The organism is Ruegeria sp. BHSA162 (assembly GCF_059613385.1).
Genome location: NZ_JBXWSK010000011.1, coordinates 1 through 57,241, shown reverse-complemented (window position 1 = coordinate 57,241; position 57,241 = coordinate 1). Strand labels below are relative to the sequence as shown.

51 protein-coding genes (1 of these 51 cut by a window edge) are annotated in these 57,241 nt (G+C 62.9%); 17 read left to right on the top strand and 34 right to left on the bottom strand.

The features are described 5' to 3' along the window. The 9 genes from tilS to AC2FM5_RS05845 form a co-directional block, all read right to left on the bottom strand. Positions 1-5, bottom strand: partial view of a tRNA lysidine(34) synthetase TilS gene (gene tilS / locus AC2FM5_RS05885; RefSeq protein WP_496734402.1) — the 5' end (the start) only. The gene continues 1,249 nt to the left of window position 1, outside the view; 5 of the gene's 1,254 nt are visible here — the first part of the coding sequence; the start codon lies at positions 3-5; the stop codon falls past the left edge of the window. Then, entirely contained in the window at positions 2-832 is an 831-nt protein-coding gene (ybgF, locus tag AC2FM5_RS05880; RefSeq protein ID WP_170358164.1) for a tol-pal system protein YbgF, read from the bottom strand. Before ybgF ends, tilS begins: the two co-directional genes overlap by 4 nt. Before the next feature lie 4 nt (positions 833-836). Further along, positions 837-1,340, bottom strand: coding sequence for a peptidoglycan-associated lipoprotein Pal (gene pal / locus AC2FM5_RS05875; protein WP_093962774.1), 504 nt, complete (start codon positions 1,338-1,340; stop codon positions 837-839). Between the two features lie 87 nt (positions 1,341-1,427). Beyond that, positions 1,428-2,747 (bottom strand): Tol-Pal system beta propeller repeat protein TolB, encoded by a 1,320-nt coding sequence (gene tolB / locus AC2FM5_RS05870; RefSeq protein ID WP_496734399.1) that lies wholly within the window; start codon positions 2,745-2,747, stop codon positions 1,428-1,430. Beyond that, complete coding sequence (gene tolA, locus AC2FM5_RS05865; protein WP_496734397.1) at positions 2,744-3,835, bottom strand: cell envelope integrity protein TolA; 1,092 nt, start codon at positions 3,833-3,835, stop codon at positions 2,744-2,746. The genes tolB and tolA overlap by 4 nt, the downstream gene beginning before the upstream one ends. 9 nt (positions 3,836-3,844) lie before the next feature. Further along, positions 3,845-4,321 carry a protein TolR gene (gene tolR / locus AC2FM5_RS05860; protein WP_496734395.1) on the bottom strand — a complete coding sequence of 159 codons (477 nt, stop codon included), beginning with the start codon at positions 4,319-4,321 and terminating at the stop codon, positions 3,845-3,847. 1 nt (position 4,322) lies between these two features. Further along, entirely contained in the window at positions 4,323-5,018 is a 696-nt protein-coding gene (gene tolQ / locus AC2FM5_RS05855; protein ID WP_093962778.1) for a protein TolQ, read from the bottom strand. 108 nt (positions 5,019-5,126) lie between these two features. Continuing rightward, positions 5,127-5,510 (bottom strand): tol-pal system-associated acyl-CoA thioesterase, encoded by a 384-nt coding sequence (ybgC, locus tag AC2FM5_RS05850; protein ID WP_093962779.1) that lies wholly within the window; start codon positions 5,508-5,510, stop codon positions 5,127-5,129. After that, positions 5,507-6,130 carry a hypothetical protein gene (locus AC2FM5_RS05845; RefSeq protein WP_496734393.1) on the bottom strand — a complete coding sequence of 208 codons (624 nt, stop codon included), beginning with the start codon at positions 6,128-6,130 and terminating at the stop codon, positions 5,507-5,509. Before AC2FM5_RS05845 ends, ybgC begins: the two co-directional genes overlap by 4 nt. A 150-nt stretch (positions 6,131-6,280) precedes the next feature. On the opposite strand from AC2FM5_RS05845, the gene AC2FM5_RS05840 reads away from it, so the two are divergent. Beyond that, positions 6,281-6,868, top strand: a complete 588-nt coding sequence (locus tag AC2FM5_RS05840) for a hypothetical protein (RefSeq protein ID WP_496734391.1) — start codon at positions 6,281-6,283, stop codon at positions 6,866-6,868. Positions 6,869-7,025: 157 nt separating this feature from the next. On the opposite strand, the gene ruvB is transcribed toward AC2FM5_RS05840, so the two are convergent. From ruvB to ruvC, 3 genes are read right to left on the bottom strand one after another with little or no spacing between them, the layout of a single operon-like run. Continuing rightward, entirely contained in the window at positions 7,026-8,045 is a 1,020-nt protein-coding gene (gene ruvB / locus AC2FM5_RS05835; RefSeq protein WP_149775762.1) for a Holliday junction branch migration DNA helicase RuvB, read from the bottom strand. Positions 8,046-8,049: 4 nt separating this feature from the next. Beyond that, entirely contained in the window at positions 8,050-8,721 is a 672-nt protein-coding gene (gene ruvA, locus AC2FM5_RS05830; RefSeq protein WP_496734389.1) for a Holliday junction branch migration protein RuvA, read from the bottom strand. Then, a complete protein-coding gene (gene ruvC / locus AC2FM5_RS05825) occupies positions 8,718-9,215 on the bottom strand; it encodes a crossover junction endodeoxyribonuclease RuvC (RefSeq protein WP_149775764.1) in 498 nt (165 codons plus the stop codon). Before ruvC ends, ruvA begins: the two co-directional genes overlap by 4 nt. A gap of 333 nt (positions 9,216-9,548) precedes the next feature. Between ruvC and AC2FM5_RS05820 the strand changes: the two genes are divergently transcribed. Then, on the top strand, positions 9,549-9,770 hold the full coding sequence (locus tag AC2FM5_RS05820) for a DUF1127 domain-containing protein (RefSeq protein ID WP_496734387.1): 222 nt from the start codon (positions 9,549-9,551) through the stop codon (positions 9,768-9,770). Between the two features lie 106 nt (positions 9,771-9,876). On the opposite strand, the gene AC2FM5_RS05815 is transcribed toward AC2FM5_RS05820, so the two are convergent. From AC2FM5_RS05815 to AC2FM5_RS05800, 4 genes are all read right to left on the bottom strand, one after another. Continuing rightward, entirely contained in the window at positions 9,877-10,221 is a 345-nt protein-coding gene (locus AC2FM5_RS05815; RefSeq protein ID WP_093962787.1) for a hypothetical protein, read from the bottom strand. 98 nt (positions 10,222-10,319) lie between these two features. Continuing rightward, positions 10,320-11,198: a 50S ribosomal protein L11 methyltransferase gene (locus tag AC2FM5_RS05810; RefSeq protein WP_480774698.1), complete on the bottom strand. Its 879-nt coding sequence runs from the start codon at positions 11,196-11,198 to the stop codon at positions 10,320-10,322. 68 nt (positions 11,199-11,266) lie between these two features. Then, positions 11,267-12,499 carry an MFS transporter gene (locus AC2FM5_RS05805; RefSeq protein ID WP_480774697.1) on the bottom strand — a complete coding sequence of 411 codons (1,233 nt, stop codon included), beginning with the start codon at positions 12,497-12,499 and terminating at the stop codon, positions 11,267-11,269. A gap of 77 nt (positions 12,500-12,576) precedes the next feature. Next, entirely contained in the window at positions 12,577-14,772 is a 2,196-nt protein-coding gene (locus AC2FM5_RS05800) for a primosomal protein N' (protein ID WP_496734384.1), read from the bottom strand. Between the two features lie 91 nt (positions 14,773-14,863). Here AC2FM5_RS05800 and fsa point away from each other — a divergent pair, with 91 nt between their 5' ends. The 4 genes from fsa to AC2FM5_RS05780 all read left to right on the top strand — a co-directional run bounded on the left by fsa (position 14,864) and on the right by AC2FM5_RS05780 (position 18,135). Then, the gene (fsa, locus tag AC2FM5_RS05795; protein ID WP_170337507.1) at positions 14,864-15,517 is read left to right on the top strand and encodes a fructose-6-phosphate aldolase; all 654 of its coding nucleotides are present in this window, start codon (positions 14,864-14,866) and stop codon (positions 15,515-15,517) included. 205 nt (positions 15,518-15,722) lie between these two features. Next, positions 15,723-16,430: a DUF484 family protein gene (locus tag AC2FM5_RS05790; RefSeq protein ID WP_170358146.1), complete on the top strand. Its 708-nt coding sequence runs from the start codon at positions 15,723-15,725 to the stop codon at positions 16,428-16,430. Further along, the gene (locus AC2FM5_RS05785; protein WP_496734381.1) at positions 16,427-17,347 is read left to right on the top strand and encodes a tyrosine recombinase XerC; all 921 of its coding nucleotides are present in this window, start codon (positions 16,427-16,429) and stop codon (positions 17,345-17,347) included. Before AC2FM5_RS05790 ends, AC2FM5_RS05785 begins: the two co-directional genes overlap by 4 nt. Before the next feature lie 92 nt (positions 17,348-17,439). After that, positions 17,440-18,135: a CDP-alcohol phosphatidyltransferase family protein gene (locus tag AC2FM5_RS05780; RefSeq protein ID WP_093962794.1), complete on the top strand. Its 696-nt coding sequence runs from the start codon at positions 17,440-17,442 to the stop codon at positions 18,133-18,135. 30 nt (positions 18,136-18,165) lie between these two features. Here AC2FM5_RS05780 and AC2FM5_RS05775 read toward each other — a convergent pair whose 3' ends face one another. From AC2FM5_RS05775 to AC2FM5_RS05740, 8 genes are all read right to left on the bottom strand, one after another. Further along, positions 18,166-18,633 carry a hypothetical protein gene (locus AC2FM5_RS05775; protein ID WP_170337856.1) on the bottom strand — a complete coding sequence of 156 codons (468 nt, stop codon included), beginning with the start codon at positions 18,631-18,633 and terminating at the stop codon, positions 18,166-18,168. 76 nt (positions 18,634-18,709) lie between these two features. Further along, positions 18,710-19,165, bottom strand: coding sequence for a methylated-DNA--[protein]-cysteine S-methyltransferase (locus AC2FM5_RS05770; protein WP_496734380.1), 456 nt, complete (start codon positions 19,163-19,165; stop codon positions 18,710-18,712). Positions 19,166-19,248: 83 nt separating this feature from the next. Next, complete coding sequence (gene ileS, locus AC2FM5_RS05765) at positions 19,249-22,167, bottom strand: isoleucine--tRNA ligase (RefSeq protein ID WP_496734378.1); 2,919 nt, start codon at positions 22,165-22,167, stop codon at positions 19,249-19,251. 166 nt (positions 22,168-22,333) lie between these two features. Next, positions 22,334-25,060 carry a DUF2339 domain-containing protein gene (locus AC2FM5_RS05760; protein ID WP_496734376.1) on the bottom strand — a complete coding sequence of 909 codons (2,727 nt, stop codon included), beginning with the start codon at positions 25,058-25,060 and terminating at the stop codon, positions 22,334-22,336. 107 nt (positions 25,061-25,167) lie between these two features. Continuing rightward, positions 25,168-25,878, bottom strand: a complete 711-nt coding sequence (locus AC2FM5_RS05755; protein ID WP_170366677.1) for a VIT1/CCC1 transporter family protein — start codon at positions 25,876-25,878, stop codon at positions 25,168-25,170. Positions 25,879-25,938: 60 nt separating this feature from the next. Beyond that, a complete protein-coding gene (locus tag AC2FM5_RS05750) occupies positions 25,939-26,928 on the bottom strand; it encodes a YcjF family protein (protein ID WP_496734374.1) in 990 nt (329 codons plus the stop codon). 3 nt (positions 26,929-26,931) lie between these two features. After that, positions 26,932-27,375 (bottom strand): GNAT family N-acetyltransferase, encoded by a 444-nt coding sequence (locus AC2FM5_RS05745; protein WP_170358134.1) that lies wholly within the window; start codon positions 27,373-27,375, stop codon positions 26,932-26,934. Next, the gene (locus tag AC2FM5_RS05740; RefSeq protein ID WP_170401667.1) at positions 27,372-28,784 is read right to left on the bottom strand and encodes a YcjX family GTP-binding protein; all 1,413 of its coding nucleotides are present in this window, start codon (positions 28,782-28,784) and stop codon (positions 27,372-27,374) included. Before AC2FM5_RS05740 ends, AC2FM5_RS05745 begins: the two co-directional genes overlap by 4 nt. A 112-nt stretch (positions 28,785-28,896) precedes the next feature. On the opposite strand from AC2FM5_RS05740, the gene truA reads away from it, so the two are divergent. Beyond that, positions 28,897-29,664 carry a tRNA pseudouridine(38-40) synthase TruA gene (gene truA, locus AC2FM5_RS05735; RefSeq protein WP_170358129.1) on the top strand — a complete coding sequence of 256 codons (768 nt, stop codon included), beginning with the start codon at positions 28,897-28,899 and terminating at the stop codon, positions 29,662-29,664. A gap of 2 nt (positions 29,665-29,666) precedes the next feature. Here the strand turns inward: truA and AC2FM5_RS05730 are convergent, their stop codons facing one another. From AC2FM5_RS05730 to AC2FM5_RS05715, 4 genes are all read right to left on the bottom strand, one after another. Continuing rightward, entirely contained in the window at positions 29,667-30,599 is a 933-nt protein-coding gene (locus tag AC2FM5_RS05730) for a nickel/cobalt transporter (protein WP_260063416.1), read from the bottom strand. After that, positions 30,584-31,231, bottom strand: coding sequence for a DUF1007 family protein (locus AC2FM5_RS05725; RefSeq protein WP_496734371.1), 648 nt, complete (start codon positions 31,229-31,231; stop codon positions 30,584-30,586). Before AC2FM5_RS05725 ends, AC2FM5_RS05730 begins: the two co-directional genes overlap by 16 nt. A 68-nt stretch (positions 31,232-31,299) precedes the next feature. Then, on the bottom strand, positions 31,300-32,115 hold the full coding sequence (locus tag AC2FM5_RS05720) for a thioesterase family protein (protein ID WP_496734369.1): 816 nt from the start codon (positions 32,113-32,115) through the stop codon (positions 31,300-31,302). A gap of 1 nt (position 32,116) precedes the next feature. Beyond that, the gene (locus tag AC2FM5_RS05715; RefSeq protein ID WP_496734367.1) at positions 32,117-33,352 is read right to left on the bottom strand and encodes an acyl-CoA dehydrogenase family protein; all 1,236 of its coding nucleotides are present in this window, start codon (positions 33,350-33,352) and stop codon (positions 32,117-32,119) included. 129 nt (positions 33,353-33,481) lie between these two features. Here AC2FM5_RS05715 and AC2FM5_RS05710 point away from each other — a divergent pair, with 129 nt between their 5' ends. Then, positions 33,482-34,417 (top strand): 2-hydroxyacid dehydrogenase, encoded by a 936-nt coding sequence (locus AC2FM5_RS05710; protein WP_496734365.1) that lies wholly within the window; start codon positions 33,482-33,484, stop codon positions 34,415-34,417. 7 nt (positions 34,418-34,424) lie between these two features. Here the strand turns inward: AC2FM5_RS05710 and AC2FM5_RS05705 are convergent, their stop codons facing one another. Beyond that, the gene (locus tag AC2FM5_RS05705) at positions 34,425-34,814 is read right to left on the bottom strand and encodes a hypothetical protein (protein ID WP_496734363.1); all 390 of its coding nucleotides are present in this window, start codon (positions 34,812-34,814) and stop codon (positions 34,425-34,427) included. 144 nt (positions 34,815-34,958) lie between these two features. Between AC2FM5_RS05705 and AC2FM5_RS05700 the strand changes: the two genes are divergently transcribed. The 3 genes from AC2FM5_RS05700 to AC2FM5_RS05690 all read left to right on the top strand — a co-directional run bounded on the left by AC2FM5_RS05700 (position 34,959) and on the right by AC2FM5_RS05690 (position 37,271). Further along, a complete protein-coding gene (locus AC2FM5_RS05700) occupies positions 34,959-35,792 on the top strand; it encodes a bifunctional allantoicase/(S)-ureidoglycine aminohydrolase (protein ID WP_496734361.1) in 834 nt (277 codons plus the stop codon). Between the two features lie 111 nt (positions 35,793-35,903). Beyond that, a complete protein-coding gene (locus AC2FM5_RS05695) occupies positions 35,904-36,227 on the top strand; it encodes a hypothetical protein (RefSeq protein WP_170337821.1) in 324 nt (107 codons plus the stop codon). 54 nt (positions 36,228-36,281) lie between these two features. Then, on the top strand, positions 36,282-37,271 hold the full coding sequence (locus AC2FM5_RS05690; RefSeq protein ID WP_496734359.1) for a type I glyceraldehyde-3-phosphate dehydrogenase: 990 nt from the start codon (positions 36,282-36,284) through the stop codon (positions 37,269-37,271). Positions 37,272-37,311: 40 nt separating this feature from the next. Here the strand turns inward: AC2FM5_RS05690 and AC2FM5_RS05685 are convergent, their stop codons facing one another. The 3 genes from AC2FM5_RS05685 to puuE all read right to left on the bottom strand — a co-directional run bounded on the left by AC2FM5_RS05685 (position 37,312) and on the right by puuE (position 40,709). Next, positions 37,312-38,739, bottom strand: a complete 1,428-nt coding sequence (locus AC2FM5_RS05685; protein ID WP_480774679.1) for a uracil-xanthine permease family protein — start codon at positions 38,737-38,739, stop codon at positions 37,312-37,314. 66 nt (positions 38,740-38,805) lie between these two features. Further along, positions 38,806-39,294, bottom strand: a complete 489-nt coding sequence (locus AC2FM5_RS05680) for an ureidoglycolate lyase (protein WP_170337816.1) — start codon at positions 39,292-39,294, stop codon at positions 38,806-38,808. Further along, positions 39,291-40,709 carry an allantoinase PuuE gene (puuE, locus tag AC2FM5_RS05675; RefSeq protein WP_496734357.1) on the bottom strand — a complete coding sequence of 473 codons (1,419 nt, stop codon included), beginning with the start codon at positions 40,707-40,709 and terminating at the stop codon, positions 39,291-39,293. The genes AC2FM5_RS05680 and puuE overlap by 4 nt, the downstream gene beginning before the upstream one ends. Positions 40,710-40,911: 202 nt before the next feature. Between puuE and uraH the strand changes: the two genes are divergently transcribed. Further along, positions 40,912-41,268 (top strand): hydroxyisourate hydrolase, encoded by a 357-nt coding sequence (gene uraH, locus AC2FM5_RS05670; protein WP_093963044.1) that lies wholly within the window; start codon positions 40,912-40,914, stop codon positions 41,266-41,268. A 4-nt stretch (positions 41,269-41,272) separates the two neighbouring features. Here uraH and AC2FM5_RS05665 read toward each other — a convergent pair whose 3' ends face one another. Further along, entirely contained in the window at positions 41,273-42,187 is a 915-nt protein-coding gene (locus tag AC2FM5_RS05665) for a LysR family transcriptional regulator (protein ID WP_170337484.1), read from the bottom strand. Between the two features lie 95 nt (positions 42,188-42,282). Between AC2FM5_RS05665 and AC2FM5_RS05660 the strand changes: the two genes are divergently transcribed. The 3 genes from AC2FM5_RS05660 to AC2FM5_RS05650 all read left to right on the top strand — a co-directional run bounded on the left by AC2FM5_RS05660 (position 42,283) and on the right by AC2FM5_RS05650 (position 49,553). Continuing rightward, entirely contained in the window at positions 42,283-43,506 is a 1,224-nt protein-coding gene (locus AC2FM5_RS05660; protein WP_170366689.1) for a urate hydroxylase PuuD, read from the top strand. 231 nt (positions 43,507-43,737) lie between these two features. Next, positions 43,738-45,465, top strand: coding sequence for an autotransporter assembly complex protein TamA (locus AC2FM5_RS05655; protein WP_480774676.1), 1,728 nt, complete (start codon positions 43,738-43,740; stop codon positions 45,463-45,465). Beyond that, complete coding sequence (locus tag AC2FM5_RS05650) at positions 45,462-49,553, top strand: translocation/assembly module TamB domain-containing protein (RefSeq protein ID WP_496734354.1); 4,092 nt, start codon at positions 45,462-45,464, stop codon at positions 49,551-49,553. The genes AC2FM5_RS05655 and AC2FM5_RS05650 overlap by 4 nt, the downstream gene beginning before the upstream one ends. A gap of 20 nt (positions 49,554-49,573) precedes the next feature. On the opposite strand, the gene dnaE is transcribed toward AC2FM5_RS05650, so the two are convergent. Then, positions 49,574-53,074, bottom strand: coding sequence for a DNA polymerase III subunit alpha (gene dnaE / locus AC2FM5_RS05645; protein WP_496734353.1), 3,501 nt, complete (start codon positions 53,072-53,074; stop codon positions 49,574-49,576). A gap of 345 nt (positions 53,075-53,419) precedes the next feature. Between dnaE and xdhA the strand changes: the two genes are divergently transcribed. Both xdhA and xdhB read left to right on the top strand, forming a co-directional pair. Further along, positions 53,420-54,781, top strand: coding sequence for a xanthine dehydrogenase small subunit (xdhA, locus tag AC2FM5_RS05640; protein ID WP_496734352.1), 1,362 nt, complete (start codon positions 53,420-53,422; stop codon positions 54,779-54,781). After that, complete coding sequence (xdhB, locus tag AC2FM5_RS05635) at positions 54,778-57,180, top strand: xanthine dehydrogenase molybdopterin binding subunit (RefSeq protein ID WP_496734351.1); 2,403 nt, start codon at positions 54,778-54,780, stop codon at positions 57,178-57,180. Before xdhA ends, xdhB begins: the two co-directional genes overlap by 4 nt. Positions 57,181-57,241 lie beyond the last annotated feature (61 nt).

The following is a 57,241-nucleotide window of genomic DNA, read 5'->3' as shown; positions in this document are numbered from 1 at the left end:
TTCAAGAACAGCTCAGCGACGCCATTTCCTCGGTTGCCGTGGCCACAAAGGCCGACGACGGGAACCGGACGCCGACTTCTCCAAGCGTGATACAAGCCTGCTCAACCTGGCCCAACCGACCCAATGCTGCCCCAAGTTCGTACAACGCCTCGGGGGCCACCGGCCCTTCGGAATCGCCAGTAAAGCTGGCAAGGAAGGCCCGGGCCGCTTCGCGGGTATCACCCAGCCCTTCCAGGGCCTGTCCTCGCCTCAGGTTGGCTTCGGGGGCCAGCGGGCTGCCGGGATACGCGCTGTCAAATTTCGCAAAAAGATCGGCCGCCGTCTGGAAATCTCCGTCCGCAAGGGCTTGCGACGCGGCATCAAAATCGGCTTGTTCACCTACGGCCAGTTCGACCTGGTCGCCGTCGGCGGCATCGCCGGGCGTCGTCACCGGAGCGGTGATGGCCGCTGTGTCGCTATCTCCACCCAATGTCGGTGTGCCTTCGCCGGTGAACTCGCAACCGGGTTCCAACTCGCAGAGACGGAACTCCAGATCTCCGATCCGGTTGGTTCCGTCCGTCACGACATTCTGAACACGCTGATTCAGTTGCTCGGTCTGCCGAGTCAGCCTCTGCAACTCGGCCTCGATGGCGTCAACGCGTTCCAGTATCGAACTGCCGGACAGGTTCGGCGCGGGCGAGCCTGTCGTGGAAAACTCGCGCTTGAGCCGTTGGATTTCGACATGCAGCACCGTCAGTTCCTGGCGAATATCGGCCAGAGTCTGCTGATCCTGCGCTTGCGCGCCGCTGGCAAGGGTCAAAGCCGCCGCCAGAACCAATCCCGCAATTCTCATCCTGTTACCCCGTTGTGGAACCGGTCAGCACGGTGACCGCGCGGCGGTTCTTGGAATAGCATTCCTCGGTGCTACAGATTTCGATCGGGCGCTCCTTGCCATAGCTGATCGTCTGCAGACGGTTTCCGGCCACACCGCGAGAAATCAGGTATTCACGCGCTGCATTCGCCCGACGGGCGCCCAGCGCAAGGTTGTATTCCCGCGTGCCCTGTTCATCCGCGTGACCTTCGATCGTGGCGACGTAGTCGGTATTGGCCAACAGCCACTGGGCCTGCCCCTGAAGGATCGTCTGCGCCTCGGGCGAGAGCGTGGACTGATCCACGGCAAACAGGACCCGGTCACCGATCGCCTGCTGGAAATAGGCGGGCGAACGTGGGTCGCTGGGAGAACCCGGGACGATTGCGCCGTTGCCGCCGGCGCCACCGCCCAAAGCCGAGGGATCGTTGTTGGTACATGCGGCCACCAGCGCCAGCGCGCCCAGAGCCGCAAACTTGCTCAATACGTTCATTTCTGTTGCCTCTTGTCCCGTTTGTTTATTGACGTCTGTCTATCACAGCCAGCCTGCCTTGTGAACTTCGGCGCGACCGGCGGTCTCTTAATTCAACAGTGGCCCCCAGGACGGGTCACTGCCACCGTCCGGGGTGCGTACGGGGCGCAGGTTTCGGCCCGAAATGTCGACCGAGTACAGGGTCGAACGCCCGCTGGCGCCCTGGGTTTCCCGCGCAAACATTATGACCCGGCCATTGGGCGACCATGTGGGCCCCTCGTCCAGGAACGAGGCGGTCAACAGCCGCTCCTCGCTACCGTCCAGTCGCATCACGCCGATATGGAACCGGCCCTTGTTCTGCTTGGTAAAGGCCACCAGATCTCCGCGTGGTGACCAGACGGGCGTCCCATAGCGCCCCTGGCCAAAGCTGATGCGAGTCGCCTCACCGCCATTTGCCGGCATGATGTACAGCTGAGGGCTGCCGGACCGGTCGCTCTCGAAAACGATCCGCGATCCGTCGGGCGAATAGCTGGGCGCGGTTTCAATTGCGGGCGTGTTGGTCAGGCGCACGCTTTGCCCGGACGCCAGATCCATTTTCCACAGATCCGTATTGCCGCCCTGCGTCAGCGAGTAGACGATCGAGCGGCCATCAGGCGAAAAGCGCGGCGAGAAACTCATCGTACCTTCCTGAGTCTGCAATTCCTGCCGCTTGACCCGGCCAACATCCAGAACGTAAATCCGCGGCCGGCCGCTTTCATAGCTGGTGTAGAGCAGCCGGTCGCCCGTTGGCGAAAAGCGCGGGGCCAGAACGATCGCGGCACTGTCGGTCAGGTACTGAACATTCGCCCCGTCATAGTCCATGATGGCCAGCCGCTTGCGGCGCTGATCCTTTGGGCCGGTTTCCGAGACAAAAGCCACGCGGCTGTCGAAATAGCCTCCCTCACCGGTAATGCGGCTGTAGACCTGATCAGCCACCTTGTGCGCCATTCGGCGCCAGCCCTCGGTTGTACCGGCAAATTGCAGGCCGTTGCCCAACTCCTGACCCGAGAATACATCCCAGACACGGAACCGGACGGACAGGGTATTGCCCGAGACATTCACCGCGCCGGTGACCAGCGCATCGGCATTGATCGCCTTCCAATCCGCAAATTGGACCGGCGCTTCGAAACTGCTAACACGGCTGATGAATGCATCCGGCGAAATCTCACGGAACAGGCCGGTTCCGGTCAGGTCCTCGGCGATGACGCGGCTGATGTCAGCCGCAAACTGGCTGGCCGCCGGACCGTCCGGTACAAAGCTGGGCACCGCAAATGGCAAAGGTTCGATGATGCCTTCATCCAATTCCAGCCGAAGTGGGCCGGTTTGCGCAGACACGGGGGCCGACAGAAGGGTCAGGCCAACGAAGAGGCTGGTCAGAAGTTTCATCATTTGATCCGCATCCTCTCGGGATTGAAGGTGATCTCAATATCCTTCCAATGCTCGTATTTGTCAGCAGGAAGGTCATATCCTTTTGCTCCGCAGCGCAGAATCGCACGCCGGGCGGCCTCGTATGCCTGTTTTGCGGCCCCGTCCGAGCCGCCGGAGCTATCCAGAAGTTGCAGGCTGCCGGGAACGATCGAGCCGTCGCGGTTCAGCGAGAAACCGATCACCACAACGGTCTTGAGCGCATCGGTCGACAACGAGCCCACGTTCCAGCACCGCGAAACAGCAAGGCGCATCGCATCCTTTTCGCCGCCTGTGAGAGGCGGACCGGACGGCTCGGACGCACCGCCCAAGGCCTCGGCCAGCGCGTCATTGATCGCGGCCTCGTCGGGTTCCGCAGCCTGTTCGACAGGCTCGGCGGTCGCGGTCTGTTCGGTTTCCGGAGGCTTGGGCCGATTGGGCCGAACCCGGGGACGCGGCGAGCTTTGTGGCGACAGGTCCTTGGCCTCTTCCGCCTCGGTCACGATCTGGTCCGTGGCTTCCTCGGGCGCGGTCTGGTCTTGCTGCTCCTGCTGGATCTCAGCCCCTTCATCCAGCGAAACCGCCGGTGTTTCGATATCGTCCGGCTTTGCATCCAGTGGCGGCGGAGCGATGGGTTCGGGGGCCACCTTGTCCGCCGGGCGGGGCTGGGACTCGGGCAGCGCCGGCAAAACCGCAACCTCGGGTTCCGGTTCATCCAGTACCGGAGGCCGCTCGATCACTTCGGGTTCGGGTGGAGTCTCAACTGCCTCGGGTTGCGGCTCGGGCTCCGGTTCAGGTGGCGTGACCGGCTCGGGGCGCGGCTGTTCTTCGACCGACGGCTCCGGCACTTCGGGTGCCGGGGGTTGTACGATCGGATCTTCCAATGCGTTGGGGGGCGTCGGAACTTCGGGCGCATCGCTTTGCGCCGTCAGGGCAGCGAATTGCTCAGCCGAAACCACCGACACCTCCTGCACTGCAAAAGGCAGCGGCTCGGATCGGAACGTGCCGCCGAACAGGGCCCATCCGATCAATGTCACATGGGCAATCGCCGAAATCTTGGTGCCGGTATCCACCGCGCAGCCTCACTCTCCGCCCGCGTCCAGCGCCGGCCCGCCAGTATCGGTGACAAGGCCCACATTCGAAAACCCGCCGGCATTCAACGCACCCATGACCTGCATGACCTGCGCATAAGGAATGGCGCCATCGGCCCGCAGGTAGACGCGGTCGCTGCTGCGCTCGGCAGCAATGGCGCGCAGCTTACCGATCAACTCGTCGCGGGACACCTCGGAGGTCTGTATCTGAACCCGCCCGTCGGCTGTCAGCGTGACGGTCAACGGTTCCTCGTTGTCGCCGGGCAGAGCGCTGGCGGCGGTTTTGGGTAGATCAACCTCGACCCCCACGGTCATCAGCGGAGCCGCGACCATGAAGATGATCAGCAGCACCAGCATCACGTCGACAAAGGGTGTGACGTTGATTTCACCCATCGGCTGCGCACGCCCGCGCCGCCGTCCTCGGCGTCGTCCGTTGCCGCCAGACGATTGCTGGATCGCCGCACCCATGTCAGCTGTCCAACTGGCGGGACAGAATGGTTGCGAATTCGTCGGCAAAAGCCTCGTACCCGCCAACGATGCGATCGCTGTCCGCGCTAAGTTTGTTGTAGAAGATTACGGCCGGAATTGCGGCCAGCAGGCCAAGACCGGTCGCCAGCAAAGCTTCGGCGATTCCCGGCGCCACGACGGCCAGGTTTGTGTTCTGCTGTTCGGCGATTTCGATGAAGGCGTTCATGATGCCCCAAACCGTACCGAACAGGCCGATGAACGGCGCGGTCGAACCCACGGTCGCAAGGATCGAAAGACCCTTTTGCAAACCCTCGGCCTCTTTGGCGATGGCCACATCCATCGAACGATCGATCCGGGCCTGTGCGCCGGCTATGAGTCCACCGTCGGCGCGGTGCGAGCGGCGCCACTCGATCATGCCGGCTGCGAAGATCTTTTCGGAACTGCCATCCGGCTGCGTTCCGATCTGTTCAAACAACTCGTCCAGCGGGTTGCCCGACCAGAACGCCTCGTCGAACACCTGCGCTTCGCGTCGCGCGCTGCGATAGGTGATTAGCTTTTGAATGATGATCGACCATGACCAGAAGGATGCGACCACAAGGATCAGCATCACCACTTTCACGATGAATGTCGCACGGGCGAACAGCCCCCACATGGAGAAATCGATCTCCTGCGCCAGCGCCAGCGTTTCAGCTTCCATGAACCTGCTCTTTGTTTTGCCTGACAGCCGTTGATTGGCCTTGTTTTGCCAAACGCTAGCGTAGTTAGGGGCAAATTGCCAACAGAACCACAGGGGCTGAGCAAATTGTTACAGCAATGCGCGAATCTCTGCCGGGAGCCGGATCGGACGGCCATCCTGATTAACGCAAACGGCTGTCACGGTCGCGCGGAAGACTTCGGTCTCGCCGCGCCGGATGAGTTGAGCCATGGTCAGTCGCACGCCGGAAATCGCGACGACCTCGGTTTCGACCAGCAACTCGTCGTCGAACCGCGCAGACGCCAGATAGTCGGCCTCGACCCTTCGCACGACCCAGATGATACCAGCCTCGCGCATTGCGTTCTGGTCATTGCCCAGGTTGCGCACCCAATCCGACCGGGCGCGCTCGATATAGCGCAAATAGTTGGCGTGATAGACCACGCCCCCCATGTCGGTGTCCTCGTAGTAGACGCGGACGGGAAAGACATGCTTCATTGCGTCGGCTCCATGCGTGCGAACAGCCGCAGCGCATGGGACGGGTCCCGCGCCACCGCCGGCAAAACCGGATCATAGGCTGCACGGATCAGCGCGGCAATGTCGGGCCGCAGGATCGTGGTGTCTCCCGCCACGGCCAGGGGCGAGCGCTCTCGGAAGGCTGTATCCGACCACAAAAGAATGGTCTGAACGACCTGCGACAACGCCAGCGTTTCGGCCGAAACTTTCGACAGCTCACTGTCCATCCTCACAAAGACAAACGCAGCACGGATCGCGCCGTCCGGATCGAACCTGAAGGCTCGATACTGGTTGGCTCCGCCAGCATCGAGCCGCTCGACCAGTGGCGCGAGGTCCGGGATCAGCCGGTCAAGGTCAGGCACTTCAAGCAGCTCGGCCCAATCGCGAAAAAAGAACACCATGCAGTTGGCGCCCAACTCGGGGTCGGTCTCGGCCATCTTATGGCCGGCCAGTGCCACGACCGCCTCGAACGCGCCTTTGACCGTTTCTAGCGTCTTGTCTTCCACACCAAATACGATCGGCACGATGGGCCGTCCCCAACGTGCGAAAAGATAGTTCCCGTCCGCGCGGCAAAACAACTCGGCAACACCCTCAGGCGTCATTGGCAATTCCCTCTTTTTTCAGTCTCGGGGCCGTTGTTTACTGTCGCAAACAAAGATATGCCCACGACAAACGCCATGTTGCCAGGCGTTACCGACACTACCAGAACAGACGGTCTCGGCCATCTCTGACAAGGACGAAACATCGACCCAATGCTTTCCTGGATCAGAAGAAATCCGCCACAGCACAAAGGACGGCTAACTCCTGAATTTGACCGCGTCTACCATTATCACATCAGAAAAACAGCCGGCTCTTCGTTGAATGCGGCGTTCCTGTCGGCGTTCGCCGGCAAGCGTGTGACAGTGAAAGCTCTTGCGGGCGCCCCCAAACACCGAATTGCCGGCGAGATCGGACCTGCGGTCGGCTGGAACGAGCGGCTGATAAAGGCGGGCAGCTTTGCCTACGCGTTTTCACATTCGCCGTTCCATTCACTAAAGGTGCCTGCCAAGACCTGCACATTTACTGTGTTCCGCGATCCGGTCGAGCGGGCCTACAGCCACTTTTTGATGCTGAAAGGGTATATTGAAAACGGCGTCGATCACCCCTGCCTGGCATCCGAAGGCGATTGGGCGAAGGGCGACTTTGCCGATTTCATCGCATCCGCTGACCGCGATCACCTGCTGCGTCATCTTTATATGTTCAGCGAAAACTTCGACGTGGACGAGGCTGTCGAGGCTGTGTCCTCTCTAGATCAAGTCGGTTTCTTTCACGAACTCGGCAATTTGCTTGAAAGCGCCTAGGCGTTGTTCTCGGTGGACTTGCCTATGCGCCACGAAAACAGGTCGTTGTCACGCAAAAAGCTGTCTGCGGAAGAATTGGCCGCATTCCGTCCTCATTTCGAACCCGAGTACGAGATGCTGGTGAAAATCCGCGAGCGTAAAGGCTGATCTACAGTCGTCAGCCAAACAGGTCGCTCTGTCCCTTGGGCGCGGCCATGCCCAAATGCGTCCAGGCCTTCTGCGCCAGCATCCGGCCGCGCGGCGTGCGTTGGATCAGGCCCTGTTGCAGCAGATAGGGCTCGATCACTTCCTCCAGCGAGTCGCGGCTCTCGGACAAGGCGGCCGACAAGGTCTCGATCCCTACCGGGCCACCGCCATAATTTTCGGCGATCAGTTTCAGATAGCGGCGGTCGGCGCCGTCCAAGCCCAGATTATCGACGCCCAACCGCGTCAGCGCGCCATCGGCCAATTCGCGCGTGATGCGGCCGTCGCCCTCGACGATGGCGAAATCCACGACCCGCCGCAGCAGCCGCCCGGCGATACGGGGGGTGCCCCGCGACCGGCGCGCGATCTCGCGCGCCCCGTCGTCATCGGCCGGCGCGCCCAGCTTGCGAGCGTTGCGGGTGACGATCTCATGCAGTTCGTCCACGGTGTAGAATTGCAGCCGGGTGGGAATGCCGAACCGGTCGCGCAGCGGGGTGGTCAGCAGGCCCATCCGCGTGGTCGCCCCGACCAGGGTAAAGGGCTGCAGTTCGATCCGCACGGTACGGGCCGCGGGGCCCTCGCCGATCACCAGATCCAGCTCGAAATCCTCCATCGCCGGGTACAGCACCTCTTCCACCGCCGGATTCAGGCGGTGAATCTCGTCGATGAACAGCACGTCGCGCTCTTCGAGGTTGGTCAGGATCGCCGCAAGATCCCCGGCCTTGGCCAGAACCGGCCCCGAGGTCATGCGGAAGTTCACCCCCAGCTCGCGCGCCATGATCTGCGCCAGCGTCGTCTTGCCCAAGCCCGGAGGGCCGTGGAACAGCGTGTGGTCCATCGCCTCGTTCCGCTGGCGGGCCGACTGGATGAAGATGCGCAGATTGGCCCGCGCCTCGGCCTGGCCGATGAATTCGTCCAGCCCCTGCGGGCGCAAGGCGCGATCGTTGTCCTCGGGCAGAGGCTGCGGGCGCAGGGTCGGGTCGGCATCAACCATTCATTCAGCCTTTCGGAGCCAGCAGTTTCAACGCCGCGCGGATCAATTCGGCCTCGCCGGCATCGGGCAGGTTGGCGGCGGCCTCGGCCACGGCCGATGCGGCCTCGGACGGGCCATAGCCCAGGTTTGTCAGCGCCGACAAAGCACCCGCCGATGCCGCACCCGCGCCGGGTTTCGGGCCCCGCACCGGGGCCGGCGCCGGGTCTGCGGGTTCATCCACCTCGGCCACGGGGCCGTCCATCGCCTCGGTCACCGAGCCGCCCATCGCCATGACGCCGGGCGCCTTGTCTTTCAGGTCCAGCACGATGCGCTGCGCGGTCTTGGGCCCGACGCCTTTGGCCGCCTTTACCGCGCCCCAATCGCCCAGCGCGATGGCCCGGCTGACCCCGTCCGGCCCCAGCGCGCCCAGTATGGCCAGAGACACCTTGGCCCCTACCCCTTGAACCGAGCAGAGCAGCCGATGCCACTCTTTCTCGACCAAAGACAGAAAGCCATAAAGCTGCATCAGGTCCTCGCGCACCACCAGATCGGTGTACAGCGAGACCGCCTCGCCCACCCCAGGCAGGGCCGCCATGGTGCGGTCCGAGCAATAGACGATGTAGCCGACCCCGCGCACGTCGATCAGAAGGTGATCCGCCGCGCGGTAGTCGATGCGTCCGGTCAGTTTGCCGATCATGTGGCCACCTGCTTGATGCGCGCCTGCGGTGTCGCACCGTAGAACGCATGACAGATCGCGATCGCCAGCGCATCCGCGGCGTCGGCCCCCTTGGGCTGGCATCCCGGCAGTTGAAGTTTGACCATGTGCAGAATCTGTTCCTTCTCGGCGTGCCCCACGCCCACCACGGTTTTCTTGACCCGGTTGGGCGCGTATTCGCCCACCGGCAACCCAGCCTGCGCCAAGGTCAGCAACGCCACTCCGCGCGCCTGACCCAGCTTCAGCGTCCCGGCGCCGTCCTTGTTGACAAAGGTCTGTTCGATGGCTGCCTGGTCGGGCTGATGTTCGGCGATCACCTCGACGATCTGGTTGTGCAGCGACAAAAGCCGCTCGCCCAGATCATCCCCGTCGGATTTGCACAGGCCGTTGGCAACATGGCTCAGTCGGCTGCCATGTGATTCGATGACGCCCCACCCCAGGGTTCGCAGCCCCGGATCAATGCCCAGAATTCGCATGTTGTGCCTCGGCCTGCTCGGGTTTTCATTGTCTTTTCTCTCGATTAGCACGAAGCGTGAACATTTTCCAAGAAAATTGATCCGGCACCCAAATGCGACACGCCTGTTCCGTCCGCGACAACTCGGACGCATTGCGACCCTAGAAAGTCTGAAACCGACACATTCCCAAAGCAGTTTTCACCAATAATTTAAGGGACTTTCATCATTTTCGAAGCATTGCAAAAACTGCATAGGACACATGCAGTTTCAGCACTTGCAAGGTCAATCCGACATCACTAACTGGCCCGAGAATTCGACATTCAAACGTCAACACTGAACAGAAGGAAGCAGGATATGGCTGCAATTGACACAACCCGCGCCTCGATTGGCTCGTTTGGCCTTGTCGGCCGTATCGGCGCCTTTCTGGCATCCGTCGTGAACGCCGTTGTCGCCTGGAACGACGCACGCGTGACGCGCAACGCATTGAACGGTCTGAGCAACCGTGAACTGGAAGATATCGGCCTGTGCCGCGGTGACATCGACGAAGTCACTGCGGGCCGCCGCCGTCTGTACTGAAACCACCCACTCTCGCCCCTATCCTCCCTCGGGGCAGCACAGAAACACCGCGGACCGAAAGGTACGCGGTGTTTTTGTCTTTTGAAGGCTCTTTAGGAGAGAGAGTTCAGTAGAGAATCTTGTTCAGCTGTGTCGAAAGGGCCTGCGACAATGGATCGATCTGCATGATCCACGCGCCCGCCTGTTCAACCGATGTCCCTTCGTTCAGGGCATCCACCCGATATTGGTATCCGGTCGGACCGAGATTGGACAGCAGGAACGCTTTGAAAGCAAAAAATCCGCACAGGCACAGCAACAGAACCTTGGCCGGAACCGCCGAGCGTACCCGCTGGGGTTTCATGACGACCAGACCATCTTTGCGCATGGTCGCGCGATAGCCACGGCTCATCTTGTTGTGTTTCTTTGTCAGCCGATGAACGCGCTGATCGAATTCAAGTTGTTTTCCTGTCATGGCAGCCTCCAAAAACCGCCCCCCAAATTCATTGGATGACGGTAGAAAGAGAATGCGTCAAAACCGTGGCAAAAATCCACAAAACTCCTGCAAATGGTCTAATTTGCGCCCTGTTTGGTTAAGACTAGCGTCGTCCATTCACCAATCATTGACCGATCCATCGTATTGAACCCGTTTCGTGAATAAACTGATTCCACTTCGTCGGCCTGCTCGTTGAGGATTCCCGACAGGATCGCATGTCCGCCTCCGCGCAGATTCTGCGCGATTTCCGGGGCAAGGGCCACCAACGGTCCCTTCAGAATGTTGGCGAAAATCAGATCGTAAGGCGCCGCCGCCTGGAGGTCAGGATGGTCAAATCCGGCAGCCTCGACACAACGGACGGCCCCGGCCATGCCGTTGGCCTTCAGGTTGGCCTCGGCTACGTCGACGGCGACCTGATCAATGTCGCTGGCCAGAATGTCACCGTCCCAGACCCGCGCCGCCGCCATCGCCAACACCGCCGTACCGCAGCCGATATCGGCGACCTTGCTGGCCTCGAACCCAGTCTCAATCAGCTTGTCCAGCGCCCGCAGACACCCCAGCGTCGTTCCGTGGTGCCCAGTGCCAAAGGCCATCGCCGCCTCGATCAGCAGCGGAATACGCCCCTCGGGCAGCTTGTCGGCATCGTGGCTGCCATAGACGAAAAACCGCCCGGCCTCGACCGGAGCCAGCTCGCGCCGGACATGGGCAACCCAATCGGTTTCCGGCAACTCCGACACCACGAAGGGCTTGGCCTCGAAGGCCGCCGCCAGCAGGGCCAGGGCGGCCTCGTCGGGGCTTTCGGTGAAATAGCCGCCGACCTCCCAAAGGCCCGAGCCGTCCTCGACCTCGAAGACACCCACGCCGGTGGGTTCGGGCTCCAGACGCTCCATCGCTTCGCCCAGGCTGTCGGCCGCGGCTTTGCCTTTCAGGGTGGTCAGGGCGGTGAATGTGGGCATGGGAACCTCCTGCAGAAACCGCCTTTGCGCCTAGGGCCGTCAGCCGCCGAGGTCAAGCGTCGCGCGTGTCATTCGGCCGGTGCGGGCGCGTATTTCGAAAAGATGGTCTCGTTCCCCGGTTCGGGGTGGCGCGGGATCAGAAGCGACAGCGCCAGAGAGATCAGCGCCATACCCGCCGCCAGGCCGAACACCGTCCCCGGCGACACGACCCACAGCAGCCCCAGAAGCGCCGGCAGAAACACCGCCGCGATGTGGTTGATGGTAAAGGCCACTGCCGCGGTGGGGGCAATATCGGCCGGATCGGCGATTTTCTGGAAATAGGTCTTGAGCGCCAGAGCCAGCGCGAACAGCACGTGGTCGATGACGTAGAGAATGGCCGCCAGCAGCACGCCCCAGCCAAACCAGTAGATGCCGCCATACGCCGCAAATACGATGGCAAGGCCCAGATACTCGAAGATCAGAGTACGCCGCTCGCCAAACACCGCGACGGCCTTGCCCAGCAAAGGGGCGGCGGCCATGTTGATTATCAGGTTGATGAGGTACAGGCTGGTCAAGTGATGCACTTCGAAGCCGAAGCGCTCGACCATCATGAACCCGGCGAACACGACAAAGATCTGCCGCCGCGCGCCCGCCATGAACTGCAGCGCGTAATACAGCCAGTAGCGGCGGCGCAGCACGATCTTCTTGGTCTGCGGTGTCGGCGCATCGAATTGCGGATAGGCGATCAGGCAGAACAGTGCGAGTACCGCGGTCAGCCCACCAGCCGCCATGAAGACCGTGTTGTAGGACAGATCGAACCGATCCCACGTCAGCACGATCAGCCCATAGACTACCAGCGTCGAGGCCGACCCCATCGCCACCAGCCAGCCCAGCACCTGCGGGGCGCGGTCCTTGGGCAGCCATTGCAGCTGAAGCGACTGATTCACCGTTTCGTAGTAATGAAACCCGATCGAGCTGAACAGGGTCACGAACAGCAGCCCGCCGAGGCTGGGAAACCAGGCCGTCACCGCCGTGGCGACGCCCAGCAGCATCAGCGAAATCATGGCCAGCACCTGCTCGCGCACGAAAATTATCACCGCGATCACGCCCACGGCCAGAAAGCCCGGGATTTCTCGCACCGTGTGTAGCAGGCCGATGTCTGCCCCGTCGAAATCCGCGACTTCGATCACGAAGTTGTTCAGCAGTGCGCTCCATGCGTTGAAGGCGATCGGCATGGTCAGCGCCATCACGAACAGCAACGTGACGGGGCGGCGCCAGAACGGCAGGCTCTGGGCCTGGGACAGGGGCATCGGTTTCAGCATGAGAGTTCTCTACGCCCAATCCGCCCGGCTGGCGAGAGGAAATCCCCCGTGCACATGGGGTCTGCGCTGATGCAGAGTCAGTAGAAGCTCTGCGGGTCGATATCGACGGTCAGGCGGATGTCGCCCTTCAGGCGCAGAGGTGCGATCCAGCGGGCGATGGCGTCCTGGATCGGTGCCCCCTTGGGCGCCTTGACCAGCAGCCTTACCCGGTGCCGCCCGCGGATACGGGCAATCGGTGCCGGGGCAGGCCCAAAGACCTGTGCCCCGATCTGCCGCAGCGGCGCGTCATTGCGCGCCAATACGTTGCCGATGTCAAAGACGGGCCCGACCTCGGGGCCGGACAGCACGATCCCCGCCATCCGGCCATAAGGCGGCACCCCGGCCGCCTGACGCCCGGCGGCCTCGGCACGCCAGAACCCTTCCTCATCCCCCGACAGGATCGCGCGGATCACCGGGTGTTCGGGCTGAAAAGTCTGCAGCAGCGCCGTCCCCGGCTTGTCGGCCCGCCCGGCCCGGCCCGCCACCTGCCGCATCAGTTGAAAGGTCCGCTCGGCAGCGCGCAGGTCGGACCCGTGCAGGCCCAGATCCGAGTCGATCACCCCGACCAGCGTCAGGTTCGGGAAATTGTGCCCCTTGGCCACCAGCTGCGTGCCGATGACGATATCTGCGTCACCCTCGGCAATCTCTTCGATCTTGGCCTTCAGCGCCCGGGCCGAGCCGAACAGGTCGGAACTGAGCATGGCGATGCGGGCGTCGGGAAAGGTCGCCTCGGCCTCTTCGGCCAGACGTTCGATGCCGGGGCCGACCGGGGCCAGCTTGCCCTCGACCCCGCAGGCGGGGCAGGCTTCGGGCATGGGCTTGGTCTCGCCGCACTGGTGGCACATCAGACGTTTGAGGAACCGGTGTTCGACCATGCGCGCATCGCAGTGGTCGCAGGCGATCTGTTCGCCGCAGGCCCGGCACAGCGTCACCGGCGCATATCCCCGGCGGTTGATGAACAGCAGCGACTGTTCGCCCTTCTCGATCCGCGCCTGCACCGCTTGGCGCAGACTGGGGGAAATCCAGGTGCCCGGCTGCATCTTCTCGGCACGCATGTCGATGGTCTTCATGTCCGGCAACACCGCCGCCCCAAAGCGCGAGGTCAGGTCCAACCGGTCGTACTTGCCGGCTTCGGCATTGGCCCAGCTTTCCAGCGAGGGCGTGGCGCTGGCCAAGATCACCCGCGACCCGCAGATCGCCGCCCGCAGAACCGCCATGTCGCGCGCATTGTAATGCACGCCGTCTTCCTGCTTGTACGAGGTGTCGTGTTCCTCATCCACCACGATCAGGCCCAGATCGCGGAACGGCAGAAACAGCGCCGACCGCGCGCCGACCACCATCTGCGCATCGCCCTGCCCGACCATGCGCCAGACCCGGCGGCGTTCAGTCATCGTGGCACCGGAATGCCATTCGGCCGGGCGCGCGCCGAACCGCTCCTCGACCCGTGTCAGAAACTCGGCGGTCAGGGCAATCTCGGGCAGTAGCACCAGCGCCTGCCGGCCCATGCGCAGCGCTTCGGCCACCGCTTCAAGGTAAACCTCGGTCTTGCCCGACCCGGTCACGCCCTTCAGCAGCGTGGTGCCATAGGCGCCGCTGCGCAGTGCTGCGCGCAACGTGTCGGCGGCAGCGGTCTGATCGGCTGTCAGCGCCTTACCCGGCCGGTCCGGATCCAGCGTCGGATAATGCAGGTCGCGGGGGCTGTCCTCCTCGCGCACGGCGCCCTGTTTGACCAAACCTTTGACGACCGACGAGGTGACCCCGGCCATCTCGGCCAGTTCCTTCAGGGTAAAGGCCAGCCCGCCATAGTCACGCAGCACTTCCAGCACCCGGGCCCGGGCATCGGTCATACGGTCGGGCGTGCCGCTGCCCAGCCGATAGATCTTGCGCATCGACAGCGGGTCGCCCAGCCCGGGCACGCGGGTGGCCAGCCGCAGCATGGCCGGCATCGGCGTCAGCGTGTAATCGGCCGCGCGCTGCAGGAACAGGCGCATCTCTTCGCGCATGGGCGCCACGTCCAGCACCCGGATGACCGAGCGGATCTTGCTGCGGTCGAAATCTCCGCGCCCCGCGCCCCAGACCACACCCAGAACCTTGCGCGGGCCCAGCGGCACCTCAACGAAGGCCCCCAGGAAACACCCCCCCTCGGGCGCCTTGTAATCCAACGTCCGGTCCAGCGGCTGGGTCGTCAGAACCGCCACCAGCTCACCTTGGTCGAAATGCACCGGGTCGCTCAATGCGCGCCTTTCTTCAGCAGGGGTTTCAGCACGGGTCTCTTTGAGGTAAAGGCATCCGCGAGCAAGGCCAACCCATCAAAGGACTGCCCCGATGAAATTCTTCGTAGACACAGCCGAAATCGACGCCATCGCCGAATTGAACGACCTGGGCATGGTGGACGGTGTCACCACCAACCCCTCGCTGATCCTGAAATCGGGTCGCGACATTCTGGAGGTGACCAAGGAAATCTGCGACCTGGTCGATGGCCCGGTTTCCGCCGAAGTCGTCGCCACCGAAGCCGAGGACATGATCGCCGAAGGCCGCAAGCTGGCGCAGATCGCACCGAACATCGCCGTCAAGGTGCCGCTGACCTGGGCCGGTCTGAAAACCTGCAAGACGCTCAGCGACGAAGGCCAGATGGTCAACGTCACCCTGTGCTTCTCGGTCAATCAGGCGCTTCTGGCGGCCAAGGCGGGCGCGACCTTCATCTCGCCCTTCATCGGGCGTCTCGACGACATCAACCTCGACGGCATGGATCTGATCGCAGACATCCGTCAGGTGTATGACAATTACGGGTTCGAAACCGAAATCCTCGCCGCCTCGATCCGCAGCGTGAACCATGTGGCTGACAGCGCCCGCATTGGCGCCGACGTGATCACCGCCCCGCCTGCCGTGATCAAGAAGCTGGCTGATCACCCGCTGACCGACAAAGGGCTCGAGGCCTTCCTGTCGGATTGGGCCAAGACCGGTCAGAAGATTCTGTGATCCATTGATCCCATGTACAACCGCGCGGCCCCGCCCGGGGCCGCGCCTGGCCCAACTGCAGTGGGCCTGATCTTTGATCAGATGCCTGCAGGCGGGAGCCACGCCCCCACACACGGCGCCTAATCCACCTAAACGTGCATTTTTCCCAAGGCATTTCCGGGCACCCGTGCTATAACGCCCCCAACAAAAAAAGACCGGACAGGATATGAGCAGCAATCCCAAACTCGAGGACAACCTCCGCGCCGCGATTCTGGCCGAGCCGGACGCCGTGCTGGACGACAAGGATCTGATGCAGGCGCTGGTCGCCGCGAACGAACGCGCCCGCGGAGACAACATCATCGACCTGCGCGGAATCGCCATGCAACGGCTCGAGGCGCGGCTGGACCGGCTGGAGGACACACATCGCTCGGTCATTGCCGCCGCCTACGAGAACCTCGCCGGAACCAACCAGGTTCACCGCGCCATCCTGCGCCTGCTCGAGCCGACGGAATTCGAGGACTTCCTGCGCGTGCTGGGTACGGAAGTTGCCGAAATCCTCCGCGTCGACCGCATCACGCTGGTCCTGGAAACGACGATGGTCCAGCAGGACCCAAGCATCGACCGGCTGGACGGTGTTCTGGCCGTGGCGGAACCGGGTTTCGTGCAATCCTACATGGACAACGCACCGAACCACCCCGCGCGCGAGGTTGTCCTGCGCGAAATTCGCCAGCCCAACCGCAGAGTGCACGGGGATCAGCTGGACCAACTGCAATCTGAGGCATGTATGCAGCTGGATCTCGGCAAAGGGCGTCTGCCGGGCATGATTGTCATGGGCGCGCGCGACCCAAGGCACTTCTCGCCTCAATTGGGCACTGACCTGCTGGCCTTTTTTGCAGGCGTATTCGAACGGTCGATGCGCCACTGGCTGTCGTGAGCCTGATCTCTCCAGCCTGCCGCGATGCGTTGCAGTTGTGGCTGGAGGGGTTGACCGCTTTGGCGGGGCGTTCGGAGAACACCATCAATGCCTATCGCGGGGATGTCTCGGATTTCCTGTCTTTCATGACTTTGCATCACAGCGAACGGCAGGGGCTGGCGGCGCTCGAGCGCATCACCGTTTCGGAAATGCGGGCCTGGATGGCACAGCAACGCGAATCCGGCGTCGGGGCGCGGTCACTGGCGCGAAAACTGTCCGCCGTCAAAAGCTTCTATCGCTGGCTGGCCGAACGCGAGGGGTTCGAGCCCACCGCCGTCCTGTCCACCCGCGCCCCGAAATACACCAAGAAACTGCCGCGCCCGCTGGCCGAAGACGCCGCTCGCGCCATGATCGAGACGGTCGAGCTGCAGTCCGGATCAGATTGGGTTGCCGCCCGCGATGTTGCCGTCGTGACCCTGCTGTATGGCTGCGGCCTTCGCATATCCGAAGCCCTGTCCCTGACCGGCGCGGATGCCCCCCTGCCCAACACGCTGAGAATTGTCGGCAAGGGTGACAAGGAAAGGATCGTTCCGGTCATCCCCGCCGCGCGCCAGGCGGTCGACCGATACCTTGAGTTGTGCCCACATCCCCATTGCCCGACCGCCCCATTGTTCCGCGGCGTACGGGGCAAGGCCCTGAGTCCAAGGGCAATTCAGGGCGTCATGGCCAAAGCGCGTATGCAACTGGGTCTTCCGGCAACGGCCACTCCACACGCGATGCGGCACAGCTTTGCCACCCATCTTCTGTCGGCTGGCGGAGACCTCCGGGCCATTCAGGAACTGCTGGGTCACGCGTCCCTTTCGACCACACAGGCCTATACCGCCGTCGACACTGCGCGCCTCATGGAGGTGTACAACCGCGCGCACCCCAAAGCCTGAGACGCTGCGGAATTGCAGCAACCACATTTCGGCGCCGATACCGGGGGCTTTTTGCTTTGCATCTCGGGCGCGCATCGTACATGACACGGGTCATGACACTCAGATTCAAAGCCTTAGCCGTTCACTTGTTCACCGCGACCGGAGCCGTATTTGCGATGCTGGCCATGCTGGCCGCGGTCGAGGAAAAGTGGAGCCTGATGTTTCTGTGGCTGGTCGTTTCGTTCATCGTCGACGGAATCGACGGCCCCTTGGCCCGGCACTATCACGTCAAAAAGAACGCACCCGAGTTCGACGGTGTTCTGCTGGATCTGATCATCGACTATCTGACCTACGTCTTCATTCCGGCCTATGCGCTGTTCAAATCCGGTCTGATGGACGGCTGGACCGGCTGGTTCGCGATCATCGTCATCACATTCGCCAGCGCGATGTATTTTGCCGACACGCGGATGAAGACCAAGGACAATTCCTTTTCCGGTTTTCCGGGCTGCTGGAACATGGTCGTGGTGGTGATCTTTGCGCTGAAACCCGACTTCTGGTTCAGCCTCGTCCTTGTGGCGTTGCTGGCCGTTGCAATGTTTCTGCCCCTGAAATTCATTCACCCCGTGCGCACCGAACGCTGGCGCAACCTGTCCCTGCCCATGGCCTTCGCTTGGACTTTTTTTGCCGGATGGGCCGCTTGGGTGGATTTTCACCCGCAAAGCTGGGCGCATTGGGGTCTGGTGGTGACCAGCCTGTATCTGGTCTCGGCGGGGATCGCCCAGCAAATCATGCCGCCGAGCCGCGATTGAGACGCGGCCCGAACGGGCGAAAATCACAGATCAGAGAATTTCCCGAATCTCGAACTCGGTGCCATTATGGGTGAAGACGTCGCCCTTGCGCATTCCGGCCATGGCCAGATAGATCGGGCTTTGGGTTGAAATCCCCATATATGTTTCGCCATCCACGTCGAACTTGGTGGTCGACACGCAGACGACGAAATGCCGATCGCCCAGCCAGACTACGGCGCCCGGCTGCACTGTATCCGTCAGGCTGAAATCGGTGTTTTCGATCACGTCAATCTTGGCATGATGCGCATGCACCGGCCCGTCAAACGCGGCGGCCAGATCTGCGCTTTCGCGCGATGCCGCGATATCATCCTTGTCGTGGCCTTCCCGGTCATCCAATTGGGACTCTTTCTGAAAGGCATCGTGGTGCGCCTGCGCCGTCGCCAACTCCTGTGCCTCCAACGCCATCAATTGGTCAATGATGGCCTTCTTCCGGGCGGCGGGGTCAATTTTCGCAGTCATGAATTGCAGTCCTTCGGGTTCGAAAACTGTCTCAGGTTGGGACGCTTTGCGAAAGATTGCAACCGGATTCCGGCGGTCAGATCAGCAGACTGGCAGCCCCCTCGTGACGCAACAGGGCAACCTTGCCCTCAACCCCGCCCTGCCCCGAGAACCCGCCAAGGCCGCTTGCCGCCAGAACGCGGTGACAGGGAATGATCACCGGAATCGGGTTGGCACCACAGGCCTGCCCGACAGCTTGCGCCGGACATCCAAGATCCTGCGCGATATCACCGTAAGTCCGTGTGTCACCGAAAGGAATCGCGGAAATCAAGTCGCAGATCTGTTTTTGGAATTCGGACCCAACGACACGCAGTGGCAAGTCGAACTTCTGCAACCGGCCCTCGGCATAGGCCCTGATCTGTGATGCCGCTTCGATCAGCAGCGGGGTCGTCTCACCCGTTGTGTGACCGTCCCACACCAGACTGGTGATGGCACCGTCCTCTTCTTCGACCCCGAGGCATCCGAACTGGGTTTCCACTGCAATCATCGGCATTGGCGCAGAGTTTCAGATTGGCGGGTGCGTCGCAAGCCGCAAGAAAAACCCCCGCGCGATGGCGGGGGTTTCAGGGATCGTTTTCAGCTCAGCGCCGTATCGCATCGGCCACAGACGCCGGGGTGGGCGTGGCGTCCCACATCTGGCAGGATCTTCCAGCAGCGCTGGCACTTGGCCCCTTCGGCCTTTTCGAACACGACACCGACGCCCTCGATCTCGGGCAGGCGGAACGCCTCGGCCGGGGCAGGGTCGGCGGTGACGGTCAGGCCCGAGGTGATGCACAGGTCATCTACGTCGAAGGTCGCCAGCAGGTCGCGGGTTTCCGCATCCTCGACATGCACGATCGGCGCGGCTTCGAGGCTGGAGCCGATGACCTTGTCGCGGCGCTGCACTTCCAGCGCGGCGGTCACCGCACGGCGTACACGGCGGATCTTGGCCATGTTCGCCTCGAGCTCGGCATCGCGCCAATCGGCAGGCGTGTCGGGGAAGTCGACCAGATGCACCGAGCTGTCCTCGCCCGGGAACCGCTCGAGCCAGACCTCTTCCATCGTGAAGACCAGAATCGGCGCCAGCCAGGTAGTCAGACGGTGGAACAGGATGTCCAGCACCGTGCGCGCGGCCCGGCGGCGCGGGGTGTCCCCGTCGCAATACAGCGCATCCTTGCGCACGTCGAAATAGAAGGCCGACAGGTCGACCGTGGCAAAATTGAACACCGCGCTGAACACGCCTTGGAAGTCGAACGCGGCATAACCCTTGCGGACCTGCTCGTCCAACTCGGCCAGGCGGCTGAGCACCCAGCGTTCCAGACGCGGCATCTCGGCCGGATCGATCCGGTCGGCCTCGGTGAAGTCGGCCAGCGAGCCCAGCATGAAGCGCATCGTGTTGCGCAGCCGGCGATAGCTATCGGCGACCCCTTTCAGAATTTCCGGCCCGATCCGCTGGTCGGCGGTATAGTCGGTCTGGGCCACCCAAAGGCGCAGGATGTCGGCACCGTATTGCTTGACGACCTCTTCCGGCACGATGGTATTGCCGAGCGATTTGGACATCTTGTTGCCCTTCTCGTCCAGCGTGAACCCGTGCGTAACCACATTGCGATACGGCGCGCGGCCGATCGTGCCACAGGCCTGCAACATCGAGGAATGGAACCATCCGCGATGCTGGTCGGTGCCCTCCATGTAGACATCGGCAATGCCGTCGTCGGTGCCATCTTCACGGTCGCGCAGAACGAACGCATGGGTCGAGCCCGAGTCGAACCACACGTCCAGTACGTCGAACACCTGGTCATAATCGTCGGGGTTCACGATGCCATCCAGCACCTGCTGTTTGAAGCCGTCGGTGTACCAGACATCGGCGCCGTATTCTTCGAACGCGGCCTTGATGCGGGTGTTCACGTCCGGGTTGCGCAGCAGATAGTCCTGGTCGGTGGGCAGAGCGCCCTTCTTGGTGAAGCACGTGAGTGGCACACCCCAGGCACGCTGGCGCGACAGAACCCAGTCGGGGCGCGCCTCGATCATCGAATACAGGCGGTTGCGGCCCGAGGGCGGCGTCCATTTCACCAACTCGTCGATCGAGCGCAGGGCGCGTTCGCGGATAGTGCCGCCCATTTCGTCCATGCCATCGTCCAGCTTGCGGTCGACGGACACGAACCATTGCGGTGTGTTGCGATAGATGATCGGCGCCTTGGACCGCCAAGAATGCGGATAGCTGTGCTTGATCTTGCCACGCGCCAGCAGCCCGCCGACCTCGGCCAGCTTGTCGATCACAGCCTTGTTCGCATCGCCCTCGCCGCCCTTGCGCGACAGGATGTACTTGCCGCCGAAGAACGGCATGTCAGCGCGGAAGCTGCCGTCGTCCATCACGTTGTAGGTGATGACCTGCTCGAGCATGCCCAGATCGCGGTACAGCTCGAATTCCTCCATCCCGTGCGAGGGCGCGCAATGAACGAAGCCGGTGCCTTCGGTATCGGTCACGAAATCGGCCGCGCGGAAATCGCGAATGTCGTCCCATTCGCCGTTGGACCCTTCGGCCCCTGCCAGCGGGTGCTGCAGCTGGATCTTGGCCAGATCGTCCTGCGTGACGTCACACAGGCGGCGGTACATGGTGTCGTCCAGTCGCGCCCGCGCAAAAACGTCGGCGGCCAGATTGTCGGCGAGCAGGTACCGGTCACCGATCCGGGCCCAGCATTCCTCGGGGCGGCCGGTCACTTCGTACAGCCCGTACGAAATGTCCTTGCCATAGACCACGGCCTTGTTCGACGGCATGGTCCAAGGCGTCGTGGTCCAGATTACCACATAGGCGTTGTCCAGCGTGATGTCGCCGGTGTTCACCACCTTGAACTTCACCCAGATGGTGAAGCTCTCCTTGTCGTGATATTCGACCTCGGCCTCGGCCAGGGCGGTCTTCTCGATCGGCGACCACATCACCGGTTTCGAGCCCTGATACAGCGTGCCGTTCATCAGGAACTTCATGAACTCGTCCGCGATCACCGCCTCGGCGTGATAGTCCATGGTGACGTACGGATCGGCCCAGTTGCCGGTGATGCCCAAACGCTTGAACTCCTCGCGCTGGATGTCGATCCAGCCTTCAGCGAACTTGCGGCACTCCTGGCGGAAGTCGATGACCGGAACCTCGTCCTTGTTCTTGCCCTTCTTGCGGTACTGTTCCTCGATCTTCCATTCGATCGGCAGGCCGTGGCAGTCCCAGCCGGGCACATAGCGCGCGTCAAAGCCCATCATCTGGTGGCTGCGCACGATCATGTCCTTGATCGTCTTGTTCAGCGCGTGGCCGATATGCAGGTGCCCGTTGGCATAGGGCGGGCCGTCATGCAGCGTGAAGGGCTTGCGACCCTGTTTGTCGCGCAGGCGGTCATAGACGCCGATCTTTTCCCAGCGGTCCAGCCATGCGGGCTCGCGCTTGGGCAGGCCGGCGCGCATGGGGAATTCGGTTCGGGGCAGATTCAGCGTGTCTTTGTAGTCGGGTGTCTGGGTCGTGTCGGCGCACATGGAGAGGCGTCCCTTGGATGATCTTGGCGTGTTTGGATCGAAGCGGTCGGTGCGATGAACTCAAGCACCTTTGCCCGGCGTCTCGGAAACTCAGAGCGCCGGGGAAATAATTCGAATGATAATGGCCAAAACGTCTTGCATGGCCGGGCTTATAGGCCGGTTGCGCCTATTGGTCCAGAGCTTCCGGCCCCTGCGGCGAATGGCGCAGCTTGGCCCAGCGGTTCAGCCAGGCCAGACCCGCCAGCGCCAGCCCCAAGGCCAGCAACGAAAACACCCGGATCAGACCGCCCAGCCCCGAGATGTCGATCAGGAACACCTTGGCCACCGCCAGCCCGATCACCGCCAGCCCGGCCTTGCGCATCACGTCCGACCGACGCGCCAGCGACTGATAGAACAGCGCCGCGCCGATCAACAGCAGGGCGAGTGTATAGGTATAAAGCTCGGGCTGGGATACGCCGTTGCCTTCATACATGCCTGCCGCGCCCTGCCAGAAATGCCGGATTGTCAGGCCCAGCCACAAGGCGCCCAGCGCAACGGACACCCCCTGACAGGCCAGCCGCAACTGCGCCGGCATCTTGGGGATCCGCCACGCGGACAGGCCGATGACGAGGGCCGGCAGCAGATAGGCAATGGCAAGCGTGTTAACCACCGGAGGCCCCAGAACAGGATCTGCCCCAAACCGCAAAACAGGGTTGGCCACTGTCGCAGCCAGCGCCAGCCACAACAGGCCATGCGCGGCAAAGAACACGCCCAGTGCGACCCGAACCCAGTTCAGTCGCCCGCCCAGCGCAAACCGCTGCACCTGCGCAAAGGCCAGCAGCAGCCAAATGGCCGACAGCAGGCCCAGCCCCCAATGGCTGTCGTCGGCACCGCCTTCGCCGAGCCCTTCCAACCAGCGCAACAGCAGCAGAGACACCAGAACGCCACCCGTCGCCCACGCTGCGCTGTCCAACATGACATTGGCGACTGGGCGGTCCAGCGGGCGCAGCATCCACCATGCGGCAAGATAGCCTGCAACCGCAGCTCCATAGACCAGAGACATTTCCGCAACCGGTGCTTCCAGCGCCCAGTCCAGACCCGGGTTCAGGATCAGTCGGAACGTGACGGTGGCAACGCCGGCCCAGATGAACCAGCTCATCGGCGGCAGATTGAACCGCCGGTCCAGTGCCGCCGCCGCGATGATCGTGACCACGAAAGCGATGGTCAGCGCCGCCGAGCTGAGCACGATCACGCAGCCGAAGGTCAAGCAGGACAGGGCCGACAGCGTGGCCAAAGCCGGACGCATCCGGGCCTCGCCATCCACGCGGGCAAAGCGCTCGGCCAGTACCACCATCAGCGCCGCAAGCGCGACCGCATGCAGGGCCCAGGGGTAGGCTCCGATCACGCTGACCGGGCGCCAGCCAAGCTCAAGCGCGATGGCCAGCGCCGGGGCGTACAGCGCGGCGGCACCGGCCCAGACCAGCGGGTACCGTCCACCCCGGAACGACCGCCATGCCGCCAGAAGAGAGATCACCGCGCCCAACGCAACCAGCCAGGTCACGGCCAACGGAAAATCGGCCTCGGGCGTTTCGGAATAGGTCTGCCAGAACCCACGCGCCACCGCGCCGTCATCAAATCCATGCGTGAATACGAAACCACCCAGCCCCAAGGCAGGCAGCGCGGTCATGTCCTGCAGGGCCGGCGCGTCCTTTGCCCAGATCAGCAGGGCGAAAGTCAGCCCGGCCAGCAGGATCACAGCCAGCCAGAACTCACCGCGCGTATCGGCCCATTGCAGCGCCAGAATGGCCGAGCTTGCCAGCACCGCCCCAAAGGCCAGGCGCGTCGGAAATTCGGGCCACGGACCACTGGTTTTTCTGACTAGGAGTTCGCTGAACATCGCGCCGTCGTGATCGGGCCAGATCCGGCGCACGGGAATGGCAATGGCGATCACGGCAATGGCGGCCACGTAGACGAGGAAAGCCGGTTCCGTGATCGGCGAACCCGTCACCAGCAAAAGGCCCGCCAAATAGGCGCCCACCAGCGACAGCACCGACACCCAGGCCCAGCGCCGCACCGTGTCGATCCCAAGCCCCAGCCCGGTGATCACGAAGAAATATCCGTACAGCCAAGACGGGTCAGCCGAATCGCCACCCACGACGAAAGGTGCAGCAAAGGCTCCGATCAACCCGATCGCCGCCAGCAGCGGGCCGTGGAACCAGCCCAGAACCAGCCCGACAAGAGCGATGGCGATCATGCCCGCCAAGGCCGCCTCGGGGCCGATCAGGTCATAGAGCTGGCGCGCCGCCAGAACGCCGCCAAACAGCGTGACCAGCCCCGCGCCGGAAAACACCGAAGGCAGATAGGCAGTCGCCGAGGACTCGTCATCGCCGTATCGGCGCCGGACGACCTCTCCGGCCACGATCAGCAGCGCGCCGAAACCCAAGGCCGCCAACACGCGCGCGGTGGGCGGCAGCAACCCGTTTTCGACCCCGTATTGCACCAAGAAAATCCCCGCCAGCGCCAGCGATAGGGCGGATACGGCATAGAACCAGTTCTCGCGCAGCCACGCGCTCAGATCGTCAAACCGCTCGGCGCGGAACACCACTGCGGCCGGAGGCGATGCACTCTCAGTGACAGTTGCCGATTCTTCAGCGTCAGGCCGTTGGTCCGGCGTCGGTGGGCTTTCCTGTTTCGGCGGGCCCCAAGGGGCCGGTCGCGGTTCAGGCGTCGGTGCTTCGATTGGCGCGGACTGCGTCTGTGGTGGCCGCTCCGCGTCCGGTTGCGGCCCGGCACCCAACCGACTCTCCAACTGCTCGACCCGCCGCCGCAGACGGGCATGGCCGACCAGCAAGACGACAATAGATACCGGCATCGCCAAAACGACCAAGCCAACAAGAACAAGCAGAGATTCCAAACCGCACCTCCGGGCAACTCTGGATTACAGGCTATCCTGTGCAGGCGCGGTAAGACAGTCGGGAAATCCCGAATGGTTTCAGCCTGTTGCGATCTGACGCCAGTGATCTAGGGATGGAACATGGACCCGACGAGATAGGCAATTGCCGCCGCCGCACCACCGATCGCCAGCGTCTCAAGCCCCGAGCGCCACCAGGGCGCCAGCGACCACCGGCTTTTCATCGCGCCGATGGCAAAGAACACGCCCAGTGTCATCAGGACCGAGGCTGGAAACGCGCCCTCGACACCCAACAGGAACGGCACGAGCGGAACCATGCCGGCCACGACAAAGGCCGCGAAGGTGGCCGCGGCGGCCTTGAGCGGATGCGGATCGACGCTGCCCAGCCCGTATTCGCCCTCGATCATCAGGTTGATCCAGGTATCCTGATCGGCGGTGATCGCATCGGTTGCCTGTTCCAACACCCGGCCCGACAAGCCCTTGCGGGACAGGATCTCCAGCACCTCGCCGCGCTCGCCGTCGGGGTAGAGGCGGATGTGGCGCTCTTCGATGGCGCGGATCCGTCGGATATTGTCCAGCTCGGCCTTGGTCCCCGAGTAGTTGCCCGCCGCCATCGAGAACCCGTCGGCCAGCACGTTGGCCAGGCCCAAGGCCACGATGACGAAGGGCGACAGCCCGGCCCCGGCCACGCCCGCCACGATGGCCAGCGTGGTCACCGAACCGTCGATCCCGCCATAGACCACGTCACGCAGGAACCCGCGCCCGGGTGGGGCGTCGATCCGGTCTGCGATTTCCTGTTGGCTGTGGCCGTGATCTGCCATGGCTGGTCTCCCTTCCGGGAGATTGTGCCCTGCGCAGCGGCCCGTTGGCTTTGCGGCAGATCAACCCTTGGAAAACAGCCCGCTCAGCGCGCGCGAGATCATGCCGCGGGTCGACGGCCTGTGGCGGTCCGAGAAGGGCAGCGGTCGGCAGACCTCCATCGCGGCCACGCCGACGCGGGCGCTGAGGGCGCCGTTGACCAGCCCCTCGCCAAAGCGGCGCGACAGCTTGCTGAGGACCGACCCGCCCAGAACCGGTTCGAGCAGGTCGTCACCCACGGCCACCGCGCCCGTGGCCACTAGGTGAACGAACACTGCTCGGGTCAATCGCCAGCCCCCCAGGAATCCGGCCCGCCCGCCATAGATTTCGGCAATCCGGCGGATCATCCGCAAAGAGGCCAGCAGCGCCGTCGCCACATCGGCCAACGCCAGCGGCACCAGCGCCGTCACCGTCGCGACCTGGCGCGCGGCGGCCTCGACCTCGCGGCTGGCGGCGGCGTCGAGCGGGGCCAGCAATTCATCCTCGACCAGTCCCAGCAGGCCCGAAGCGTCGAACTGGTCCTCGATCCGTTCGACCAGACGGTCGCGGCCCCAGCGCGTATCCTCGCGCCCGCGATAGAACGCGATCAGGCGCTGCGTCACGGCCCGGGCCTGTGCCAGATCGGCATCGGCCAGCGCGGCATCGGCGGCGCGGCGCATCCCGTCCACCCGCGACAGCCGGCCCAGCGCGGCCAGTTCGCGCAGCGCGATCAGCAGGGCCACCAGCACTAGCGCGCAAATCATGCCGGTCACGATCCAGCCCAGCACCGGCACGCTGGCGATCAACGAGGTGGCGAAATTCCATGCGACGACAGAGACCGCCGCCCCCACGACCGCAACCGCCAGCCCCCAGAACCACCGCCCAAGAATCGACGGCTTGCGCGCGGCCAGCCGGGCCGCGGCCTGCATCGCCTGCCCCTGGGGCGGCGCGATATCCGGTACCGGCGCGGCCTTCGACACGTCGGCGGACGGGGCATCCTCGTCAAGCTCGATCAGAACCGGACCCTTGGCCATGCGTCACTCCTTTTTCCGCCATACGAACCGAATGTCCGGCAGTTGTTCATCATTGTCGGCCCCGTCGCTGCGGGCCACTTCTATAAAGCCGTGCCGTTCGTAGAACCGGCACGCGCCCGTGTTGGCCTGAAACGCATACAGCGCCAGTTCTCGCCGACCTGCCTTGGCGCTGTCCAGCAGTTCTGTGCCGATCCCCTGATTCCGCGCAGGGGGACTCAGGTACAGGCAATGAACCTCGGTTCCGTCCATGGCCAAAAAGCCTGCGACCTTGCCGCCCTGTTCGGCAACCGTGACCCATCCTTTGTCGATCATCTGCCCACAAAAAGCGATGGCTTCAGCCCCCGAATGCAGCTCGGGCATCCAGTCGTTTTCGCGTGCAAAGCCGTGCAGGATCTCTCCGACCGCCCCAGCGTCGAGGCTGCGCGCGGGCCTGAGGGTGACGGTCACAGCCGGTCTCCGATCAGGAACTGCGCGGCGCGGTCCAGCCGGATATGCGGCGGGCCGTCACCGGGGCGCAGCGACAGATGCGCCGGGGCAAAGGTCATGAACCCGTACTCCTCGCCCAGCCAGGTGTCGGCCCCCTTACGCGCAGGATTAAGCAGATGGGCGGGGTCTTCGGGCAGCTCTCCGGGGTAGAAGGCCGCCTGTTTTCCATTCTCCAAACTACCGCGCACGCAGGGCAGTTCGACGCCGTTGTGATTGCGGATCTCTTCGGTCGTCACGCGCAGCGCGGCGATGGACATGGCGGCGGTTTCGGCCCCGGCGAACCTGGCGCGGTCGCGCGCCTCGCGGGTCAGGGCCTCCATGATCGCGGTCAGGCGCGGGTGCTGCAGGTGGTGCAGGTGATCGGCCTTGGTGGCCGCGAACAGGATGCGTTCGACCCGCTTGCCCAGCAACATCTGGCTGAGCCACGCATTGCGGCCGGGCCGGAAGGCCGACAGGATGTCGCCCATGGCGCGGCGCATGTCCTCGACCGCCTGCGGACCCTTGTGAATCGCGCCCAGCGCGTCTACCAGCACCACCTGCCGGTCGATCCGGGCGAAATGATCCCGGAAAAAGGGCTTCACCACCTGCGATTTGTAGGCCTCGAACCGGCGCTCCATCTCGCGGTGCAGGCTGCGGCGGCGCGCGGCGCTCTCGACCGGCAACGGCGCAAAGGTCAGCACCGGCGACCCGGCCAGATCGCCCGGCAGCAGGAACCGGCCCGGCGTGCAGTCATAAAACCCCGCATCCCGCGCGGCAGTCAGATAGTCGGCAAAGCCCCGCGACAGGGCCTGCGCGGTGGGTTCATCATGGGGGTCGGCCGGATCAACGGATTTGACCTGGGTCAGGAAATCGGCGGCTGCCGGACGCTGCGCGATCCGCTCCAACGTTTCGCGCGACCAGTCGTCATAGGTTTTTTCGAGCAGTGCCAGATCCAGCAGCCATTCGCCGGGATAGTCGACGATGTCCAGATGCACGGTGCGTGGCCCCTGCAGGCCGGCCAGCAGCCCGGCAGGGCGGACCTTGAACGACAGGCGCAGCTCGGACACGGCGCGGGTGCTGTCGGGCCAATGGGGCTGAGGCCCGGTCAGTGCCGACAGGTGCGATTCATAATCGAACCGGGGCACTGTGTCGTCGGGCTGCGGCTGCAGGTAGGCGGCGTTGATGCGCCCCTCCTGTTGGGCGACCAGGCCGGGCATCCTCCCCCGGTCCAGCAGGTTGGCCACCAGCGACGTGATGAACACCGTCTTGCCCGACCGCGCAAGACCGGTGACGCCCAGCCGCACGACCGGTTCGAAAAACGTCTCGGACACGCGGTCGCCGACGGATTCGACGCCGCGCACAAGACTGTCTGCCAGTGATGAGATGACCAAACCGCCGCCCCGCATTTCTTGTTTGTCCCAAGATAGGTAGCCGCTGCCCCGGTTGCCAGCGCTTTTGCCGCCTGCCCTTGCCCGGGCGCCTCCGGCAGGGTACCAGCAGCCCATGCCCAGATACGCGTTGAAAGTCGAATACCAAGGTGAGCCGTTTGCCGGATGGCAGCGGCAGAAGGATCTGCCCTCGGTCCAGGGCGCCATCGAGGCGGCGTTGTCGAAACTACAGCCCGGGTCACACACGATCGCGGCCGCCGGGCGCACGGATGCGGGCGTTCACGCGCTGGGGCAAGTGGCCCATTGCGACCTGGAAAAAGATTGGGACCCGTTCCGCCTGTCCGAGGCGCTGAACTATCACCTCAAGCCGTTGCCGGTGGCGATTCTCAAGGCCGCGCGGGTGGCGGATGACTGGCATGCGCGGTTCTCGGCCATCGAGCGGCAGTACCTGTTCCGCATCCTGATCCGCCGTGCGCCCGCGACCCATGACAAGGGCCAGGTCTGGCAGATCGGGCATCCGCTGGATGTCGCCGCGATGCAGGCTGGGGCCGACATGTTGATCGGGCGGCACGATTTCACCACCTTTCGGTCCTCGATCTGCCAGGCGGCCAGCCCGGTCAAGACGCTGGACGAGCTGCGCGTCGAACAGGTTCCGGGCTTTTCCGGCCCCGAGGTGCATTTCCACGTCCGCGCCCGGTCCTTCCTGCACAACCAGGTGCGCAGTTTCGTCGGCACGCTCGAACGGGTCGGCGCGGGCGCCTGGACACCGCAGGACGTGCGCGATGCGCTCGAGGCTGCCGACCGCGCGGCCTGCGGGCCGGTCTGCCCTCCGCAAGGTTTGTACCTGGCGCGGGTGGGCTACCCCGATCCTGTTTTCGACTGACGTCAGAGCGCGCGCAGCAGCAATCCACCGGCGATCACCGCGATCAGCAGCCCGGCCACCAGTTCGATCGTGGGCGCCAGCACGGCCGCGAACCGCGTAGCCGAGGCCGAGGCCAAGAGCCCTCCCCGCAACCCGAACGACGTCCAGCCAACCAGGGTGGTGACGGTCGCGGTGCCCAGCGCCATGGCAAAGGCCCCGGCGATACCGACCATCGCGATGCCCATCTGCCAGGTCAGGATCAGCACGAACAAAGCTCCGGTACACGGTCGCGCGGCGATGCCGGCGATCAGGATCAGCGCCTCGCGCAGGCTGCCGACCTGGGCCACCTCTTCGGCGGTGGGGCCGTGACGATGCCCGCAATCGGAACAGACCTCACCGTCGTGGTGGTGATGCCCGTGATCATGATGATGGTGATGGTCATGCGGGGCACTGTCCGCACGACCGCGCCGGGCGAAACTGCGCAGCGACCGCAGAACCAGCCACAGCCCGATGGCCGCGATCGCGCCATAGCTGACCGGGGCCATGATCTGCTCGGTGGTGCCGACCAGGCTTTCCCGCGACATCTGGAACACCAGAACGCCTGCATACACCAGAACGATCGCCGTCACGGCCTGCCCCAGCGAGGACAGTACGCTGATCGCCGACAGGCGCAAAAAGGCGACATTGCGGCCCAGCCCGTACCCTCCGATCAGCACCTTGCCATGGCCCGGCCCCACCGCATGGAAGAACCCATAGGCGAAACAGACGGCCAGCAGCGTGGCCACGGCTTCGGGCTGTTCCGCCCGCGCGGCCCGCAGGGCACGGGCAATCTGGTTTTGGAATTCCCTCTGCTCGCCCGCGGCCCAGGAGGCGAGGCTGTCAAAACCTCCGCTGCCCCAGAACCACAGCAGCAGCGCAATCGCCAGGCCGACCGGCAGGATCAGGTAGCGGGACATGAAACGCGGATCTCGGTGGCAAAGCGTTCACCGACCAGAGGGATGTCGTTCTCCTCGAGGTCATAGTCGGCGTCCAGGGTCAGCAGAAAGGCCTGCATCTGGGCCAGTTCGCCGTCGATATCCGGCTCGAACCTGTCGATCCGGCAGGTTTCAGGTCCGGATACGGTGACCGGGCGCGTCACCTCGTAGGCGGTATAGAATGTCTCATCATAGGGTTTGGCCGACAGAGCCTGCGCGGGTACTGGCTCGCCCTCGACCTTGCGCAGATGGGTGGTCACGATGCGGCCATCCTCGGTCGTGGCGCGCGATTCCAGCGGACCGGACAAGGCAACCGGCTGATCGGCGGCCAGGATGACCAGATCGCCGTTGTATCCTTCGACCCACTGCGCGTCGAAACCGGCGAGGCGCTGCTCTTCCGCCTCGGACAGCACGCCGTCGCCGTCCTGATCCAACCTCATGTCCTCGAGCACAAGCAGCGAGTAGAACTCGTCATAGGCCCAGGTGACGCGGACATGCGTCAGGTTGCCCGACTCGTCCACGATGAATTCCAGCCCGGTGTCGATGAAGACATGCGGGTGCGACACCGCGGAAAACGGCAGGCAACAGGCGATCAAGGTGGGTATCCAGCGCATGAACGCGAAGATAGGGTGCCCGACCGGCGCTGGCAACGCGGTTCGGCGGGGAGAACGGATTTTGCCGCTCATTTCGGCGGAAACAGGACCAGCGTCTGCAGCGCCGTGCCGATCGGGCCTTGAGTATCATACAGAACCGACTGCGACATCCCGATGCCGCTGGGTTGCCAGTGTGACACGGAATCCGAGGCGAGCCAGTCGGACATCGGCTCGCGGTGGATCTGCACCGTCAGGTCGGTGTTCATGAACCCCATTTCCGAGGTCGGCGCATTCCAAGAAATGCCATTGCCACAATCGGCCAGCGGGCACAGCGACTGGATCGGCGAGGGGTTTTCGCCCTCGAGCAGAGGCGGGGTGCGCATCCAGATGGTTTTCGGCCCCGCCCCCTGATTACCGCCTTTGGGATAGGCCACCTCGGAATGATGGGCAAAGCCGGGCAGGTCATGCCGCATTTCGCCGATGGGAAACGGGCCGTCTTCGATCTGCGACAGGTCGGGACCCTGGATCGCCACATTCGGCACCGGCCCCAGATCCCGGCGCGCCAGATGCATCGTGGTGGCGGTCGCGCACAGCGTATCGTCCAGGTCATGCACCGTGACGCGCGTGGTGGCCAGCGTCTTGGTGTGGCGCACGGTCTCGGCGGCCACGCGCAGACCGGACAGAGGCAGCGGGCGCAGCAGATCGACGGTCAGGCGGGTCAGCATCTTGTCGGGGCCGACCTCGATCTCGGCCGCGCGCACGATCAGGCCCGCAACCGGGCCGGCATGACAGTGGTCAGCCGACCACGGCCCGCGCGCCGGGTCATTTCCGACAAAGGCCCCGTCGGGCGCGACCCGGAAATAAGCGGTCTTACCCACCACTGGCTGCATCGCCGCGTCCTGCATCTCAGATCTTTTCCTGGGTATGCTTTTTCAGTTCGGCCCGCGCCACCTGACGGCGATGCACCGCATCCGGGCCATCGGCCAGCCGCAGCGTGCGCACATGCGTCCAGGCGGTGGCCAGCGGCGTATCCTGGCTGACGCCCTGCCCGCCGAACATCTGCACCGCCTCGTCGATTACCTTCAGCGCAACGCGCGGCGCCACGACCTTGATCTGGCTGATCCACGGGGCCGCCGCGCGCGCATCGCCCTGATCCATGTACCACGCGGCCTTCAGACACAGCAGGCGGGCCATCTCGATCTCCATCCGGCACTCGGCGATGATGTCGAAATTGGCACCCAGTTGCGCCAGCTTCTTGCCGAAGGCTTCGCGCTGCAGGGCGCGTTTGCACATCTGCTCCAGCGCCATCTCGGCCTGGCCGATCGCGCGCATGCAGTGATGGATACGACCGGGCCCGAGGCGCCCCTGCGCGATTTCGAACCCGCGGCCCTCGCCCAGCAGGATGTTCTCGGCCGGCACCCGGACATCGGTAAACCGAATATGCATGTGCCCGTGCGGCGCGTCGTCATGGCCGTACACTTCCATCGGGCGCAGGATCTCGATCCCGGGCGTGTCGGCGGGCACCACGATCATCGACTGGCGCTTGTGCTTGGGCAGGTCGTCGCCGCCGGTCTTGACCATCACGATGTAGACCTTGCAGCGCGGATCGCCCGCGCCGGACGACCACCATTTCTCGCCATTCAGAACATAGTCATCCCGGTCCCGCACGCAGGACATCGAGATATTCGTGGCATCCGACGAGGCCACATCCGGCTCGGTCATCAGATAGGCCGAGCGGATCTCGCCCTCGAGCAGCGGCTTGAACCACTGTTCCTTCATCGTCTCGGTGCCGTAGCGCTCGAACACCTCCATGTTGCCGGTGTCGGGGGCGGAACAGTTGAACACCTCGGCGCCCAGCGGGGTCTTGCCCATCTCTTCGGCGAAATAGGCGTATTCAACCGTGGTCAGGCCGAACCCCTTGTCGCTGTCGGTCAGCCAGAAATTCCACAGACCCGCCGCCTTGGCCTTGGCCTTCAAGCCTTCCAGGATCTCGGCCTGGCGGTCGGTGTACTGCCAGCGGTCGCCCTTGTTGATCTCGGCCTGGTATTCTTCTTCCAGGGGCATGATCTCGTTGCGGATCATGTCGCGGACCCGCTCAAGCAGCGCCCGGTTCTCCTCGCGCAAGACAAATGACATGTTCATGAAGAATCCTCCGTAGATCCCGGAACCGGGCTTTACCTTTGCGCCGAGGATGGCTTAGCTGCGGCAACTGTGTCCAGCCGCGTGACGGCACGTCACTTGCAATCAATTTGAAACGGAAGAGGGGCGCAGATGGCGTTGTTGATCGATACCGGGCTGTCCGACTGGATGAGCGATGCCGAGATTGCCGAAGAAGTACGGCGACATGCACCAACGGCCGATGTGCGCACGCCAAGCACCATTGGTGACCCGGCCGAGGTCACCATGGTGGCGGTTGTCGGCCTGCGGGACGATCACGCGAGCCGCCTGCCCAATCTGCAGCTGGTGCAAAAGTTGGGCGCCGGGGTCGAGACAATCGTGTCGAACCCCGCCCTGCCCGCGCATGTCCGCGTGGCCCGCCTGAAACCGGACGCCCCGGCGCAAGGCATCGCAGAGTGGTTTCTGGCCTATATCCTGTACGCTCACCGGAACATGGGCTTTCACGCGGACGCTCAGCGGCGGGCTGAGTGGCGGCCGAAAGCGCCGGTGCTGACATCTGACACCGTAGTCGGAGTTCTGGGGCTGGGCCATATCGGCAGCCGTACCGCCCGCATGCTGCGCGATGTCGGGTTTCAGGTCATCGGCTGGAGCCGGTCGCCCAAGCAAATCGAAGATGTGACCTGTCTGCACGGGCAGGATGCTTTGCCGGGAATGCTGCGCGGTTGCGACCATGTCTGCGCGATCCTGCCCTCGACCCCCGAAACCATCGGCTTGTTTGACGCAGAAATGCTCGGCGCGATGAAGGACGGCAGCCAGTTGTTGAATGCGGGACGTGGCGACCTGATCGACGAGGAAGCCTTTATCGAGGCACTTGACCGGGGTCGTCTTGGGCACGCGGTTCTCGATGTGACCGCACAAGAGCCGTTGCCCAAAGACAGCCCCTTATGGCGGCACCCGGCGGTCACGATCACACCGCATGTGTCGGGATGGCATCTGGGTGATGCGTTGGCGGATGTTGCCCAGAACTTTCTGCGGCTGAGTGCAGGTCAGCCCCTGCTGCACGAGGTTGATCGCAGCCGCGGTTACTGATCCGCGATTACGGCGTCAAAATCCAATTGCCGCTGGCATCCTTGCACTGACGGGTGCGGATTTCCGGGTTGGGCGCCGCCCCGGACGGCTGCACAAAGTGCTGGAAGTGAACGCAGTTATCCTTCACGTCCCGTATCCTGACTGTGCCTTTGGTGCCCGTTTTCTCGTTGACCCAGTTGCGCTCCTGCCCGGCGCTTGGGGTCCCGCCTGCCAGCATCGAAGACGTCGTCGCGTCCAGAACCTGATAGTCTTCCGGGCTCAGCCCCATTTCGGCGATGATCCGGGACAGAGGCTTGGCATCGACCGCCCCCACGACACCCGACAAAAACAGCGCAAACAGGGCAGCAGGCAACCGGACAGTCATGCGAAACTCGCTTTCGTGAAAATTGATCTGCACCAAGAATATACATCCGAGCAATCAGGGCCAAGCCCCCGCGGCCGGACCTTCAAATAATGCCGAACAAACCTATCGGACTGCCGGCGCTATCGGCCCGCCGCTGATGCGACCATAGTAATCGCAAACCAAGCTTGAGGCACAGGAATGGCTCATCAAAATTACTACGCGCCCACCGGCGGGCTTCCGGACCAGACTCAGCTGCTGACCGACCGCGCCATGTTCACTGACGCCTATGCCGTCATCCCGAAAGGCACGATGCGCGACATCGTGACCAGCTTTCTGCCGTTTTGGGAACAGACCCGACTGTGGGTCCTTTCGCGCCCCCTCAGCGGGTTTGCCGAGACGTTTTCGCAATACATCATGGAGGTCCAGCCGGGCGGCGGCAGCGATACGCCCGAGACGGACCCGAAGGCTCAAGGCGTGGTCTTCGTCGTCGAAGGGTCGGTTACCCTGACCCTTGCGGGGCAGGTCCACGAGCTGGACACAGGGGGCTATGCCTACATTCCGCCCGGGTCCGATTGGACCTTGCACAACCGCTCTGACGCCGTGGCCCGGTTCCATTGGGTACGCAAGGCCTATGAGGCCGTACCCGGATTGCCGGCCCCCGATCCGATCATCACCAACGAACGCGACGTCGCCCCAACCCCAATGCCCGGCACCGAAGGTCGGTGGGCCACCACGCGCTTCGCGGATCCAAGTGATCTGCGCCATGACATGCATGTGAACATTGTCACGTTTGAACCAGGCGGGGTCATCCCCTTTGCCGAAACGCATGTCATGGAGCACGGGCTTTATGTGCTTGAGGGCAAGGCCGTCTATCGACTGAACCAGGATTGGGTCGAGGTCGAGGCCGGTGACTACATGTGGTTGCGCGCGTTCTGTCCTCAAGCCTGCTACGCGGGCGGGCCGGGGCGATTCCGGTATCTGCTCTACAAGGACGTCAATCGGCACATGCCGTTGAAACTGTGCACACGATGACCAGCAAAAGGTTCTGAAAACGGGCTTTTGCGTCGGCAGGGGTTCACAGGGACGGCGGAATTTGCTGAAATCAGAGGTGATTTCGTTTTGTTCATTCGTGGAGATTGGTCGATGAAACTGCGCGCCCCTCTGACGGCACTGGCCATGATCGGCCTCATGGTCGCCGTCGACACCGCCCCGGTCGTGGCAAAGGAAGCGACCAAAACCGTATCCGTCATGAGCCGCACATGGGCTGTGACGCAGGTTGCGGACGCCCCTGTCGTGTATCGTGCGACCCGCGACAACAATAACCTCAACCCGTTCGGCCCGCCGCCGCGCCTGCGCACGGTTCAGGCCATTGCGGCCATCCAGCAGGCAACCGGGTGCAAGGTGATCCGGTCAAGCATGTACCAGAATATTTCGGGCCAGTTCTTCTCGCAGGTCAGCTGCGGATAGCGGCGACGCCATACGGGCATTGAGGTCGGTCAAACGGCCTGCCATAGCTTGCGCATGAAACTCGCAATTAACGGATTCGGCCGCATCGGCCGCACGATCCTGCGGCAGGTCATGGCCCTGCCAGCGGGTTCGGATGTTCAAGTGGTGCTGATCAACGACATCGCACCGCTGGAGACCTGTGCCTATCTGTTCAAGTACGACAGCACGTTCGGCCCCTATGCCGGTTCGGTCGAAACCAGCGCCGGGGCCTTGCAGGTAGATGGACATTCGATTCCACTGAGCCACAGCGACGACCTTGCCGATGTCGATCTGTCCGGCGTGGACGTGATGCTGGATTGCACGGGTATCGCGCGCAGCTCGGACGTCGCAATCCGGGGCCTGCAGGCAGGGGCTGGCAAGGTGCTGATTTCCGGCCCGTCCCCGGCCGCCGAAACAACGATCGTTCTGGGTGCCAACGAAGACATGCTGGGCAGTGCCCGGATTGTGTCGAACGCGTCCTGCACCACCAACGCGCTGGCGCCGCTGGCCAAGGTGATCGACGAGATCGGAGGCATCGCCTCAGCGCACATGACCACGATTCACTGCTACACAAACAGCCAGCCGATGGTGGACGCTCCGCGCGGCGACCTGGCGCGGTCGCGGGCCGGGGCCTTGTCGATGGTACCCACCACGTCAAGCGCGACCCATCTGATCGACGTGGTTCTGCCGCATCTTGCAGGCCGCGTCTCGGGCGCGGCGGTTCGGGTGCCCACTGCCAGCGTCTCGGCGGTGGATCTGGTCGTGACCCTGCAAAATGGAATGGATCCGGAGCTGTTCTCTGCCGAATTGAGCCGCGCCGTCGAGGCATCAAAGGTGCTCGGCTGGACCGACTTGCCGCTGGTCTCGTCCGATCTGCGTACGCGACCGGAATCGCTGGTGATTGCCGGACCGGAAACACGAGTCGTCGGGCAAAATCAGGTCCGGGTTTTCGGATGGTATGACAATGAGTGGGGTTTTTCGGCCCGTATGCTCGATGTCGCCGGGATGATGGCTCAGACGGAATAGCCCGCAGCGCGCTTGGCGCTGCAGGGCTGAGTTACAGGTTTCAGTCGTGCGGCAAACTGCCAGCGCCGTGACCGGCCATTCCGCCCGAGACCTCTTCGGTCGACTCCTCGGCCAGTTCATGCGGCAGAATGAGGTTCAGCACGATGGCGATCAGCGCCGCAGGCAGCAGTCCGCTTGTCATCAGGATGCGGATTGTGTCCGGCAAGTGCTGAACCGCGCCGGGCTCCAGCTGCAAACCAAGCCCGATCGACAGCGAGATTGCGAATATCACCATGTTGCGGCGGTTCCAGTCCACGTCGGACAACATCGAAATGCCGGCAGCCACCACCATGCCGAACATGACGATCACACCGCCCCCCAGAACTTCGATCGGAACAGTGCGTATGATGGCGCCGACCTTGGGAACAAGTCCGCACAGGATCAGGAACAGCGCACCAATCGTGACGACATGGCGGCTCATGACTCCGGTCATCGCGATCAGGCCGACATTCTGACTGAACGAGGTATTCGGCAAACCGCCAAACATACCGGCGACGGCCGTGCCAACACCATCTGCGTAGGTCGCTCCCGCGATCTCTTTGTCCGTGGCCTCGCGACCCGCGCCGCCTTTGGTAATGCCCGAAACGTCACCGACGGTTTCGACCGCTGACACGAAAGCCATGAGGCAGAACCCGATCACCGCCGCCAGCGAGAATTCGAACCCATATTTGAAGGGCACCGGCAGCGCGAAACCAGCGGCCCGCGACCAGCTTGTTCCAATGGCTTCAAACGTCACCATTCCGACCATCAGGGCGTAGACATAGCCGACAGCCAATCCGACCAGAACCGCAGACACCGACAGCATTCCGCGGGCAAAGAACTTGAGGCCCAGCGTGACGATCACGACGACCAGTGCCGCAGACCAGTTGAGCAGCGATCCGTATTCCGGCGTACCGATCGCAGGGACACCACCCGCCGCATATTGGATGCCGACCTTGACAAGTGCCAATCCGATCATCGTCACAACAAGGCCCGTGACCAATGGCGGCAGAGCGAAGCGGATCTTGCCAATGAACATCCCAAGGCAGGCGTGAAAGATGCCGCCGATCAGAACGCCTCCGAACAGCGCGGCAAGGGCCTCAACGCCCTTGCCAGCCACCAATGGGATCATGATGGGCAGGAACGCAAAGCTTGTTCCCTGAACGATGGGCAATGCCGCACCAACCGGGCCCAGTGTGATGGTCTGCAACAAGGTAGCCAGCCCTGCAAACAGCATCGACATCTGGATCAGATACAGCAGCTCGGGAAAATCGGGCGAGTTCGACCCGAAGCCAAACCCGGCCGCACCGGCCACGATGATGGCGGGGGTCACGTTTGACACAAACATTGCCAGAACGTGCTGAATCCCAAGTGGTATCGCCTTGTGCAGCGCAGGCGTGTAATTCGGATCCCGAAGCTGATCGGGTGTTCCTATCGAAGTTTCGGCCATGATCTCAACTGTCTCCCTGTTTTCTCATGGGGGTCTTGCCGCTTCTCCGGCAGCTTCAAAATTGGCTTAGCGTTCAACCACCTCGTAAGGGGTATCGAACCAGTGCTCCTCGAGGTTTGCGCCTGAACCGATACGGTCGACTACCGCGAAAAGGCCTGGCGCGTGCAGTGGCGTCAGCACACCGTGCCACGTGCCCCTATGGTAGTTCACAGCCTGCCCCGGCTGCGTCACGAAGGCCAGCGGCCGGCCGGGAACGCCATCCTCATCCGGCGCGACGATCACCAGGAACGGCTGGTTGGTCATGGGAACGAAAGCCTGGCTGCCTTGGGGGTGACGTTCGACCATGTCCAGTTGATAGGGCAATGCCCGCGGATTGGCATCGAACAGGCTGATCCCCGCGCGCCCATCCGCGAAATCCAGAACCGCCCGGTCATGGTATCGCCCGCACTGACCCTGGTTGATGATCTTGTCCGGCGTGCCCGAAACCTCAAGCACATCGCCGAACGGTGCAAAGGCTTGGGCCGTCAGCGGCGCGATAGGAATGATCCGCGTCATGAGGGCAGCACGTCGCGCAGCCGGAACTCGGCGATGCGCTCGACCTGACGGCAAGCCTCGGCGAGTTCGGTCTCGCGGTCATTCTCGATGCGTCGCTGGAACGCCTGCAGGATCGAGGCCTTGTCGTGGTCGCGCACGGCGATGATGAAGGGGAAGCCAAATTTCTCGGTGTAACGCGTGTTCAGATCGGTAAAGGCGTCGCGCTCGGCGTCGGTCAGGGCGTCCAACCCGGCGGAGGCCTGTTCCGAGGTGCTTTCGGCCGTCAGGCGTTTGGCCTGCGCCAGCTTGCCCGCCAGATCCGGATGCGCGGTCAGAACGCCCAGCCGTTCCTCGGGCGAGGCCGAACGGAACACCCGTGCCAGCGCGTTGTGTAGCCCGCCCGCCGTATCATGAGCGGGGCCCAGTTCCAGCGCGCAGGCGCGCTCGGCGATCCAGGGTGAATGTTCGAAAATACCGCCATAGGCCGCCACGAAGGCGTCGCGGTCCATCTGCGAGGGGCGCGGGCGGTCCTGCGGCGGATGATGCGCGGCCCAGTGTTCGGCAATCTGCAACCGGGTCGCGAACCACACATCGGAAAAGCCGCGCGCATAGTCCAGAAACCGCTTCAGCGCCATCACCCGGCCCGGCCGGCCGATCAGGCGGCAATGCAGACCGATCGACAACATCTTGGGCGCGCCCGCCTGCCCCTCGGCATAGAGCGCATCGAAGCTGTCGCGGAGATACGCAAAGAACTGGTCGCCCGAGTTGAACCCCTGCGGCGTGGCAAATCGCATGTCGTTGCAGTCCAACGTATAGGGCACGATCAGCTGGTCGCGCCCACCGGTATGCATCCAATAAGGCAGATCGTCGGCGTAGGTGTCGGCCACATAGGCAAACCCGCCTTCCTCGGCCACCAGCCGCACGGTGTTGTCCGAGCACCGCCCCGTGTACCAGCCGCGCGGACGGTCTCCGACCACCTCAGTGTGCAGGCGGATCGCCTCGGCGATCTGGGCGCGCTCTTCGTCTTCGGGCATATCCTTGTGTTCGATCCATTTCAGCCCGTGGCTGGCGATCTCCCACCCGGCGGATTTCATCGCCGCCACCTGATCAGGCGAGCGCGCCAGCGCGGTGGCCACGCCATAGACGGTCACCGGCAGGTCGGCCATCAGGCGATGCAGCCGCCAGAACCCGGCGCGGGCGCCGTATTCATATATGGATTCCATGTTCCAATGACGCTGGCCGGGCCAAGGCGCGGCACCCACGATTTCGGACAGAAATGCCTCGGACGCAGCGTCGCCATGCAATACGCAGTTTTCGCCGCCCTCTTCATAGTTCAGCACGATCTGCACTGCCAGCTTGGCTCCGCCCGGCCACTGGGCATCTGGCGGGTTGGCTCCGTATCCAATCATGTCGCGGGGGTATCGGGGGGGCTGCATTCTGCTTTCCGTCTTCAATTTCAAGCTTCCATTCGGTTTATCCCATAAAACCGTGATGGATTATCAAATCAATCCGAACGCTGTTTCCGGTTGTTTCGGCGTTCCCTGCGCCATGGCCTTTGCCGCAAGGTGGGCAATGCAAACCGGATTGCTCAAAATGGCATCCGAAGACGAAACGTGCAGACAACAGCAGGAGCAACTCGTGGCAGGCTATCTGACGACCCATGTTCTGGACACGGCGCGGGGATGTCCGGCCGAGGGGCTGAAAATCGCGTTGTACCGCGTGTCCGGCAATTCGCACCGGAAACTGGTTGAGATGGAAACCAATGCGGACGGGCGCACCGACAGTCCGATCCTGCCGGAAAAGACTTTCAAGACCGGTATCTACGAGTTGATCTTCTTTGCGGGGGACTACTTGCGGGCCTCCGGGCAAGCCGTTGAAGACCCTCTTTTCCTTGATCAAATACCGATCCGGTTCGGCATGTCCGACCCCGAGGCGCATTACCATGTGCCGCTATTGCTGTCGCCATTCGGGTATTCGACCTACCGGGGCAGCTGACCCCTCAGACCTGCGACGTCCGCACCACGTCGCCGATCCGCGAGATCATGAAATCCATGAACAGACGCGCCTTGGGGTCCTGATGACGCCGATGCGTGTAGAGACACGCCATCTGGACCGAAACCGGTGGCGTGTCGACGGCAACAGGCACCAAACGCCCGGCCTTGAGATGCTCGGCCACTTCAAAAACGGGTTTCATCGCGATCCCCTGCCCAGCCAGCGCCCAATCCGTCAGAACATCGCCGTCGTCGCACTCGAACCGTCCGGACACCGCAAACCGTTTTGGTCCTTCGGCTGTCTGCAGTAGCCATTGGAACTCGGTCGCTCCGGGGAATCGCAGGTTCAGGCATTCGTGCCGGTCCGAGATCAGCTCCGCCCCGGTCCGGGGCATGCCCCGGCGCGCGACATAGTCTGGCGCAGCACACAAGACACGCTGGCAATCCGCGATTTTGCGGATACGCAATGTGCTGTCTTCGGGTTGACCGATGAAGAACGCCAGATCCAGCCCTTCGGTTGTGAGATCAACAGACCTGTCCGTCAGACGCAGCCGCACGTCAATCTCGGGGTAGTCGGCAAGAAATTCAGGCACTTGAGGCGCCAACAGCCGTCGCCCGACCCCCAGTGGAGCCGCGACGAAAAGCGATCCCCGGGGCGCTTCGGTCAGGTGCACGACCTGCGCTTCGGCCTCGTTCACGGCATCCAGAACCGCAACCGCACCGGGGTAGAACGCCCGGCCCTGCTCGGTCGGGCTGAGGTTTCGGGTCGTACGCTGGAACAATCGCACACCCAAATGATCTTCGAGCTGGGAAATCCGCGCCGAAGTCACCGCTGGCGAGATTCGCAGATCGCGCCCGGCCGCGGACATGCTGCCAAGATCATAGACCCGGACAAAGGTACGGATATTGTCGAGATAGGACATCTTTTCGTTTTTTTTGATACAGTTTGACAATATACGGGAATACCGAAGAAAACCCCGTTTGCCTAGTGTGTCGGCAAGCAATCGGAGAGCTTTGCATGTATGAATTCGCCGTGTTCTGGGACTGGATGGCATTTGCGGTGCGGTGGCTGCATGTCATCACGGCAATCGCCTGGATCGGATCGTCATTCTATTTCATCGCGCTGGACCTCGGCCTGAACCGCGACATCCCCGGTCCTGCGGATGGCGAGGAATGGCAGGTGCATGGCGGCGGCTTCTACCATATTCAGAAATACCTTGTGGCGCCCGAGCGGATGCCCGACCACCTGACCTGGTTCAAATGGGAAAGCTATGCAACCTGGCTCAGCGGTGCGGCCTTGTTGATGATCGTCTATTGGGTGGGCGGCGAGCTGTATCTGATCGACGCACAGAAGGCCGATCTGGCGCTTTGGCAGGGCATCCTGATCTCGGCGGCGTCGCTGACCGTGGGCTGGCTGATCTATGACTTCCTGTGCAAATCTGGCCTGGGTGAGCGTCCGACCCTGCTGATGCTGCTGCTGTTCGTTCTGCTGGTGGCGATGGGCTGGGGATACAACCAGATCTTCACCGGCCGCGCGATGATGCTGCATCTGGGCGCCTTCACCGCCACGATCATGACGGCCAATGTGTTTTTCATCATCATGCCCAACCAACGGATCGTTGTGGACGACCTGAAAAACGGCCGCACCCCGGACCCGAAATACGGCAAGATCGCCAAGCTGCGCTCGACCCACAATAACTATCTGACTTTGCCGGTGGTCTTCCTGATGCTGTCGAACCACTATCCCTTGGCTTTTGCGACCGAATACAACTGGATCATCGCGGCGCTGGTCTTCCTGATGGGTGTCACCATCCGGCACTACTTCAATACCCGCCACGCCCGGGCCGGCAACCCGACCTGGACCTGGCTTGTGACGGCCCTGCTGTTCATCGCCATCATGTGGCTGTCCACTGCGCCGATGTACAAACCGCTGGAAGAGGCCGAGGCGCAGCCTCTGACCCAGTTCGAGGAGCGCTTTGTGCAGGCCAGCGGCTTTGAAGAAGCCCATGACGTAGTCTTGGGGCGCTGTTCCATGTGTCACGCGCGCGAGCCCGTCTGGGACGGAATCCTCTGGGCCCCCAAGGGTGTTCTTCTGGAGACCGAAGGTGACATCGCGCGCAATGCCGAGCAAATCTATCTGCAGGCTGGAGTCAGCCACGCGATGCCGCCGGCCAACGTCACCTATATGGAACCCGAAGACCGCGAGGCCATTATCCGCTGGTTCCGAAACGCGGGCCTGTAGCGGCAGCTTTTCCACAACTTCGCATGGGAACTGGGAAATCCGCGTTTATTTCTTTGCCTGAGCGGTTTGAGATGATCTAACTGTTTCCAAGGGATCGCGGCGCCGCGACAAGCAGCGCAAATCAATGCGGCCCGGGACAGGTGGAGCCATTTGATGCAGGCGAGCAGACGTAGGGGCGGTCTGAAGAACTGGTGTGCGGGTGTGTTTTTTGCCCTCGCCCCGACCTGTGCGATGGCACTGGAAACATCGCTTGCAGCGCCAGGTTTGTCGGACGACTTGAAAAAGCAGATTGAGGAAACGTCCTCGGTCATGACTGCCGACAACCGGGGTCTGGACACGCCGCTTGAAGTTCTGTCAGCCGCGTTGTCGGATTACCGAACGATCGTGCAAATTCTCTATGATGCCGGATATTTCGGCCCGTCGGTCAGCATCAAGCTGGACGGGAAGGAAGCGGCAGATCTCAGCTCGCTGAGCGTTCCTGCGCAGATCAATCGGGCAACGATCACCATTCGCCCCGGCAAAGCGTACAATTTCGGAACCGCAGTCGTTCAGCCTTTGGCCCCCGATACCGAATTGCCCGAAGAGTTTGCCCCCGGCAAGCTGGCCACGACCGGCGCCATTCAACAGGCGACTTCGGACGGGATTCAGGCTTGGAAGGACGCGGGCCACGCCAAAGCGAAACTGCGCGATCAACAGATCATCGCCCGGCACGCACAGGCCCAGCTGGACGCCCGGATCGACCTGGATCAGGGGCCGCGCCTGAAGTTCGGCAAGATGTATATCGAAGGCGGCACCGATGTCCGCCACAGTTCGATCGAGAAAATCGCCGGTTTTCCGTCGGGCGAGGTCTACTCGCCCGAAAAGTTGCAAAAGGTCGGCACACGGCTGCGGCGGACTGGTACGTTCAGCACCGTCTCGATCCAGGAACGGGACACGCCGAACCCGGACGGCACGCTGGATTTCGACGCCACCTTCGAGGACTTGCCCAAACGCCGCCTGACGTTTGGGGTCGAACTGGCCTCGCGCGATGGCTTGGACCTGACCGCGACCTGGACCCACCGCAACGTGTTCCGGCGCGCCCAGCGGCTACGCTTTGAGGCCGCCATCCGAAATATCGGCGGGTCAGAGGATATCGACGGGCGGTTGGGTCTGCGTCTGGATCAGCCTGACCGATTGGGCCCCGACGACAACACCTTCTGGAGCGCGCTGCTCGAGCGCCGAAATACCGACAATTACAGCGTGTCGGTTGCCTCGCTGACCTATGGTGCGCGGCGGACGTTCTCGGACGAGTTGTATGCCGAGGCGGCTGTGGGCTTTTCCATCTCGAACGCTGACGACGCCTATGGTGACGGCCGCAAGTTCAGATATTTCATCATTCCGTTCCGGTCCGAGTGGGACAAACGCGACAGCAAGGTCAGCGCCACCCGCGGGTATTACCTGGACAGCCAGTTCATGCCCTTTGTCGGCATCTCGGGCACGGATACCGGGCTGCGCCTGTTTTTCGACGGTCGCGCCTATACCAGCCTGGGCACTGGCGGCCGGATCGTGCTGGCCGGGCGGGTACAACTTGGATCGATCCTTGGCCCCCCGGCGGATGGTGTCACACCGGATTTCCTGTTCTTCTCCGGCGGCGCGGGCACCGTTCGCGGTCAGCCCTATGAAAGCCTTGGTGTCCCCGTCGGCACGGGGATTGCCGGCGGCAAGTCCTTTCTTGGCCTGTCGGGCGAGGTGCGCGGCAAGGTCACCGAAAAGCTGTCTCTTGTTGGGTTTTACGACTACGGTATCGTAGACACGTCCTCGTTCATCGGCAGTGGCGCCGAGTACCACGCGGGCGCGGGCCTTGGCGTTCGGTACGATCTGGGCGGCTTCGGCCCGCTAAGGCTGGACCTGGCGGTGCCTGTGCAAGGTGACACGGGCAACGGGCTGCAGTTCTATATCGGGATCGGGCAAGCATTTTGAGGCGTTACCTTTCATATCCTCTGGCGGTCGGGGCAACCGCCTTTGCCCTGTCCGGCCCCGTGGCCGCGCAAGAGGAAGAGAGCGGCGGTCTGCTGACCGATTTCCTGCAGAACACGTTATCCGGAGACAACCGAAATATCCGGGTCATCGGCTTGGAGGGCGCGCTGAGCTCTCGCGCACGCATCCAGGAGATCACGGTGGCCGACGACGAAGGAGTCTGGCTGACCATCAAGAACGCCGAGCTGGATTGGAGCCGGCTGGCCCTGATCCGCGGCCGGTTTTCCGTGAACGCCCTGACCGCCGAAGAAATCGACATCGCACGCGCACCCGGCAAGACCACCACGGACGAACCGGCCGCCACCGCCGAGACCGAACCCTTTCAACTGCCAGAACTGCCCGTGGCGATTGAGATCGGTGAACTGCGCGTCGACGAGTTGTCCCTGGGCGAACCGCTGATCGGCGTTGCAGCAGACCTTTCAGTGGACGGAAACCTGAATCTTGCCGATGGCGCGCTGGACACCAAGCTGGATATCAATCGGTTGGACCGGGCCGGCGATCAGATAAATCTTGTGGCCGGTTTCCAGAACGAAAGCCGGCAAATCGACCTGGACCTGACCGTCTCCGAGGCGTCAGGTGGGCTGATTTCGACCGCATTGAATATACCGGACAGCCCACCCATCGGCCTGACGGCCAAAGGGTCCGGTCCGATCACCGACTTCACGGCGGATATCGGGCTGAGCAGTGACAATGTCGACCGTGTCTCGGGCCAGGTGCGTCTGCGCGGGATCGAGAAGACCGAAGGGGCGGCAGACGAAGGCATTGCCTTTACCGCCGACCTAGGCGGCGACCTGACCCCTTTTCTGGCCGCCAACATGGATACCTTCTTCGGTACGGATACACGTCTGTATGTCGATGGCCGTACCGGAGCCGAAGGTGCGCTGGAGATTACCGAGGCGGACATCACGTCCGAAGCTTTGAAACTGGAAGCGCAGCTCAGCCTTGGAACAGGCGGAGCGCTGCAACTGGCAGCCGTCCAGGCACGGATCTCGCCACCGGCTGGGGACGACGTGGTCCTGCCATTCGGTGGAGGAGACACATCCGTCAAAGCCGCACAGCTCTCTGCGCTTTTCGACCACGAAAACGGCAATCATTGGGACCTGAGCCTGACGACCGAGAATGTTGTCACACCCCAAGTCCAGATTGCGCACACGCGGTTGACCGCACAGGGCACCCTGACTCAGATCGGCGGTCTGGACCTGACCGGAGACCTTCAAGCCTCTCTGGACGGTTTGGACTTGGCTGATCCTGCTCTGAACACAGCGGTGGGCGATCGCGTCACCCTTGATGGCCTGTTCGAATACGGACGGGACAAATCGCTCCGACTCTCGGGTTTCGAACTTGGGGGAACCGACTATTCAGCGACCGCCGATGCTGTCGTCAGCGGGCTTGAAAGCGGTCTGAAGATTGACGGATCGGCAAAGGTAACGGCGTCCGATCTGTCTCGTTTCTCTGAGGTCGCCAAATTGGATCTGGGCGGCCGGGCATCGGTCCGGGTCGAGGGGGCGGGCTCGCCGTTGGAGGGCAGTTTTGACGGCAAGCTGGCCGTTTCCGGAAAAAACCTGTCCACTGGTCGAGACGATATCGACCCCATCATCGCGGGCGAGACGGACATCACGCTGGACGCCAAGCGGGATGCAAACGGCATCCTGATCCGCGCTTTCACCATCGACGGCGAAACGCTGAACGCACAGGCGGATGGCGCGGTCACCACTCCGAACGGCAATCTGACCATCGACGGCCAGGCCCGGGTGAATGCCTCGGACCTCTCTGTATTCTCCGGCCTCGCCAAGCGCGACCTTGCGGGGGCCGTTCAGGCCCAGGTGGATGGCAAAGGCACCGTGCAGACCCTTGAGTTTGATGGCACTGCGCAGGTGACGACTACAGACCTGCAAACCGGGCTGGATCAGGTGGATCCGCTTGCGACCGGCCGCGTTGTCCTGAACTTCGACGGGGCCCGCACCGGTGACCGGATCGAAATCCGCAAGGCGACCGTTGACGCAGCCACGCTGAGTGCCCAAGTCGCGGCAACCATCGACGATCCGACCGGAAACCTGGCCTTTGACGGTCAGGCGCAGGTCAATGCCCCCGACCTGTCCGTCTTTTCCGGACTGGCAGGCCGTACGTTGGCGGGCGCGGTCACGGCGGATGTGACCGGTCGAGGGGCCCGTGGCAGCAAAGTCTTCGACGTGCAGGGCAAAATCAATGCAGAGGACATCTTGACCGGAATCGATGCCGTGGATGCGCTGATCCCCGGACAGACGACACTGACAGTCGACGCATCGAACGGCGACGAAGGGTTGAACATTCGCAACTTCCGGCTTGCAGGGACAGCCTTGTCCGCTAACGCATCCGGCATCTTGAGCCGCGAAAGCGGAGGGCTGAGCTTCTCCGCCGCGTTGGACGACCTCGCCCGGGTTTCACAGACCCTGACGGGACCGCTGAAGGTGAACGGGAATGTGGCCCCCACATCCAGCGGTGTCGAGGGCACGGTCAGAGTGACCGGCCCGGAGACGTCCTATGCCAATCTTGTCGGCAGCGTAAATACGGATGGCTCGGCCGACCTGGACTTTGACGCCAAGTTTGATCGGGTCGAACGTTTTGCGCCCGAGTTTCCGGGCAGCTTGACGGCGAAAGGCAATGCAACGCGCCAGAACGGCGTGTGGACCATTGATGCCAATGCCGCCGGACCGGCCGAGATCAGCAGTGCAGTCAAGGGAACCTACGACGAAGCCTCGGGCAATGCCGACATCTCCGCACAGGGCGGCGTCAATTTGGGCATTGCAAACATCTTCATCACGCCCAACAAGATCGACGGATCGGCCCGGTTCGACCTGGCGTTGAAGGGCAAGCCGGCGCTGGAGTCGCTGAGTGGTCAGATCACCACCTCAGGGACGTCGATGGCGATCCCCAGCGTTGGGCAGACCATCACCGATATCGGCGGAACTGTAGACCTTGCCAACAGCCGAGCAACGATTTCGATGCGCGGCGGCATGCGCGCCGGAGGCGGATTTACGGTCAGTGGCCCGGTCGACCTGACACCGCCTTTCAACGCGCAGATCACAACTGCAATCAACAATCTCGTCCTGACCGACAATCTTCTGTACGAGACCACGTTGAACGGCCAGATCGCTATGACGGGCGCCCTGGCAGGGAACAGTTCGCTGGCCGGGCAGATCACGTTTGGCGAGACCAATATCAACCTGGCCGCGGCATCAGGCGCGGTGGGGGCCGCGCCGATCCCGAAGATCGAACACGTGAACGAAAGCAATGCCAGCTACGTCACTCGGGAACGGGCGCAGCTGGTAGAAAAAGAGAAAACGTCGCAATCGGACTCTCGCATATCTCTCGACATCAGCCTGTTGGCCCCCAAGGCGGTTTTCGTGCGAGGTCGCGGTGTGAATGCTGAATTGGGCGGTGCGATCTTCATCAAGGGCACCACCAAATCCGTCATCCCATCGGGCCAGATCGAACTGATCCGCGGTAATCTGGACATCCTTGGCCGGAGGCTGGCGCTGACCAAAGGCGTGGTCAGCCTGCAGGGCGACCTGACGCCGTATATCGAATTCGAATCCTCGGCCAGCACTTCGGATGGAACCGCAACGTTGGAAATCGCGGGCCCTCTGGATTCTCCGACAGTCGATGTGTTCTCGGACCCCGAACGCCCCGCCGAAGAGGCGCTGGCCATGCTGCTGTTCGGCAACCGCTTTTCCGAACTGTCCCCGTTTGTCATCGCCCAGATGGCCGCGTCGCTGGCCCAACTGAGCGGTGCCGGTGGCGATGCCACCAAGGGCGTTCGGGACGCCACGGGCGTAGATACCGTCGACGTCGGCGCGACCGAGGGCGGCGGCGGGCGTCTGGGCGCCGGCGCTTATCTGAGCGACAACCTGTACGCCGATTTCACCGTGAACACCGAAGGCGACACCGAGGTGAACCTGAACCTGGACGTCAGCGACAGCGTGACGGTGCGCGGCACCGTAGATGGGCGCGGCGATACCGGCATCGGGATTTTCTTCGAGCGTGACTACTAGGGTTGGGCGGGACCGCCACCCTAGACCTCTTCGACGGACAAGACCCCATCCAGTGATTTGATGGCACCCTTGATCTGGGGATTGATCGGGAATTCCTGCCCCAGGTCCATCTCGACCTCTCCCGGCAAGCCTGGATCCAGCAGACACAAATGGATCGGCCCTTTCGAGGCGTTTTTGGCCGCCCCCGCAGCATTCGCGAGAACGCTGGCGACCGTCGACAGCGCCTGTGATTGGTCCAAAAAGATACGAAGCCCGGTCGCGCCGGCCTCGGCCACGACTGAATCCGCCGGCCCGACCGAGCGCGCCAGCAGCTTCAGCTGGTCAGCCTCCATCGTGGCTTCGGCCGTCAGCACGACCTGCGCGCCGGTTTCCAGATATTCGCGTGATTTCTCTAGGGTTTCCGAGAACAGCGTCACCTCGTACGCCCCCGTCGGGTCGGACAGCTGTGCAAAGGCGAACCGGTTGCCTTTGGCCGATTTCCGTTCCTGTCGCCCGGCGACCACACCGGCCATCTTGGCGATCAACGGACCCGAGCGTGCCTTTTCGGTAACCTCGTCCAGCGTCATCACCTGCTTGCGTTTCAGCGCGGGCATATAGTCGTCCAGCGGGTGGCCGGACAGGTAGAAGCCGATGGCCTTGAATTCCTCGCTCAGCCGTTCGGCGGGTAGCCAGTCGGGCGATTTCGACAGGCGCGGTTCGGGCAGGTCGTCGCCCGCCTCGCCGAACAGCGAGACCTGGTTCGAGTTCTTCTGTTCGTGGATCGCCGCCGAATACTGCACCAGCTGTTCGAGGCTTTCGAAGACCCGGCGGCGGTTCTTGTCCAGCTCGTCAAAGGCGCCCGCGCGCGCCAGCATCTCCAGCGGCCGTTTTCCGACCTTCTTCAGATCGACCCGGCGGGCAAAGTCAAAGAGGTTGACGAACGGCTTGTCGCCCCTGCCCTGCACCACGAGGTTCATCGCCTCGACGCCCACGTTCTTGAGCGCGCCCAGCGCATAGACCAGCTTGCCATCCACCACATCAAACGTTGCCTGCGACCGGTTTATGCAAGGCGGCACGTAGGGCAGTTCCAAACCCTTGCGGACCTCTTCGAAATAGATCGCCAGCTTGTCGGTCAGATGGATATCGCAGTTCATGACACCGGCCATGAATTCGACCGGGTGGTTCGCCTTCAGCCAGCCGGTCTGATAGCTGACCACCGCGTAGGCCGCCGCGTGAGATTTGTTGAAGCCGTAGTTGGCGAATTTCTCCAGCAGGTCGAACACCTCGGACGCCTTCTTGGCATCTACCCCGTTCGCGGCTGCCCCGGCCTCGAATTTCGGGCGCTCGGCGTCCATCGCCTCTTTGATTTTTTTACCCATCGCGCGGCGCAGCAGGTCGGCGCCGCCGAGGCTGTAGCCCGCCATGACCTGCGCGATCTGCATCACCTGCTCCTGGTAGACGATGATGCCTTGCGTTTCTTCCAGAATGTGGTCGATCAGCGGGTGGACCGAGGTGATCTTGCGCTGGCCATTCTTGACCTCGCAATAGGTCGGGATGTTCTCCATCGGGCCGGGACGGTAGAGCGCGACCAGCGCCACGATGTCCTCGATGCAGGTGGGTTTCATGCGCTTGAGCGCATCCATCATGCCCGAGCTTTCAACCTGGAACACCGCCACGGTCTTGGCCGCGGAATAGAGCTTGTAGGTGGCCGGGTCATCCAGCGGGATGGCGTTGATCTGGTTCTCGGCCCCCTCGGCCGGCTCATAAAGCTGCCGACCGTCGGCCGCCACGTGCAATGGCCGTCCGGACTTGAAGATCAGGTCCATGGCGTTCTGGATGACCGTCAGAGTCTTGAGGCCCAGAAAGTCGAATTTCACCAGGCCGGCCTGTTCGACCCACTTCATATTGAACTGGGTGGCAGGCATGTCCGAGCGGGGGTCCTGATAGAGCGGCACCAGCTCGTCCAGCGGCCGGTCGCCGATCACCACGCCAGCGGCGTGGGTCGAAGCGTTGCGCAGCAGCCCCTCGACCTGCTGGCCATAAGTCAGAAGGCGGTCGACCACCTCTTCGTTGCGGGCTTCTTCGCGCAGACGCGGTTCGTCTTTCAGGGCCTTCTCGATCGACACCGGCTTGACGCCTTCGACCGGGATCATCTTGGACAGGCGATCCACCTGGCCGTAAGGCATCTGCAGCACCCGCCCGATGTCGCGCACCGCGGCCTTGGACAAGAGCGCGCCGAAGGTGATGATCTGGCCAACCTTGTCGCGGCCGTATTTCTGCTGAACATACCGGATCACCTCTTCGCGGCGGTCCATGCAGAAGTCGATGTCAAAGTCGGGCATCGACACCCGTTCGGGGTTCAGGAAGCGTTCGAACAGCAGGCTGTAACGCAACGGGTCAAGGTCGGTAATCGTCAGCGCATAGGCCACCAGCGAACCCGCGCCCGAGCCACGGCCCGGACCGACGGGGATGTCATGATCCTTGGCCCATTTGATGAAGTCCGCAACGATCAGGAAGTAACCGGGGAACCCCATGCCCTCGATGATGTCCAATTCGAAATCCAGACGCTTCTGGTATTCCTCAGGTGGGACAGCGTGCGGGATCACCGCCAGTCGGGCCTGCAGACCCTCGTTGGCCTGGCGGCGTAGCTCCTCGACCTCGTCATCGGCGAATTTCGGCAGGATCGGATCCCGCTTGTAGGCCATGAAGGCGCAACGTTTGGCAATCTCGACCGTGTTTGCGATCGCCTCGGGCAGATCGGCAAAGAGCGTGGCCATTTCCTGCGGAGATTTGAAGTAATGCTGCGCGGTCAGGCGGCGACGACCTTCCTGCTGGTCGACATAGGCACCCTCGGCAATGCAGATCAGCGCATCATGCGCCTCATACATATCCGAGGTCGGGAAATAGACGTCATTCGTGGCCACCAGAGGCAGGTTCTTGGCATAGGCCATTTCCACATGGCCGCGCTCGGTCAGGCGCTCGGCCTCGGGCTGGCCATCCTCGCCGGGATGACGTTGCAGTTCGATATAAAGCCGATCGGGGAACATCGCGGCCAACCGATCTACCAGCAACTCGGCCGCCGGACGCTGGCCCTGCTGCAACAGGCGGCCAACGGGGCCGTCCGGTCCGCCGGTCAAGCAGACCAGCCCATCGGAATGCGCAGCCAACTCCTCAAGCGTGACCTGCGGCAACTGCCCGCCCTTGTCCACATACAGGCACGAGCTGAGCTTCATCAGATGCTCGTACCCCGTCTCAGACTGTGCCAGCAGTACAATCGGCGCAGGGGGCTTGGGTTTTTCCCCCGGCTGCGCCTGAACATACGCCAGATCAACCTGGCAGCCCATGATCGGCTGCACACCCGCACCGCTTGCGGTGACCGAGAATTCCAGCGCCGCGAACATGTTGTTGGTGTCCGTCACCGCAACGGCCGGCATGTCCATCTGCTCGCACAGCGTTGGCAGTTTCTTCAGGCGCACCGCCCCCTCAAGAAGGGAGTATTCGGTGTGAACTCGGAGGTGGATGAATCGAGGAGTACTGCTCATACGAGGCAGGCTATCGCACTCGCGACCCGGGAAAAAGCCGGAACAGTTAGAGGTGATTGCTGAAAAAATAGCCGCGCATTATTCGGAGATTCCAGAAGGTGCTTCAGCCGACGCCACCTGGGTTACACCAAAATCTCTTTCAATTCAGATGCCTAGATAATAATGACGTGGTGCATATCAAGGCATGGGATCGGGAATGGTACATTCGGCAGGCAGTTTTTCTTGCCAGCGCGCACAGGCTGTTTCTAACATCTTCAGGCAAGCGACAAGCCCGCTTCTATCTCTACGTCGCATCGAGACAGGAGCACCCATGGGCGCAACCGGGTAAGGCGACGGGTTTCAAGAATGAATATCACGTTTCTTCTGAACGGAGAGACAGTGGAGCTGGCGGATGTCGATCCGACGGCCACATTGCTGGATTGGCTGCGCGAGGATCGCGGTCTGACCGGCACGAAGGAAGGCTGCAACGAGGGCGATTGCGGGGCCTGCACCGTCATGGTGACGGATGAGGCCGGCGCCAAAGCGCTGAATTCCTGCATTCTTTTTCTGCCTCAACTGCACGGCAAGGCAGTGCGCACGGTCGAGGGGGCGAGCGGGCCCGACGGCGAGCCGCATCCCGTGCAGCAGACGATGGTGGACCTTCATGGCTCGCAATGTGGATTCTGCACGCCCGGTTTCGTGATGGCGATGGTGGCCAGCCACGCGAATGGCGCGACGGATCATGACACGCAACTGGCCGGTAACCTGTGCCGCTGCACCGGCTATGCGCCGATCATCCGCGCGGCAAAGGCCGTCGAAGACCAGCCGGTGCCGGTCTGGGTCAAGGACAAGCCGGTTGCGGCCAAGCCGGCCTCGCCCCTTCTGCCGAAGTCATCCGACGAATTGGCCAAAGTACTTGCCGCCCATCCCGTTGCAACTTTGATCGCGGGCGCCACCGATGTCGGCCTTTGGGTCACCAAACAGCTGCGGAACCTTGACCCGGTGATCTTTCTGGGCGGCTGCGACGATCTGAAGGAAATTTCGATCACCGAAGACGAGGTCCACATCGGCGCGATGGTGGACATGAACCGCCTGGGCGCGGCGATGGCCGATCTGCATCCGTCCTATGCCGAGATGATCCGGCGCTATGCCAGCGTTCAAGTGCGCCATGCGGCCACGGTGGGCGGCAACATCGCCAACGGCTCGCCCATCGGGGACAACCCGCCCGCGCTGATCGCGCTGGGGGCCACGCTGCATCTGCGCAAGGGCGACGAGCGCCGGTCGATCCCTCTTGAAGATTTCTTCATTGACTATGGAAAGCAGGATCGCGCGCCCGGCGAGTTCGTGGAAGCGGTCAGCTTTCTGCGTCAACCCGATCGGCTGAAATGCTACAAGCTGAGCAAACGGTTCGATCAGGATATTTCGGCCGTATGCGGCTGTTTCAACATTACCGTTTCTGACGGCGTCGTCTCGCAAGCCCGGATCGCCTTTGGCGGAATGGCCGGTGTGCCGAAACGCGCGACTCAGGTTGAGGCCGCGCTAACCGGTCGCCCGTGGACGGCGGAAACCGTTCAAAGCGCTTTGCCGGCCTTTGCCGAGGACTATTCCCCGATGAGCGACATGCGTGCCTCGGCCCGCTACCGGCTGGAGACCGCAAAGGCCATGCTCGAACGCTATTTCCTGGAAGATCAGGGCGAGCTGACCAATGTGCTGGAGGTGTCGGCATGAGCGTGACCAAGCCGCTGTCCCATGACGCCGCACCCCTGCATGTGTCCGGCGTCGCCCGTTATGTTGACGACATTCCGACGCCCAAGGGCACGTTGCATCTGGCGTTCGGCCTGAGCCCGATCGCCAAGGGCCGGATAACGGCGATGGACCTGTCAGATGTCCGCGCGGCCCCGGGGGTCGTGATGGTGATAACCGCTGAGGACCTGCCCTTTGCCAATGACGTCTCGCCCTCGATCCATGACGAACCATTGCTGTCCGACGGCACCGTGAATTACGTGGGCCAGCCCGTGTTTCTGGTTGTCGCCACCAGCCACTTGGCCGCCCGCAAGGCCGCGCGGTTGGGCAGAATCGACTATGCCGAGGAAACGCCGATCCTGACGATCGAAGAGGCTCTGGCCGCAGACAGCCGGTTCGAGGACGGCCCCCGCATCTATGCGAAAGGCGATGCAGAAGCCGCCATCGCGCAGGCGTCGCATGTGGTCGAAGGCACGTTCGAGATCGGCGGGCAGGAGCATTTCTATCTGGAAGGTCAGGCCGCGTTGGCGGTGCCGAATGAAGGCAGCGACATGCTGGTGCATTCCTCGACCCAGCACCCGACCGAGATTCAACACAAGGTGGCCGACGCTTTGGGCGTTCCCATGCACGCGGTACGGGTCGAAACCCGGCGGATGGGCGGCGGGTTCGGTGGCAAGGAAAGCCAGGGCAACGCGCTGGCCGTGGCCTGCGCAGTTGCGGCACGGGCAACCGGTCGAGCCTGCAAGATGCGCTATGACCGGGATGATGACATGACCATCACCGGCAAGCGCCACGCCTTCCGCATCAGCTACAAGGTCGGCTTTGACGAAAACGGCCACATTCAGGGTGTTTCTTTCCTGCACTACGCCATCTGCGGTTGGGCGCAGGACCTGTCGCTGCCGGTCGCCGACCGGGCGATGCTGCATTCCGACAACGCCTACCTGCTGCCCAATGCGCGGATCGAGAGCCATCGGCTGAAGACCAACACGCAGTCCGCAACCGCCTATCGCGGCTTTGGCGGACCGCAGGGCATGGTGGGGATCGAGCGGGTGATGGATCACGCGGCGCATGTGCTGGGGCTGGACCCGGTCGAGCTGCGGCGGCGGAATTACTATGAACCGGCGCACGCAAGCGTTGAAGAACCGGTGCGGGACAAGCCGCTGGGCCACCCAGATCCGCATGAAGACCTGACCAGCCGCGGCGCGGTCGAAACCGGCCGCTCGGTGCTGCGCCCCGTCCCCGCGGGTGGGAACACCACCCCCTATGGCATGGAAGTCACCGATTTCGAGCTACATCCCATGACCGAAGCCTTGCTGGAGTCCTGCGATTACGCAACCCGCAAGGCGGCGGTCGAGAAGTGGAATGCCCAGAACCGCGTGATCAAGAAAGGCATCGCCTTTTCGCCGGTCAAGTTCGGGATTTCCTTCACGCTCACCCACCTGAACCAGGCCGGGGCGCTGGTGCATGTCTATCAGGACGGCTCGGTCCATCTGAACCATGGCGGCACCGAGATGGGCCAGGGCCTGTTCCAGAAAGTGGCGCAGGTGGCGGCCGCGCGGTTCGGCATTCCGCTGGAGATGGTGAAGATCACCGCGACCGATACCGCCAAAGTGCCCAACACCTCGGCCACGGCGGCCTCGTCCGGCAGCGATCTGAACGGGATGGCGGTCAAGGCCGCCTGCGACACGATCCGCGACCGGATGGCCGCCTATCTGGCCGAGCGGCATCAGGCCGATCCATCGGCGGTCGTCTTTGCCGATGGCCGGGTCAGCTTGGGCGAGGAAAGCTACAGCTTTGCCGAAGCCGCGGCGCTGGCCTATCAGGGGCGCATCAGCCTGTCGGCAACCGGGTTCTACAAGACCCCCAAGATCGAGTGGGACCGATTCGCCGGACGCGGGCGCCCGTTCTTCTACTTCGCCTATGGAGCTTCGGTGACCGAAGTCGCCGTGGACACTCTGACCGGCGAGAACCGCATCCTTCGGACGGATATCCTGCATGATGCGGGTGCTTCGCTGAACCCTGCGCTGGATATCGGGCAGGTCGAGGGCGGCTATGTGCAAGGTGCGGGCTGGCTGACGACCGAGGAACTGGTCTGGGACGACAAAGGCCGGCTGCGCACCCATGCGCCATCAACCTACAAGATCCCCGCCTGTTCCGACCGACCGGGTGTGTTCAACGTAGCGCTTTGGGATGGTCAGAACCGCGAAGACACCATCTATCGCTCAAAAGCAGTGGGCGAGCCGCCTTTCATGCTGGGCATCTCGGCCTGGCTGGCGCTGTCGAACGCGGTTGCGGCCTGTGGTGACGAGTATCCGGCGATCAATGCCCCGGCCACCGCCGAAGAGGTCTGGACCGCCATTCAACGCATGCGTGGAGGTAGCTGATGGGATTTGACCGGGAGACTTTGAGGGAGGCGGTCAAAACGCATGGCAAGGTGACCCGCGT

What these genes read in the sequence shown, in the direction of transcription:
- ybgF (WP_170358164.1), bottom strand. Translation starts at nt 832, where the DNA reads ATGAGAATTGCGGGATTGGTTCTGGCGGCGGCTTTGACCCTTGCCAGC.
- pal (WP_093962774.1), bottom strand. Translation starts at nt 1,340, where the DNA reads ATGAACGTATTGAGCAAGTTTGCGGCTCTGGGCGCGCTGGCGCTGGTG.
- tolB (WP_496734399.1), bottom strand. Translation starts at nt 2,747, where the DNA reads ATGATGAAACTTCTGACCAGCCTCTTCGTTGGCCTGACCCTTCTGTCG.
- tolR (WP_496734395.1), bottom strand. Translation starts at nt 4,321, where the DNA reads ATGGGTGCGGCGATCCAGCAATCGTCTGGCGGCAACGGACGACGCCGA.
- tolQ (WP_093962778.1), bottom strand. Translation starts at nt 5,018, where the DNA reads ATGGAAGCTGAAACGCTGGCGCTGGCGCAGGAGATCGATTTCTCCATG.
- ybgC (WP_093962779.1), bottom strand. Translation starts at nt 5,510, where the DNA reads ATGAAGCATGTCTTTCCCGTCCGCGTCTACTACGAGGACACCGACATG.
- AC2FM5_RS05845 (WP_496734393.1), bottom strand. Translation starts at nt 6,130, where the DNA reads ATGACGCCTGAGGGTGTTGCCGAGTTGTTTTGCCGCGCGGACGGGAAC.
- AC2FM5_RS05840 (WP_496734391.1), top strand. Translation starts at nt 6,281, where the DNA reads ATGCTTTCCTGGATCAGAAGAAATCCGCCACAGCACAAAGGACGGCTA.
- ruvB (WP_149775762.1), bottom strand. Translation starts at nt 8,045, where the DNA reads ATGGTTGATGCCGACCCGACCCTGCGCCCGCAGCCTCTGCCCGAGGAC.
- ruvA (WP_496734389.1), bottom strand. Translation starts at nt 8,721, where the DNA reads ATGATCGGCAAACTGACCGGACGCATCGACTACCGCGCGGCGGATCAC.
- ruvC (WP_149775764.1), bottom strand. Translation starts at nt 9,215, where the DNA reads ATGCGAATTCTGGGCATTGATCCGGGGCTGCGAACCCTGGGGTGGGGC.
- AC2FM5_RS05820 (WP_496734387.1), top strand. Translation starts at nt 9,549, where the DNA reads ATGGCTGCAATTGACACAACCCGCGCCTCGATTGGCTCGTTTGGCCTT.
- AC2FM5_RS05815 (WP_093962787.1), bottom strand. Translation starts at nt 10,221, where the DNA reads ATGACAGGAAAACAACTTGAATTCGATCAGCGCGTTCATCGGCTGACA.
- AC2FM5_RS05810 (WP_480774698.1), bottom strand. Translation starts at nt 11,198, where the DNA reads ATGCCCACATTCACCGCCCTGACCACCCTGAAAGGCAAAGCCGCGGCC.
- AC2FM5_RS05805 (WP_480774697.1), bottom strand. Translation starts at nt 12,499, where the DNA reads ATGCTGAAACCGATGCCCCTGTCCCAGGCCCAGAGCCTGCCGTTCTGG.
- fsa (WP_170337507.1), top strand. Translation starts at nt 14,864, where the DNA reads ATGAAATTCTTCGTAGACACAGCCGAAATCGACGCCATCGCCGAATTG.
- AC2FM5_RS05790 (WP_170358146.1), top strand. Translation starts at nt 15,723, where the DNA reads ATGAGCAGCAATCCCAAACTCGAGGACAACCTCCGCGCCGCGATTCTG.
- AC2FM5_RS05780 (WP_093962794.1), top strand. Translation starts at nt 17,440, where the DNA reads ATGACACTCAGATTCAAAGCCTTAGCCGTTCACTTGTTCACCGCGACC.
- AC2FM5_RS05775 (WP_170337856.1), bottom strand. Translation starts at nt 18,633, where the DNA reads ATGACTGCGAAAATTGACCCCGCCGCCCGGAAGAAGGCCATCATTGAC.
- AC2FM5_RS05770 (WP_496734380.1), bottom strand. Translation starts at nt 19,165, where the DNA reads ATGCCGATGATTGCAGTGGAAACCCAGTTCGGATGCCTCGGGGTCGAA.
- ileS (WP_496734378.1), bottom strand. Translation starts at nt 22,167, where the DNA reads ATGTGCGCCGACACGACCCAGACACCCGACTACAAAGACACGCTGAAT.
- AC2FM5_RS05755 (WP_170366677.1), bottom strand. Translation starts at nt 25,878, where the DNA reads ATGGCAGATCACGGCCACAGCCAACAGGAAATCGCAGACCGGATCGAC.
- AC2FM5_RS05750 (WP_496734374.1), bottom strand. Translation starts at nt 26,928, where the DNA reads ATGGCCAAGGGTCCGGTTCTGATCGAGCTTGACGAGGATGCCCCGTCC.
- truA (WP_170358129.1), top strand. Translation starts at nt 28,897, where the DNA reads ATGCCCAGATACGCGTTGAAAGTCGAATACCAAGGTGAGCCGTTTGCC.
- AC2FM5_RS05730 (WP_260063416.1), bottom strand. Translation starts at nt 30,599, where the DNA reads ATGTCCCGCTACCTGATCCTGCCGGTCGGCCTGGCGATTGCGCTGCTG.
- AC2FM5_RS05725 (WP_496734371.1), bottom strand. Translation starts at nt 31,231, where the DNA reads ATGCGCTGGATACCCACCTTGATCGCCTGTTGCCTGCCGTTTTCCGCG.
- AC2FM5_RS05720 (WP_496734369.1), bottom strand. Translation starts at nt 32,115, where the DNA reads ATGCAGGACGCGGCGATGCAGCCAGTGGTGGGTAAGACCGCTTATTTC.
- AC2FM5_RS05715 (WP_496734367.1), bottom strand. Translation starts at nt 33,352, where the DNA reads ATGAACATGTCATTTGTCTTGCGCGAGGAGAACCGGGCGCTGCTTGAG.
- AC2FM5_RS05710 (WP_496734365.1), top strand. Translation starts at nt 33,482, where the DNA reads ATGGCGTTGTTGATCGATACCGGGCTGTCCGACTGGATGAGCGATGCC.
- AC2FM5_RS05700 (WP_496734361.1), top strand. Translation starts at nt 34,959, where the DNA reads ATGGCTCATCAAAATTACTACGCGCCCACCGGCGGGCTTCCGGACCAG.
- AC2FM5_RS05695 (WP_170337821.1), top strand. Translation starts at nt 35,904, where the DNA reads ATGAAACTGCGCGCCCCTCTGACGGCACTGGCCATGATCGGCCTCATG.
- AC2FM5_RS05690 (WP_496734359.1), top strand. Translation starts at nt 36,282, where the DNA reads ATGAAACTCGCAATTAACGGATTCGGCCGCATCGGCCGCACGATCCTG.
- AC2FM5_RS05685 (WP_480774679.1), bottom strand. Translation starts at nt 38,739, where the DNA reads ATGGCCGAAACTTCGATAGGAACACCCGATCAGCTTCGGGATCCGAAT.
- AC2FM5_RS05680 (WP_170337816.1), bottom strand. Translation starts at nt 39,294, where the DNA reads ATGACGCGGATCATTCCTATCGCGCCGCTGACGGCCCAAGCCTTTGCA.
- puuE (WP_496734357.1), bottom strand. Translation starts at nt 40,709, where the DNA reads ATGCAGCCCCCCCGATACCCCCGCGACATGATTGGATACGGAGCCAAC.
- AC2FM5_RS05665 (WP_170337484.1), bottom strand. Translation starts at nt 42,187, where the DNA reads ATGTCCTATCTCGACAATATCCGTACCTTTGTCCGGGTCTATGATCTT.
- AC2FM5_RS05660 (WP_170366689.1), top strand. Translation starts at nt 42,283, where the DNA reads ATGTATGAATTCGCCGTGTTCTGGGACTGGATGGCATTTGCGGTGCGG.
- AC2FM5_RS05655 (WP_480774676.1), top strand. Translation starts at nt 43,738, where the DNA reads ATGGCACTGGAAACATCGCTTGCAGCGCCAGGTTTGTCGGACGACTTG.
- dnaE (WP_496734353.1), bottom strand. Translation starts at nt 53,074, where the DNA reads ATGAGCAGTACTCCTCGATTCATCCACCTCCGAGTTCACACCGAATAC.
- xdhA (WP_496734352.1), top strand. Translation starts at nt 53,420, where the DNA reads ATGAATATCACGTTTCTTCTGAACGGAGAGACAGTGGAGCTGGCGGAT.
- xdhB (WP_496734351.1), top strand. Translation starts at nt 54,778, where the DNA reads ATGAGCGTGACCAAGCCGCTGTCCCATGACGCCGCACCCCTGCATGTG.